Origin of the sequence: Curtobacterium sp. GD1, assembly GCF_020882855.1 — a bacterium.
GTDB lineage: Bacteria > Actinomycetota > Actinomycetes > Actinomycetales > Microbacteriaceae > Curtobacterium.
Window position 1 is genome coordinate 1 of the sequence record NZ_JAFEVQ010000005.1, and the last position, 57,671, is coordinate 57,671.

52 protein-coding genes (1 of these 52 running past the window's edge) are annotated in these 57,671 nt (G+C 71.3%); 25 read left to right on the forward strand and 27 right to left on the reverse strand.

What is annotated here, in order from left to right:
* Nucleotides 1-60: 60 nt before the first annotated feature.
* Nucleotides 61-1,263: an SAM-dependent methyltransferase gene (locus tag JSX79_RS03850; RefSeq protein ID WP_229085215.1), complete on the reverse strand. Its 1,203-nt coding sequence runs from the start codon at nt 1,261-1,263 to the stop codon at nt 61-63.
* Nucleotides 1,264-1,426: 163 nt separating this feature from the next.
* Between JSX79_RS03850 and groES the strand changes: the two genes are divergently transcribed.
* A complete protein-coding gene (gene groES, locus JSX79_RS03855) occupies nt 1,427-1,723 on the forward strand; it encodes a co-chaperone GroES (RefSeq protein ID WP_017885484.1) in 297 nt (98 codons plus the stop codon).
* Nucleotides 1,724-1,855: 132 nt separating this feature from the next.
* Nucleotides 1,856-2,818, forward strand: a complete 963-nt coding sequence (gene rarD, locus JSX79_RS03860) for an EamA family transporter RarD (RefSeq protein ID WP_229085216.1) — start codon at nt 1,856-1,858, stop codon at nt 2,816-2,818.
* A gap of 221 nt (nt 2,819-3,039) precedes the next feature.
* Here rarD and JSX79_RS03865 read toward each other — a convergent pair whose 3' ends face one another.
* The 3 genes from JSX79_RS03865 to guaB all read right to left on the reverse strand — a co-directional run bounded on the left by JSX79_RS03865 (nt 3,040) and on the right by guaB (nt 6,572).
* Nucleotides 3,040-4,374, reverse strand: a complete 1,335-nt coding sequence (locus tag JSX79_RS03865) for an ABC transporter substrate-binding protein (protein WP_229085217.1) — start codon at nt 4,372-4,374, stop codon at nt 3,040-3,042.
* Between the two features lie 233 nt (nt 4,375-4,607).
* Nucleotides 4,608-4,991 carry a VOC family protein gene (locus tag JSX79_RS03870; protein ID WP_229085218.1) on the reverse strand — a complete coding sequence of 128 codons (384 nt, stop codon included), beginning with the start codon at nt 4,989-4,991 and terminating at the stop codon, nt 4,608-4,610.
* A gap of 78 nt (nt 4,992-5,069) precedes the next feature.
* Nucleotides 5,070-6,572, reverse strand: coding sequence for an IMP dehydrogenase (gene guaB, locus JSX79_RS03875; RefSeq protein WP_070417711.1), 1,503 nt, complete (start codon nt 6,570-6,572; stop codon nt 5,070-5,072).
* Nucleotides 6,573-6,927: 355 nt separating this feature from the next.
* On the opposite strand from guaB, the gene JSX79_RS03880 reads away from it, so the two are divergent.
* The 7 genes from JSX79_RS03880 to JSX79_RS03910 all read left to right on the forward strand — a co-directional run bounded on the left by JSX79_RS03880 (nt 6,928) and on the right by JSX79_RS03910 (nt 14,487).
* The gene (locus tag JSX79_RS03880; protein ID WP_071294793.1) at nt 6,928-8,280 is read left to right on the forward strand and encodes a branched-chain amino acid ABC transporter permease; all 1,353 of its coding nucleotides are present in this window, start codon (nt 6,928-6,930) and stop codon (nt 8,278-8,280) included.
* Between the two features lie 11 nt (nt 8,281-8,291).
* Entirely contained in the window at nt 8,292-9,278 is a 987-nt protein-coding gene (locus JSX79_RS03885; RefSeq protein ID WP_070417713.1) for a branched-chain amino acid ABC transporter permease, read from the forward strand.
* A complete protein-coding gene (locus JSX79_RS03890; protein ID WP_070417714.1) occupies nt 9,271-10,158 on the forward strand; it encodes an ABC transporter ATP-binding protein in 888 nt (295 codons plus the stop codon). Before JSX79_RS03885 ends, JSX79_RS03890 begins: the two co-directional genes overlap by 8 nt.
* Complete coding sequence (locus JSX79_RS03895; RefSeq protein ID WP_070417715.1) at nt 10,155-10,976, forward strand: ABC transporter ATP-binding protein; 822 nt, start codon at nt 10,155-10,157, stop codon at nt 10,974-10,976. Before JSX79_RS03890 ends, JSX79_RS03895 begins: the two co-directional genes overlap by 4 nt.
* A 187-nt stretch (nt 10,977-11,163) precedes the next feature.
* Complete coding sequence (locus JSX79_RS03900; RefSeq protein ID WP_139199221.1) at nt 11,164-11,349, forward strand: hypothetical protein; 186 nt, start codon at nt 11,164-11,166, stop codon at nt 11,347-11,349.
* A 66-nt stretch (nt 11,350-11,415) separates the two neighbouring features.
* The gene (locus JSX79_RS03905) at nt 11,416-12,537 is read left to right on the forward strand and encodes a GuaB3 family IMP dehydrogenase-related protein (protein WP_071294790.1); all 1,122 of its coding nucleotides are present in this window, start codon (nt 11,416-11,418) and stop codon (nt 12,535-12,537) included.
* Nucleotides 12,538-12,597: 60 nt separating this feature from the next.
* Nucleotides 12,598-14,487, forward strand: a complete 1,890-nt coding sequence (locus JSX79_RS03910; protein WP_229085219.1) for a glycerol-3-phosphate dehydrogenase/oxidase — start codon at nt 12,598-12,600, stop codon at nt 14,485-14,487.
* Nucleotides 14,488-14,541: 54 nt separating this feature from the next.
* Here the strand turns inward: JSX79_RS03910 and JSX79_RS03915 are convergent, their stop codons facing one another.
* On the reverse strand, nt 14,542-15,054 hold the full coding sequence (locus JSX79_RS03915) for a hypothetical protein (RefSeq protein WP_229085220.1): 513 nt from the start codon (nt 15,052-15,054) through the stop codon (nt 14,542-14,544).
* Between the two features lie 99 nt (nt 15,055-15,153).
* On the opposite strand from JSX79_RS03915, the gene JSX79_RS03920 reads away from it, so the two are divergent.
* Genes JSX79_RS03920 through guaA form a run of 5 tightly spaced genes read left to right on the forward strand, consistent with a single transcriptional unit; the run spans nt 15,154 to nt 19,961 of the window.
* Nucleotides 15,154-15,684, forward strand: a complete 531-nt coding sequence (locus tag JSX79_RS03920) for a cation:proton antiporter regulatory subunit (RefSeq protein ID WP_022906983.1) — start codon at nt 15,154-15,156, stop codon at nt 15,682-15,684.
* A 3-nt stretch (nt 15,685-15,687) separates the two neighbouring features.
* Nucleotides 15,688-17,130, forward strand: a complete 1,443-nt coding sequence (locus JSX79_RS03925) for a cation:proton antiporter (protein ID WP_092385239.1) — start codon at nt 15,688-15,690, stop codon at nt 17,128-17,130.
* A 47-nt stretch (nt 17,131-17,177) separates the two neighbouring features.
* Nucleotides 17,178-17,915 carry an SURF1 family cytochrome oxidase biogenesis protein gene (locus JSX79_RS03930; protein ID WP_229085221.1) on the forward strand — a complete coding sequence of 246 codons (738 nt, stop codon included), beginning with the start codon at nt 17,178-17,180 and terminating at the stop codon, nt 17,913-17,915.
* A 10-nt stretch (nt 17,916-17,925) separates the two neighbouring features.
* Nucleotides 17,926-18,372 (forward strand): DUF3817 domain-containing protein, encoded by a 447-nt coding sequence (locus tag JSX79_RS03935; protein WP_070417720.1) that lies wholly within the window; start codon nt 17,926-17,928, stop codon nt 18,370-18,372.
* Nucleotides 18,369-19,961, forward strand: a complete 1,593-nt coding sequence (gene guaA, locus JSX79_RS03940) for a glutamine-hydrolyzing GMP synthase (protein WP_092385237.1) — start codon at nt 18,369-18,371, stop codon at nt 19,959-19,961. The genes JSX79_RS03935 and guaA overlap by 4 nt, the downstream gene beginning before the upstream one ends.
* A gap of 261 nt (nt 19,962-20,222) precedes the next feature.
* Here the strand turns inward: guaA and JSX79_RS03945 are convergent, their stop codons facing one another.
* The gene (locus JSX79_RS03945) at nt 20,223-21,086 is read right to left on the reverse strand and encodes a Bax inhibitor-1/YccA family protein (protein ID WP_070417722.1); all 864 of its coding nucleotides are present in this window, start codon (nt 21,084-21,086) and stop codon (nt 20,223-20,225) included.
* Nucleotides 21,087-21,295: 209 nt separating this feature from the next.
* Nucleotides 21,296-21,808 carry a hypothetical protein gene (locus JSX79_RS03950; protein WP_229085222.1) on the reverse strand — a complete coding sequence of 171 codons (513 nt, stop codon included), beginning with the start codon at nt 21,806-21,808 and terminating at the stop codon, nt 21,296-21,298.
* Between the two features lie 59 nt (nt 21,809-21,867).
* Between JSX79_RS03950 and JSX79_RS03955 the strand changes: the two genes are divergently transcribed.
* The 5 genes from JSX79_RS03955 (at nt 21,868) to JSX79_RS03975 (ending at nt 30,689) form a co-directional block, all read left to right on the forward strand.
* Nucleotides 21,868-22,878 carry a glycerophosphodiester phosphodiesterase family protein gene (locus tag JSX79_RS03955; protein ID WP_071294783.1) on the forward strand — a complete coding sequence of 337 codons (1,011 nt, stop codon included), beginning with the start codon at nt 21,868-21,870 and terminating at the stop codon, nt 22,876-22,878.
* A gap of 12 nt (nt 22,879-22,890) precedes the next feature.
* A complete protein-coding gene (locus tag JSX79_RS03960; RefSeq protein ID WP_070417725.1) occupies nt 22,891-25,356 on the forward strand; it encodes an ATP-dependent helicase in 2,466 nt (821 codons plus the stop codon).
* A 112-nt stretch (nt 25,357-25,468) separates the two neighbouring features.
* The gene (locus JSX79_RS03965) at nt 25,469-26,920 is read left to right on the forward strand and encodes a pyridoxal-dependent decarboxylase (protein ID WP_229085285.1); all 1,452 of its coding nucleotides are present in this window, start codon (nt 25,469-25,471) and stop codon (nt 26,918-26,920) included.
* Complete coding sequence (locus JSX79_RS03970) at nt 26,917-28,335, forward strand: lysine N(6)-hydroxylase/L-ornithine N(5)-oxygenase family protein (RefSeq protein ID WP_229085223.1); 1,419 nt, start codon at nt 26,917-26,919, stop codon at nt 28,333-28,335. The genes JSX79_RS03965 and JSX79_RS03970 overlap by 4 nt, the downstream gene beginning before the upstream one ends.
* Nucleotides 28,332-30,689, forward strand: a complete 2,358-nt coding sequence (locus JSX79_RS03975; protein WP_229085224.1) for a GNAT family N-acetyltransferase — start codon at nt 28,332-28,334, stop codon at nt 30,687-30,689. The genes JSX79_RS03970 and JSX79_RS03975 overlap by 4 nt, the downstream gene beginning before the upstream one ends.
* Before the next feature lie 150 nt (nt 30,690-30,839).
* Here JSX79_RS03975 and JSX79_RS03980 read toward each other — a convergent pair whose 3' ends face one another.
* From JSX79_RS03980 to JSX79_RS04050, 15 genes are all read right to left on the reverse strand, one after another.
* Nucleotides 30,840-31,478 (reverse strand): pyridoxal 5'-phosphate synthase, encoded by a 639-nt coding sequence (locus JSX79_RS03980; RefSeq protein WP_071294778.1) that lies wholly within the window; start codon nt 31,476-31,478, stop codon nt 30,840-30,842.
* 18 nt (nt 31,479-31,496) lie between these two features.
* Complete coding sequence (locus tag JSX79_RS03985) at nt 31,497-32,198, reverse strand: NUDIX domain-containing protein (protein WP_229085225.1); 702 nt, start codon at nt 32,196-32,198, stop codon at nt 31,497-31,499.
* Nucleotides 32,195-33,778 carry a nicotinate phosphoribosyltransferase gene (locus JSX79_RS03990; protein WP_083403192.1) on the reverse strand — a complete coding sequence of 528 codons (1,584 nt, stop codon included), beginning with the start codon at nt 33,776-33,778 and terminating at the stop codon, nt 32,195-32,197. The genes JSX79_RS03985 and JSX79_RS03990 overlap by 4 nt, the downstream gene beginning before the upstream one ends.
* Nucleotides 33,775-34,605: a phosphoribosyltransferase family protein gene (locus JSX79_RS03995; RefSeq protein ID WP_071294777.1), complete on the reverse strand. Its 831-nt coding sequence runs from the start codon at nt 34,603-34,605 to the stop codon at nt 33,775-33,777. The genes JSX79_RS03990 and JSX79_RS03995 overlap by 4 nt, the downstream gene beginning before the upstream one ends.
* A gap of 50 nt (nt 34,606-34,655) precedes the next feature.
* Complete coding sequence (locus JSX79_RS04000; protein ID WP_229085226.1) at nt 34,656-39,026, reverse strand: FtsK/SpoIIIE domain-containing protein; 4,371 nt, start codon at nt 39,024-39,026, stop codon at nt 34,656-34,658.
* Between the two features lie 207 nt (nt 39,027-39,233).
* Nucleotides 39,234-39,788, reverse strand: coding sequence for a hypothetical protein (locus tag JSX79_RS04005; protein WP_229085227.1), 555 nt, complete (start codon nt 39,786-39,788; stop codon nt 39,234-39,236).
* Entirely contained in the window at nt 39,785-40,375 is a 591-nt protein-coding gene (locus tag JSX79_RS04010; RefSeq protein WP_229085228.1) for a hypothetical protein, read from the reverse strand. Before JSX79_RS04010 ends, JSX79_RS04005 begins: the two co-directional genes overlap by 4 nt.
* The gene (locus tag JSX79_RS04015; protein WP_229085229.1) at nt 40,372-41,586 is read right to left on the reverse strand and encodes a hypothetical protein; all 1,215 of its coding nucleotides are present in this window, start codon (nt 41,584-41,586) and stop codon (nt 40,372-40,374) included. Before JSX79_RS04015 ends, JSX79_RS04010 begins: the two co-directional genes overlap by 4 nt.
* Nucleotides 41,587-41,840: 254 nt before the next feature.
* Nucleotides 41,841-42,416, reverse strand: a complete 576-nt coding sequence (locus JSX79_RS04020; protein WP_092385215.1) for a hypothetical protein — start codon at nt 42,414-42,416, stop codon at nt 41,841-41,843.
* Nucleotides 42,413-43,894, reverse strand: coding sequence for a hypothetical protein (locus tag JSX79_RS04025; protein ID WP_229085230.1), 1,482 nt, complete (start codon nt 43,892-43,894; stop codon nt 42,413-42,415). The genes JSX79_RS04020 and JSX79_RS04025 overlap by 4 nt, the downstream gene beginning before the upstream one ends.
* A complete protein-coding gene (locus JSX79_RS04030; RefSeq protein ID WP_229085231.1) occupies nt 43,887-44,360 on the reverse strand; it encodes a hypothetical protein in 474 nt (157 codons plus the stop codon). The genes JSX79_RS04025 and JSX79_RS04030 overlap by 8 nt, the downstream gene beginning before the upstream one ends.
* A complete protein-coding gene (locus tag JSX79_RS04035; RefSeq protein WP_229085232.1) occupies nt 44,357-44,968 on the reverse strand; it encodes a hypothetical protein in 612 nt (203 codons plus the stop codon). The genes JSX79_RS04030 and JSX79_RS04035 overlap by 4 nt, the downstream gene beginning before the upstream one ends.
* Nucleotides 44,969-44,985: 17 nt before the next feature.
* Nucleotides 44,986-46,269, reverse strand: a complete 1,284-nt coding sequence (locus tag JSX79_RS04040) for a WXG100 family type VII secretion target (RefSeq protein ID WP_229085233.1) — start codon at nt 46,267-46,269, stop codon at nt 44,986-44,988.
* Entirely contained in the window at nt 46,269-46,562 is a 294-nt protein-coding gene (locus JSX79_RS04045; RefSeq protein ID WP_070417741.1) for a hypothetical protein, read from the reverse strand. Before JSX79_RS04045 ends, JSX79_RS04040 begins: the two co-directional genes overlap by 1 nt.
* A 106-nt stretch (nt 46,563-46,668) precedes the next feature.
* Entirely contained in the window at nt 46,669-46,962 is a 294-nt protein-coding gene (locus tag JSX79_RS04050; protein WP_070417742.1) for a WXG100 family type VII secretion target, read from the reverse strand.
* Between the two features lie 70 nt (nt 46,963-47,032).
* On the opposite strand from JSX79_RS04050, the gene JSX79_RS04055 reads away from it, so the two are divergent.
* Nucleotides 47,033-47,590, forward strand: a complete 558-nt coding sequence (locus JSX79_RS04055) for an FHA domain-containing protein (protein WP_229085234.1) — start codon at nt 47,033-47,035, stop codon at nt 47,588-47,590.
* Here the strand turns inward: JSX79_RS04055 and JSX79_RS04060 are convergent.
* The 4 genes from JSX79_RS04060 to JSX79_RS04075 all read right to left on the reverse strand — a co-directional run bounded on the left by JSX79_RS04060 (nt 47,563) and on the right by JSX79_RS04075 (nt 50,981).
* Entirely contained in the window at nt 47,563-48,330 is a 768-nt protein-coding gene (locus tag JSX79_RS04060; protein ID WP_267484083.1) for an oxygenase MpaB family protein, read from the reverse strand. The two genes, JSX79_RS04055 and JSX79_RS04060, sit on opposite strands and share 28 nt — an antisense overlap.
* Nucleotides 48,331-48,410: 80 nt before the next feature.
* A complete protein-coding gene (locus JSX79_RS04065) occupies nt 48,411-48,818 on the reverse strand; it encodes a hypothetical protein (protein ID WP_229085236.1) in 408 nt (135 codons plus the stop codon).
* A 40-nt stretch (nt 48,819-48,858) separates the two neighbouring features.
* Nucleotides 48,859-49,152, reverse strand: a complete 294-nt coding sequence (locus JSX79_RS04070; RefSeq protein ID WP_070417745.1) for a hypothetical protein — start codon at nt 49,150-49,152, stop codon at nt 48,859-48,861.
* 197 nt (nt 49,153-49,349) lie between these two features.
* Nucleotides 49,350-50,981: a RecQ family ATP-dependent DNA helicase gene (locus tag JSX79_RS04075; protein ID WP_229085237.1), complete on the reverse strand. Its 1,632-nt coding sequence runs from the start codon at nt 50,979-50,981 to the stop codon at nt 49,350-49,352.
* Between the two features lie 250 nt (nt 50,982-51,231).
* Here JSX79_RS04075 and sucC point away from each other — a divergent pair, with 250 nt between their 5' ends.
* Together sucC and sucD are read left to right on the forward strand one after the other, a co-directional pair.
* Nucleotides 51,232-52,401 carry an ADP-forming succinate--CoA ligase subunit beta gene (gene sucC / locus JSX79_RS04080; RefSeq protein ID WP_070417747.1) on the forward strand — a complete coding sequence of 390 codons (1,170 nt, stop codon included), beginning with the start codon at nt 51,232-51,234 and terminating at the stop codon, nt 52,399-52,401.
* Between the two features lie 11 nt (nt 52,402-52,412).
* The gene (gene sucD / locus JSX79_RS04085; RefSeq protein WP_070417748.1) at nt 52,413-53,300 is read left to right on the forward strand and encodes a succinate--CoA ligase subunit alpha; all 888 of its coding nucleotides are present in this window, start codon (nt 52,413-52,415) and stop codon (nt 53,298-53,300) included.
* 64 nt (nt 53,301-53,364) lie between these two features.
* On the opposite strand, the gene JSX79_RS04090 is transcribed toward sucD, so the two are convergent.
* On the reverse strand, nt 53,365-54,222 hold the full coding sequence (locus JSX79_RS04090) for a hypothetical protein (protein WP_229085238.1): 858 nt from the start codon (nt 54,220-54,222) through the stop codon (nt 53,365-53,367).
* A 107-nt stretch (nt 54,223-54,329) separates the two neighbouring features.
* On the opposite strand from JSX79_RS04090, the gene JSX79_RS04095 reads away from it, so the two are divergent.
* The 3 genes in view from JSX79_RS04095 to purH are tightly spaced (at most 23 nt apart) and all read left to right on the forward strand, a layout consistent with a single transcriptional unit that may run on beyond the window.
* A complete protein-coding gene (locus JSX79_RS04095) occupies nt 54,330-56,528 on the forward strand; it encodes a DUF6350 family protein (protein WP_229085239.1) in 2,199 nt (732 codons plus the stop codon).
* Between the two features lie 23 nt (nt 56,529-56,551).
* Nucleotides 56,552-57,145: a phosphoribosylglycinamide formyltransferase gene (gene purN / locus JSX79_RS04100; protein ID WP_070417751.1), complete on the forward strand. Its 594-nt coding sequence runs from the start codon at nt 56,552-56,554 to the stop codon at nt 57,143-57,145.
* Nucleotides 57,142-57,671: the beginning of a bifunctional phosphoribosylaminoimidazolecarboxamide formyltransferase/IMP cyclohydrolase gene (gene purH, locus JSX79_RS04105; RefSeq protein ID WP_229085240.1), read on the forward strand. It continues 1,105 nt past the right edge of the window; the window shows 530 of its 1,635 coding nt (coding positions 1-530); the start codon lies at nt 57,142-57,144; its stop codon lies beyond the right edge, outside the window. Before purN ends, purH begins: the two co-directional genes overlap by 4 nt.

Below are 57,671 nucleotides of genomic sequence, written 5' to 3' on the forward strand. Positions count from 1 at the left end.
CTGGGGGACGTGGCCGGCTAGGCCGCGGGGCGGCGCGCGCCCGGCGCCCCGCCCCGCGGCCTAGCCGGCCACGTCCCCCAGCCGCTCGCACAGGATCGCGGTGTGTCGTCCCTCCAGGCGGGTGAGCACGAGCGTGACGCGCCCCCGTCCGCGCAACCGCAACCGCTTCCGGAACTGCGCCGGGTCCACGTCGACCCCGCGCTTCTTGATCTCGACGGTCCCGATGTCGTCCGCTGCGAGCCGCGCGGCGAGCTGCTTCACGTCGAGCGGCATCGTGTCGAGCACCCGGAAGCCCTGCGCGAACGGTGTCGTGACGGCCCGGTCCGAGGTGATGTACGCGATGCCGTCGGAGAGCATCCGTCCGTCGAGCGACCGGGCGAGGTCGCCGATGAGCCGCGCACGGATGACCGCCCCGTCCGGCTCGTACAGGTACGCGCCGAGCGCGCCGACCTCGACGTCCGCGGCGTCGGCGTCGCCCGTGAGCTCGGCGATCCCGTGCGCCCCGATGACGGTAGCGGCACGGCGGACACCGGGACGGGCGAGGGGGCCGAACCAGAGGGCGAGCTCGACGACCTCGCGGTCCACGGAGGTCCACTGCGCCTCGGCCGTGTCGGGGATGAGGTCGCGGTCGACGCCCGGCCCGAGCTTCACGCCCGTCGGGGTGGTCGTGGCGGCAGCGAACACGGTGTCGAGCGACGGGGACCAGTCGTCCGGGTCGGCGAGGCGCTTCGTGTTCGCGTGGCCGGAGGTCCGGCGCGCCGGGTCCATCCAGACCCCGTCGACGCGGGACAGGTCGAACGAAGCGGCGTCGCCGAGCTCCACCCGGGCGGAGTCCCAGAGCGAGAGGTTGTGTGTCGCGACGGCCGCGGTGACCTCGTCACGGTCGACCGCGGTGACCTCGAGGTCGAGCGCCGCCATCGCCATCGCGTCCCCGCCGATGCCGCACCCGAGGTCGGCGACCCGGAGGAGCCCAGCGGCGGCGAAGCGTCCGGCGTGCTGGGCGGCGACCTGCAGCCGGGTCGCCTGCTCGAGGCCGGCCTCGGTGAAGAGCATGCGGGAGGCGAAGTCCCCGAACTTCCCACGGGCCTTCTGCCGGAGCCTCGCCTGCGTCAGGACCGCCGCGACGAGGCCCGGATCGTGTCCTTCGGAGCGCAGTCGTGAGACGACCCGGACGATCTCACCACCGTCGGACACGGCCGGGGTACGGTCGAGCAGGGCCATCCCCTCGGGGGTCAGCAACTGGGCGAGATCGGCGGCTTCCACCCGACGATCCTCCCAGGTCGCCGAGAGCCCGGTCGGACGTTGGCACTCGGATTGACCGAGTGCCAACGACGCCCTAGAGTTGGGGCGGTTGGCACTCTCCTGTGCGTAGTGCCAACACGGTTTTCATCTGTACCGAGTCAGTACCGAGAAAGAAGAGGTCACCGTGGCCGTCAGCATCAAGCCGCTCGAGGATCGCATCGTCATCCGCCAGGTCGAGGCGGAGCAGACCACCGCTTCCGGTCTGGTCATCCCGGACACCGCGAAGGAGAAGCCCCAGGAGGGCGAGGTCGTCGCCGTGGGCCCGGGTCGTATCGACGACAACGGCAACCGCGTCCCGCTGGACGTCGCCGTGGGTGACAAGGTCATCTACTCGAAGTACGGCGGCACCGAGGTCAAGTACTCGGGCGAGGACCTCCTCGTCCTCTCGGCGCGCGATGTCCTCGCGGTCATCGTGCACTGAGTCCAGTACACATCGGGAACGCCCCGTTCGGCTCCGGCCGGGCGGGGCGTTCTCGCGTTCCGCGCCGGGTCGGCGGGTCCAGGAGGCGCGGCTCGACCCCGCACCGTCGGTGCCCGTTCCTAGGATGGTTCCGTGAGTGAACCGTCCCCGGCGCGCCCGGCCCGCAGCGAGGCATCCGTCGGCGTCGTGCAGGCGATCATCGCGTACGGGCTGTGGGGACTCATGCCGCTGCTCTTCGCGGCGATGGCCCCCGCCGGCGCGTTCGAGATCGTCGCCTGGCGGATCGTCTTCGGGCTGGTGTTCTGCGCGATCGCGATCGCCGTCACCCGCTCCTGGCTCCGGACCCGCACCCTGATGGCCCAGCGTCGGGTGATGCTCGTGATGGGCCTCGCGGCCGTGCTCATCCTGGTGAACTGGACCGTGTACGTCGCGGCGACGACCACGGGCCACACGGTCGAGGCGGCGCTCGGGTACTTCATCAACCCGCTCGTGACGATCGCGCTCGGTGTCGTGGTGCTCCGCGAACGCCTGCGTCCGCTGCAGTGGACCGCCGTCGGCATCAGCATCGTGGCCGTCGTCGTGATCGCGGTGGGCTACGGACAGATGCCGTGGATCTCCCTCGTGCTGGCGTTCTCGTTCGGCCTGTACGGGCTCGTGAAGAAGCGGGTCGGTGGCACGGTGGACGCCCTGAGCGGCCTGACGATCGAGACCGTGTGGCTGCTGCCGATCGCCGCGGTCGCCCTCGTGGTGCTCGGCGCGACCGGCCTCGGCGGCGGGGTGACGTTCACGAGCGAGGGCTGGGTGCACGTCCTCGTGACGGTGCTGACCGGGCCCGCGACGGCCGTGCCGCTGCTGCTGTTCGCGTCGTCCGCCCGTCGGGTGAGCCTGTCGACGCTCGGGCTGACGCAGTACCTCGCGCCGGTGATGCAGCTGCTCGTCGGGGTCGTCGTGCAGCACGAGCCGATGTCGGGTGCCCGGTGGTTCGGCTTCGGGATCGTCTGGCTCGCCCTGGTCATCCTGACGGCCGACTCGTTCCTGGCCGCTCGGGCATCGCGGCGCCGGGCGGTGGCGCCCACCGCGGCCGAGCCGGTCTGACGGGGCCGAGCCGCGCCTCCAGGGCCCGCGTCCTGTCCGCCTGCCGACCTGCCTGCCGGCCCGCCCGTCGGGCCCCGAGTCTCGGCCCGGCGGACAGTTTCGCGCCGTGTCCGCCACGGAACTGTCCGCGCAGCCGAGTCTCGGCCCGCCGCCGGCGGCCCGCCGCACGCGACAGCGCCCCGCGGCCGGGCCGCGAGGCGCTGTCGATCCGGTGCTGCCGACTACTTCTTGACCGAGCCCTGGATCGCGCTCTGGTAGACGGGCTTGTTGTCGCCGTCGAACTTGTAGATGCCGATGTAGGCGCTCGACGGGTCGTTGTTGTCGTCGAACGGACCGATGCCCGACGGACCCGTGTAGTGGATGTCCTCACCCTTGTCGAGCAGGGCGACGCAGTCCTTGAACGTCGAGCACTCCGTGCCGCCGTCGGCACCGGACACTGCGGCCATGTTGGCCTGGATGGTGCCGGAGTCCGTGCCCTTGCCCTTCACCGCGGCCAGGGCGGCGAGGACGGTGGCGTCGTACGACTCGGCCGCGTACGAGTAGTCGGCGAGGTCCTTGCCCGACGACTTCTTGTAGTAGGCGGAGAGCTGGGCCTTGAACTCGTCCTTCGGCGAGGCACCGGGGATGGTGCCCTGCGCGCCGGTGAGCGTGCCCTTGTCGAAGTCCTTCGAGTAGTCCGCGGTGTTGCCGTCGGACATGTAGATGCTCGACATCTTCGCGTCCTGCGACTTCAGCTCCGGGATGATCGACTTCGTCTCGTCGAAGGCCAGGACGACGATGGCGTCCGGCTTCGTGGCGAGCGCCGCGGTCACCTCGGAGGAGAAGGTCGTCTGGCCGGGCGGGAACTCCTGGCCCTTGCCCTTGCCGCCGTAGACGACGGATCCGCCCGAGTCCTCGATCGCCTTCTGCACGGTGTTGCGGAGGCCGGTGCCGTAGGTGTCGTTGAAGACGAGGAACGCGACCTTGGCGTTGCCGTCACCCGTGACGAGCTGGCCGAGCGCCGAACCCTGCACCGAGTCCGGCGGAGCGGTCCGGTAGTAGTACGACGAGTAGCCGGACAGGTCCGACGCGGTGTTCGCGGGGGAGATCTCCACGATGCAGTTGCTCGTGAGCTGGTCGATGACGTTGAGCGTGACGCTGGAGGACTCGGCGCCGATCGCGACCGGGACCTTCGCGTTCACGAGCTTCGTCGCCGCGGAGCTCGACACCGTCATGTCGTTGCTGTCACCGGAGTCGGTGGCGGGGTCGATGGTGACGTCCTTGTCGAGCACACCGCCGGCGGCGTTGATGTCCTGCACCGCGAGTCCCACACCGGACTCCGCGGGCGGGTTCAGGTAGGCGAGCGAACCGGTGAGCGGGAGGATCGTGCCGATCTTCAGCGCGTCGGTGCCCGGGGTGTCGGGGGCCTTGCAGCTCGCGGCGGGGTCCTTCTTCGCGCCGCCCGACGCGGAGGAGGACGGTGAGGTGCCGCCGCTGGTGGTGGAACAGGCGGCGAGGAGGAGCGCCGCCGCTCCTGCCACTGCCAGTGCCGTGGTGGCACGGGTGGTTCTGATCATCCGTGGAGCCCTTTCTCTGCGCGGAACCTCAGGTCCCGCTGGGGATGTGAGAGAACGTAGGGTCACGGTGTTTCAGCCGCGTGACGGGGCGGTACGCAAAGTGTTTCGTTACCCAGCCGTGACGCGAGGTCTGCGGAAACCCGCGGGTCTCGAGCCGAGTGCCCGGGCGCGGTCGACCGGACCCGCGCAGTCCGGACAGGGACGCCGGCGGCCCGGGTGGGGGCTGGCCGGGGTCAGGCGTCGAGCTCGGCCTGGGACCGGAGGACGCAGAACTCGTTCCCCTCGGGATCGGCGAACACCACCCAGCCGCCGCTCTCCGTGCGTCGGTCGGCCAGTTCGAGCGCGCCGATGCCCCGCAGCCGCACGACCTCTTCGTCGCGGGTCCGGTCGGTCGGCCGCAGGTCGAAGTGGATGCGGTTCTTCACGGCCTTCGCTTCCGGCACCTCGATGAAGAGCACGTGGTGCGACCCGTCGGGAGCGACGATCATGCACTCCTCGTGCCCGGGCGCGTTCGGGTCGTCGGCGACGTCGACGTAGCCGAGGACCTGCTTCCACCACTCTGCGAGCGTGTAGGCGTCACGGCAGTCGATCGAGGTGTGGGACACGGCGCTGACCATGCCGCGACCCTACTGCCGACCGACGACGAACGCCCCCGCTCCGTCCGGGAGCAGGGGCGTTCGAGGATGCTGGTCGGTTCAGCGGCTGTAGTTCGGCGCCTCGACGACCATCTGCACGTCGTGCGGGTGCGACTCCTTGAGCCCGGCCGGGGTGATCCGGACGAACTTGCCGCGGGCCTTGAGCTCCGGGACGGTCCGGCCGCCGACGTAGAACATCGACTGCCGCAGGCCGCCGACGAGCTGGTAGACGACGTTCGCCACCGAGCCGCGGTACGGGACCTGGCCCTCGATGCCCTCGGGCACGAGCTTGTCGTCCGAGGGGACGTCGGCCTGGAAGTAGCGGTCCTTCGAGTACGAGGTCTTCTTGCCACGGGTCTGCAGGGCGCCGAGGGAGCCCATCCCGCGGTAGGCCTTGAACTGCTTGCCGTTGACGAACACCAGGTCACCGGGCGACTCGTCGGTGCCGGCGAGGAGCGAGCCGAGCATCACGGTGTCGGCACCGGCCACGAGGGCCTTCGCGATGTCGCCCGAGTACTGCAGCCCGCCGTCGGCGATGACCGGCACGCCGGCCTCACGCGCGGCGAGGGAGGCCTCGTACACGGCGGTGACCTGCGGGACGCCGACACCCGCGACGACGCGCGTGGTGCAGATCGATCCCGGGCCGACGCCGACCTTGACGGCGTCGACACCCGCGTCGATGAGCGCCTGGGCGCCCTCGCGCGTGGCTGCCTGCCCGCCGATGACGTCCACCGCGGCGAACGCCGGGTCGGCCTTCAGGCGGCGGACCATGTCGAGCACGCCGGCGCTGTGGCCGTTGGCGGTGTCGACGACGAGGACGTCCACGCCGGCCTCGCGCAGCGCGGTCGCGCGCTCCCAGGCGTCGCCGAAGAAGCCGATCGCGGCACCGACGCGCAGGCGTCCGGCGTCGTCCTTCGTGGCGTCCGGGTACTTCTCGCTCTTGTCGAAGTCCTTGACGGTGATGAGACCGCGGAGCTTGCCGTCCTCGTCGACGAGGGGGAGCTTCTCGATCTTGTGCTCGGCGAAGATCGCGACGGCGTCGTCCGGGTCGATGCCGACCGGGGCCGTGATGAGCGGGGCCTTCGTCATGACGTCGCGCACGAGCGTGGTCTGCTGCTCGAACGGCGCCACGAACCGCATGTCGCGGTTGGTGATGATGCCGACGAGGGTGCCGTCACCCTCGACCACCGGCAGGCCGGAGACGCGGAACTGTCCGCAGAGCGCGTCGACCTCGGCCACGGTGGCGTCCGGGCTGGTGGTCACCGGGTTGGTGATCATGCCCGACTCGCTGCGCTTGACCTTGTCGACCGCGGCCGCCTGGTCGGCGATCGACATGTTGCGGTGCAGGATCCCGATGCCGCCCTGTCGGGCCATGGCGATCGCCATGCGGGCCTCGGTCACGGTGTCCATCGCCGCGGAGAGCAGCGGGACGTTGACCGTGATGCGCTTGGTGAGCCGGGACGCGGTCGACGCCTCGCTCGGGATGACGTCGGTGTACCCCGGCAGGAGCATGACGTCGTCGTACGTGAGTCCGATGAATCCGAACGGATCCGGCTGGTCCATGGGTCCCCTTCGTGGGCGAGGTGAAGTGGTCGAGACACCGGGAACGCTGCGGCGGGTTCCGGATAGACCATGGTAACGCGCAGGCGCGCTTCCACATTCCGCCCCGTGGACACCCGTGGGCGGCCAGGAGGCGCGGTGCGGCCCCGTCCCGGGCCCTCCGTCCGGCCTTCCTCCACAACGTCACAGTTGCGGCACGAATCACACAGGGAACGTGATGGAAACACGGGTGTCACACAATCCCCCTAGCGTCCTCGTCATCCGAACGAGAGGCTCTTCCGTGGGATCCATCACTCCGCCGGGACCTGCACTGCTGCGCAGGTTCCGCCTCCGCCCTGGACGAAAGCGACCGGTCATCATGGCCGTCCTCGTGCTCGCGTTCCTGGCGACCTTCCTGATCGACTGGGCGGTGACGCTGCCGGCGATCGGCGCCACCTCGGCCCCGACCGCGAGCGCATCGGCGTCCGCGAGCACCGCACCCGCCAGCACCCAGCCGTGCACGGTCAGCCCGACGAACGGTTGCATCCAGGGCACGATCACCGACTCGGACCGCGAACCGGTCCCGGGCGTCGACGTCGACGTCGCCGGGCCGGGTGGCTTCGCGCAGACCGCGACGACGTCCGACGCCGGGCGCTGGTCGGTGAGCGTGACCGAGGCGGGCAGCTACACCGTGAGCGTCGACCAGGACACGCTGCCCAAGGGCCAGTACCTGACGAACGCGGCGGACGCGAAGCGCACCGTGTCGGCGAGCCTCAACGCGAACGTCGGGCAGATCTTCCAGCTGTCCGACCAGCAGGGCGTCGTCACGAACGACGACGCGACGAGCGTCACGCCCCAGCGCGCCTGGCAGCAGTTCGCGTCCGGCATCCGGCTCGGGCTCCTCATCGCGCTGGCGTCGGTGGGCCTCTCGCTCATCTACGGCACGACCGGCCTGTCGAGCTTCTCGCACGGTGAGCAGGTCACCCTCGGCGGGTTGCTCGCCTACCTCTTCGCGAACCAGCTCGGGTGGAACATCTGGCTGACGGGGGTGGTGGTCACGCTGCTGTGCGCGGCGACCGGATACCTGCAGGACGCCGGCATCTGGCGGCCGTTGCGGCGCAAGCGCATCAGCCTGACGCAGCTCATGATCGTGACGATCGGGTTGTCGATCGCCGCGCAGTACGCGTTCCAGTACTTCTTCGGCGCCTCGACCGTCCGCATCCAGCAGGGCAACCCCGAGACGGTCCGGTTCGCCGGGGTCACGCTCACGGTGCAGTCGTACGTGGCGATGGGCATCGCGCTCGTCGTCCTCGTCGCGACCGGTCTGTTCCTCGCGAAGACGCGCTTCGGCCGCGCGACCCGTGCGGTGTCGGACAACCCGGCACTGGCCAGCGCGTCCGGCATCGACGTCGACCGGGTCATCCGGTTCGTGTGGACGCTCGCCGCCGGCCTCGCGGGGCTCTCCGGCGTGATGCTCGGCCTCGTGCTCAACGGCGTGAACTGGCAGACCGGCCTGCAGCTGCTGCTGCTCATGTTCGCCTCGGTCACGCTCGGTGGCCTCGGGACCGCCTACGGCGCACTCGTCGGCTCGATGATCATCGGCGTCGTCGTGGAGCTCACGAACCTCGTGCTGCCCGGTGACTTCAAGTACGCCACCGCCCTCGTGATCCTCATCCTCATCCTGCTGTTCCGGCCGCAGGGCATCTTCGGCCGCGCCGAGCGGATCGGCTAAGGAGCGCCGCCATGGACTACATCCTCAACCTGCTGTCCTCCCTCACCCAGGAAGCACTCGCCCCGACCACGGCGGCGTTCGCGCTCGCCGCGATCGGCCTCAACGTCCACTTCGGACTCACCGGCCTGGTCAACATGGGCCAGGCGGCGTTCCTGCTGCTCGGCGCCTACGGCTTCGCGATCTCGATCACCAACGGGTTGCCGTTCGTGATGGCCGTCCTGGTCGCGTTGCTCGTGTCGATCGTGTTCGCGATCATCCTCGGCATCCCGACCCTGCGGCTGCGCGGCGACTACCTGGCGATCGTGACGATCTCCGGCGCCGAGATCATCCGCATGGTGGGACGGTCGAGCCTGCTCACCACGACGACCGGCGGCTCGAACGGCATCACCGGGTCGAGCTACCGCGACCCGTTCAACGCCCTCAGCCCGCTCCCCGACGGCACCACCACGATCCTGTGGTTCACGTACTCGAACAACGGCGTCAACGGCTGGTGGATCCGGATCGCGGCGTGGGGGCTCGTCGCCCTGTTCACGCTCGTGCTGTTCCTGCTCATGCGCAGCCCGTGGGGCCGTGTCGTGAAGGCCATCCGCGAGGACGAGGACGCCGTCCGCTCCCTCGGCAAGAACGTCTACTCGTACAAGATGCAGGCGCTCGTGTTCGGCGGTGCGCTCGGGGCCCTGGCCGGGATCATCTACGTCCTGCCGAGTTCGGTGCAACCGGACGCGATGGGCCGCTCGATGACGTTCTTCATCTGGACGGCGCTCATCCTCGGCGGTGCGGCGACGGTGTTCGGACCGGTGCTCGGCGCCGTGCTCTTCTTCGTCGTCCGACTCGCGATCCGCACCCTCGCCGGTGACTTCATCCCGAACTCGATCATGAACGCGCAGCAGGCCGAGCAGTTCTCCTACGTGCTCGTCGGCGTCGCGCTCATGCTCCTCATCGTGTTCCGTCCACAGGGCCTCCTGGGCAACAAGAAGGAGTTGACGTTCAGTGTCTGAGTCGTACGCCCACCCCAAGAACGACCCGATCCTGGTCGTCGACGACGTCACCCGTCGCTTCGGCGGCATGACCGCGGTCGACGTCGACCACCTCGAGGTCCAGCGCGGCTCGATCACCGCCCTCATCGGCCCGAACGGCGCCGGCAAGACGACGTTCTTCAATCTGCTCACCGGGTTCGACAAGCCGAGCCCCGGCGCGACGACCCGGTTCGACGGCAACACCCTGCAGAAGACCAGCGCCACCCACATCGCGAACAAGGGCATGGTCCGCACGTTCCAGCTCACGAAGGCGCTCAGCCGCCTCACCGTGATGCAGAACATGCTCCTCGGCGCCCGCGACCAGCCCGGCGAGAACTTCTTCGTCGGCCTCGTCCCCGCGCTCTGGCGGAAGCGGGAGCGCGAGATCACGGCGAAGGCCGAGGACCTCCTCGCCCGCTTCAAGCTCGACACGAAGGCCGACGACTACGCGGGTTCGCTGTCCGGCGGGCAGCGCAAGCTCCTCGAGATGGCCCGGGCGCTCATGTCCGACCCGACGATGATCATGCTCGACGAGCCGATGGCCGGCGTGAACCCGGCGCTGACCCAGTCGCTGCTCGGGCACATCCAGTCCCTGCGCGACGACGGCATGACCGTGCTCTTCGTCGAGCACGACATGCACATGGTCCGGCACATCTCGGACTGGGTCGTCGTGATGGCCGAGGGCAAGGTCGTCGCCGAGGGCCCGGCCGACACGGTGATGGACGACCGTGCGGTCATCGACGCGTACCTCGGTGCGCACCACGACACCGACCTCGGTGACGACTCGCTCCTCAACGAGGAGACCTACGAGGAACTCGCCGAGGAAGTAGCGGAAGAAGACGAGCAGGAGGCGACCAGATGACCGACGCAAGCGAGCCCACGAACGCGAGCAGCGCCTCCAGTCCGTCGCCGGCGACCGCCGCTCCGGCGGCCACGCTGGAACGCGAGCCCGTGCTCAGCGCGAAGAACCTCGTCGCCGGCTACCTGCCGGGGGTGAACATCCTGAACGGCTGCGACCTCGACTGCTACCCGGGCGAGCTCATCGGGATCATCGGGCCGAACGGTGCCGGCAAGTCGACGCTCCTCAAGGCCCTGTTCGGCCTCGTGTCCATCCGCGAGGGCTCGGTCACCCTGCAGGGCGAGGACATCACCAACCTCAAGGCGAACAAGCTCGTGCAGGCCGGCGTGGGCTTCGTCCCGCAGACGAACAACGTCTTCCCCTCGCTCTCGATCGAGGAGAACCTGCAGATGGGGCTGTACCTGCGGCCCCGGAAGTTCGCCGAGCGGCTCGAGGTCATCTACGACCTGTTCCCCGTCCTCGGCCAGCGGAAGGGCCAGCGTGCCGGATCGCTGTCCGGCGGTGAGCGGCAGTCGGTCGCGATGGCCCGGGCGCTCATGATGGACCCGAAGGTGCTGCTGCTCGACGAACCCTCCGCGGGGCTGTCGCCCGTGCGCCAGGACGAGACGTTCATCCGCACACGCCGGATCAACAAGGCCGGTGTGTCGATCGTCATGGTGGAGCAGAACGCGCGACGCTGTCTGCAGATCTGCGATCGTGGGTACGTGCTCGACCAGGGGAAGAACGCGTACTCGGGCACCGGGAAGGAGCTCGCCGACGACCCGAAGGTCATCGAGCTGTACCTGGGGACGCTCGCCAAGGACGTCGACTCCGCGCGCTGAGCGAGCGGTGTCGACCGTGGGTGCCGCTGTGGGGGCGGTACCCGCACCGAGTGGGGTCGTGCGTGGACGCTCAGCGCCGCACGGCCCCGCTCCTCACGCGGACCGGTGCGCGGCCCACGTCGCGGGGACGGCGCGTCGTCGGCCAGGAGGCGCGACCCGCCCCCGCCGGGTCGCTATCGTCGGTCGCGTGCGGACTCCCGGCCCCCTCGTGCTCGACGCCCTCGTGTGGCTGGTGTTCGCCGTGCTCTTCGTCGGGGCGGCGCTGCTCGTGAAGGTCGCCGCGGCGCTGGTCGGCGTGCTGGTGGTGCTGGCGCTGCTGCTCGGGCTCGTCCTGCGGACGCTCCGCAGGCGCCGCGCACGCCGGACGCGCTGACCTCCGCCGCGCGCCCTGCCCGTCGCGCCCGTGTCACCCGGGGGACACGACCGCTAGGCTTGCCGGGTGAGTGAAGTCGAGATCGGTGCTGGCAAGCGCGGACGTCGGGCGTACGCGTTCGACGACATCGCGGTGGTCCCCTCGCGGCGCACGCGTGACCCGCGTGACGTGAGCGTGCAGTGGTCGATCGACGCGTTCACGTTCGAGTCGCCGATCCTCTCGGCCCCGATGGACTCGGTCGCCTCGCCCGCGACGGTCATCCAGATGGGCCGGCTCGGCATGCTCGGCGTCCTCGACCTCGAGGGCCTCTGGACCCGCTACGAGGACCCGACGCCGTACTTCGACGAGATCAAGGCGCTCACCGACGGCAACGTCACGAAGCGCATGCAGGAGATCTACTCCGAGCCGGTGAAGGCCGAGCTGATCACCGCCCGCCTGGCCGAGATCCGCGCCGCCGGTGTCCCGGTCGCCGGGTCGCTCAGCCCCCAGCGCACGCAGGAGTTCTCGCAGACCGTCGTCGACGCCGGTGTCGACCTGTTCGTCATCCGCGGCACGACGGTCTCGGCCGAGCACGTCTCGCAGAACACCGAGCCGCTCAACCTCAAGAAGTTCATCTACGAGCTCGACGTCCCGGTGATCGTGGGCGGCGCCTCGACCTACACGGCGGCCCTGCACCTCATGCGCACCGGTGCCGCTGGTGTGCTCGTCGGCTTCGGCGGCGGTGCGGCATCGACCACGCGGGCCGCCCTCGGCATCCACGCCCCGATGGCCACGGCCGTCGCGGACATCGCCGGCGCTCGCCGTGACTACATGGACGAGTCCGGCGGCCGCTACGTGCACGTCATCGCCGACGGCGGGCTCGACACCGCCGGCGACGTCGTCAAGGCCATCGCGATGGGCGCCGACGCCGTGATGCTCGGCACCGCACTGGCCCGCGCGACCGAGGCCCCCGGCGGTGGGTTCCACTGGGGTGCCGAGGCGCACCACCCGGAGCTGCCGCGCGGCCGCCGGGTCGAGGTCGGCACGATCGCCCCGCTCGAGAACGTCCTGAACGGCCCCACCCCGACGTGGGACGGCCGCGCGAACATCGTCGGCGCCCTGCGTCGATCGATGGCCACCACCGGATACTCCGACGTCAAGGAGTTCCAGCGAGTAGAAGTGGTCGTGGCGCCGTACCACCGGAACTGACGGTGGCACCCGCACTCCGGCGCGGGTGACGCCCGGCGTCACCGTGACACGGAGGCGACGATGGCGAAGACCAGCACGAGCACGTCCAGCGCGACCCGGCCCGCCCGGCCCGAGACCGCCGCCCCGGGGGTGGGGTTCGACCCGTCGGCGAAGCTCGGTCCCGACGAACGCGCGGCCGCCATCGAGACCCTGAAGACCAAGGAGCTCGACGTCCTGGTCGTCGGCGGTGGCATCGTCGGTGGCGGCAGCGCACTCGACGCCGTCACCCGTGGCCTCAGCGTCGGCATCGTCGAGGCCCGCGACTGGGGCTCGGGGACCTCGAGCCGCTCGTCGAAGCTCGTCCACGGCGGCATCCGCTACCTCGAGCAGCTGAACTTCGCGCTCGTCCGCGAGGCACTGATCGAACGCGGCCTCCTGCTGCAGCGCATCGCCCCGCACCTCGTGAAGCCAGTCCGCTTCCTCTACCCGCTCAACCACCGCGTGTGGGAGCGCTTCTACATCGGCATCGGCATGGCGATGTACGACGTCTTCAGCTGGTCCGGTGGTCGGCCGCCGGGGGTCCCGCACCACCGGCACCTCAGCCGGACCCAGGTCCTCAAGAACATGCCCGGCCTCAAGAAGGACGCCTTCGTCGGCGGCATGACGTACTACGACGCCCAGGTCGACGACGCGCGCTACGTGGCCTCGCTCGTCCGCACCGCTGCGTCGTACGGGGCACACGCCGCGAGCCGCGTCCGCATCGAGGGCTTCATCAAGGTCGGGGAGCGGGTCGTGGGGGCGCACGCGCACGACATCCAGACGGGCGAGAAGTTCGACATCCGGGCGAAGCAGGTCGTCAACGCGACGGGCGTCTGGACCGACGACACCCAGGCGATGGTCGGGACCCGCGGGCAGTTCAAGGTGCGGGCGTCGAAGGGCGTGCACCTGGTCATCCCGCGCGACCGCTTCCAGTCGAACACGGGCATGATCCTCCGCACCGAGAAGAGCGTGCTCTTCGTGATCCCGTGGGGCCGGCACTGGCTGGTCGGCACGACGGACACCGACTGGTACCTCGACAAGGCGCACCCGGCGGCGACCGCGGCGGACATCGACTACATCCTCGAGCACGTGAACAAGGTCCTCGCGGTCCCGCTCACGCGTGAGGACGTCGAGGGCGTGTACGCCGGACTCCGGCCGCTGCTCGCGGGGGAGTCCGACCAGACATCGAAGCTCAGCCGCGAGCACGTCGTCGCGCACACGGTCCCCGGGCTCGTGGTCGTCGCCGGCGGCAAGTGGACCACCTACCGCGTGATGGGCAAGGACGCCATCGACGAGGCCGTCGCGGCGATGGACGGGAAGATCCCGGGCTCGACCACCGAGGACATCCCACTGCTCGGTGCCGAGGGCTACCCGGCCGCCTGGAACCGACGCGGCCGCACGGCGCGGAGCTTCGGCGTGCACAAGGTCCGCATCGAGCACCTGCTGAACCGCTACGGCACGCTCGCGACCGAGGTGCTCCGGCTCGTGAAGCAGGACCCGTCCCTCGCCGAGCCGCTCCCCGGTGCCGACGACTACATCGGCGCCGAGGTCGTCTACGCGGCCTCGCACGAGGGCGCCCTGCACCTCGAGGACGTCCTCGCCCGCCGCACCCGCATCTCGATCGAGGCGTGGGACCGCGGTGAGTCGGCGGCCCCCGTCGCCGCGAAGCTCATGGCGGACGTGCTCGGCTGGGACCAGGAGACCACCGAGAACGAGGTCTCGAACTACCTCAAGCGCGTCGCCGCGGAACGCGAGTCGCAGCTGCAGCCCGACGACGCCTCGGCAGACCGCGTCCGGCTCGAGGCGCCGGACATCGCGTTCGGCTTCGACGAGGACGACGTGGTGGTCGGCGGCGGCCGGTCGAGCGGCGCCGAGGGTGCCAAGGCGTCCGACGAGCAGGTGGTCGGCGAGAAGACGAGCGAGCCCGAGTAGGACGCGCCCCGTGCCTCCTGGCTCTCGACTGCCTGGAGGCGCGGGTCGGCTCCGTCAGGCAGCGCGCGACCGGTGCGTGGTCCGGCGAGCACTGATCGCCTGGCCGATCACGAGGATGAAGGGGACCGCGGCCAGCGCGATCGCGCTGGTGACGAGGAGGACACCGGCCCAGGCGGTGTGCGCTCCACCGCCGACGCCGTACGCGTCAGCGACGTCCATGCCGAGCCAGAAGCCGCTCCACCAGGTCATCGGACCGCCGAGCGCGAGCACCCCGAGCAGGACCGCGGCGGTGACGTACGGCCGTGCACGGGTGACGACGAGGGAGCTGCCGAGGCCGATCGCCAGGGCGACGCCGACGACGGCGATCCCGACGACGGCGGCGATGTCGGTGCCGACCGCGAAGCCCTGGCGCTCGAGTTCCGCGTGGACCTCGCCGAGCGAGGCGCCCGGCACCGCGGCGAGCGGATCGAGCACGAGTGCCTGGACGGCGAGCAGTGCGGCGTAGAGTGCCACCACCGCGATCCCGGTGCCGGCCACCAGCCGGTTGGTCCTGTCTTGCTCGTCCACAGCGTTCCCCCTGTCGTCCCCGTCCACCGGACTGTAGCGGAACGGAATGGACGGACCATCGCGGTGGTTATCATCGGGGTACTCGAAAAGGGAGCCATCATGGTCGACGTCCATCGCGTCAAACTCCCCGGAGTCGGCGTGCTGCACAGCTTCTACACCGACGACGGTGGCAAGTGCGGTGTCATCACGCACCGGTCGGGTCACTCCGACCTCATCTCCTTCGCCGACGTCTCCGACGGCGCCGACAAGTCGGAGAAGGTGTCGCTGCGCCTCAGTGAGGACGAGGCGCACACGCTCGCCGAACTCCTCGGCGGCACGCGCATCACCGAGGGTCTCGACAAGCTCGACGAGATCCCGGGCCTCAGCATCGACTGGTTCTCGGTCGACTACGACGACGCCATCGCCGGCAAGCCCCTCGGCGACCTGCACGACTCGGGCTTCATCGGCCTGACCGTCGTGGCGGTCGTCCGCGGTGACAGCGCCAACCCGGCCCCGTCGTCCGACTTCGTCGTGTTCCCGGGCGACACCATCGTCGTCGCCGGTGCACCCGAGAAGGTCGCGAAGGCGTTCTCGTTCTACCGCAGCGGAGAGCTTGCGGCCGCTGCGGCCGAGGCCCCGCCGAGGAGCTAGCCCGTGCACCTGGGTGGTGAGCTCCTCACCATCGGCATCCTCTTCATCATCGCCTACGTCCTCGGACGACTCGGCAAGACGATCGGGCTGCCCGCGATCCCGATCTACATGGTCGTGGGGCTCATCGCGAGTCCCCACACCCCGTGGATCGGGCTGAACGTCGAGTCGCACACGATCGAGCTGATCGCGACGTTCGGGCTCATCCTGCTGCTGTTCAACCTCGGGTTGGAGTTCGACCAGGAAGAGTTCTACGGCAACGCCGGCAAGCTCCTGGTGTCCGGTGGCACGTACGTCGCCATCAACATGGGCGTCGGGTTCGCCTTCGGGTTCTCGCTCGGGTGGGGCACCCGCGAAGCCCTCATCATCGCCGGCATGACGGCGACCTCGTCGAGCGCGATCGTGACGAAGCTCCTCATCGAGCTCCGTCGCCTGGCGAACGACGAGACCCCGATGATCCTCGGCGTCACCGTGATCGAGGACGTCTTCATCGCGATCTACCTCGCGATCGTCTCGGTGGTCCTCTCCGGTGACACGAACGTGTGGGGTGTCGTCGGCAAGCTCGCGCTCGCGTTCGGGTTCCTCATCGTGATGTTCACGCTGGCCCGGTTCGCCGGCAAGTGGGTGTCCCGGATCTTCGCGACACGTGACGACGAGCTGTTCACCGTGCTGTTCTTCGGCCTCGCGGTCATGTTCGGCGGCATCGGCGACCTGCTCGGTGTCACGGACGCGATCGGGGCGTTCGTGATCGGCCTGCTCTGCGGAGCCACGCGCTACCGCGACCGCATCGAGCAGCTCGCCCTGCCGATGCGCGACGTGTTCGCGGCGTTCTTCTTCGTGAACTTCGGGCTCGGGCTCGACCTGTCGACCTTCGGCGAGGTGCTCTGGCCGGTGCTCGGTGCGATCGGCATGACCGTCGCGCTGAACGCCATCGCGGGACAGCTCGTCGCGCGCATGAACGGCTTCAATGTCCAGCAGGGGATCAACACCGCCGTCATCCTGGTGAACCGCGGCGAGTTCGCGCTGATCCTCGCGACGCTCTCGGCCGCTGCCGGGCTCGAAGCCCGCATCACCGCCTTCGCGGGCCTGTACGTCCTCGTCATGGCGATCCTCGGGCCGTTGCTCGCGGTCAACTCGGACCGCATCGGTCGGCTCGTGATCCGCCCGGCCCGTCTGGCACGCCTGCGGACGCGTCTCGGTGGCCGTCGAGCGGTCGCAGCGGCTGCCGCGGCCGAGGCGGCAGAGGCCGAGTCGGACGCCGCCGCTGCCGCTCGTCGGGCGGAGCGCGACCGCCAGTTCGCCGAGGAGTTCGCCCTGGTGGAGGCCGCTGGCAGCCAAGAGCGGGAGAATGAGTCTCCGGAGACGGTGTCCGAGCCCCGGACGTCGTCGGTCGAGACCCCCGCCGAGCGCCCCGAGCGCCCGGTCCGCCAGCGCGATCCGGAGTACTGATACAGATGTGGGCCGTAGCCCGACGACCGAGGTGGATCGCGCTGCTGTTGCTGGCGCTCGTGCTCGCGGCGGTGTTCGCCGGGCTGGGCAAGTGGCAGCTCGAGCGGAGCATCGCCAACGGCACCCCCCTCCCCGCGACGACCGAGAACCGGAAGAGCCTCGACGCCGTGACCGGGCCGATGCAGCCCGCGACCGAGAAGATGGCCGGGCAGAAGGTGACGGTCACGGGGACGTTCGTCGCCGGTGACACCACCGTCCTGACCGGCCGGACCGGTGGCGGGACGTACCAGACCGTCGGACACCTGGTGGACGACACGAGCGGCGCGAGCCTCCCGGTGGTGATCGGGTGGTCCGACCAGCGGTCCGCCGCCGTCGCCGGTGGTGACCGTCTGGCGGACGGCACGCGGCTCACGGTCGAGGGGCGCTACTACCCGGCCGAGTCGCCCGACCAGGACACCTACGACAAGGGCGAGTACTCGGCGGTCGCGCCGGCCCGGTTCGTGAACACGTGGAAGGCGTTCGACGACCGGATGTACCTCGGGTACGTCGTCGCCGACGGCACCACGGCGAAGGCGGCCGACCTCGGCACCATCGCCGACCGGGCGCCCTCGCGCGAGGTCCAGTTCGACTGGCTCAACCTGTTCTACGCGATCGAGTGGGTCGTGTTCGCCGGGTTCGCCGTCTTCCTCTGGTACCGGTTCGTGAAGGACGCCTGGGAGCGCGAGGAAGAAGAGCGGCGTGAGGCCGCACTCAGCGTCGACGGTGCCCTCGTCGACCGACGGTAGGATGGCCGATATGGCTCTGACCGTCCGTACCCGCGACATCCCGAAGATCCCGGGCGCGGTGAAGTGGTACCGCGTCTCGGCGTACATCACCGGCGTGCTGCTGCTCGCCCTGGTGGTCGAGATGGTCATCAAGTACACGCCGCTGCACCTCGAGATGCAGCTCGGCGGCGGTGCGTTCTTCGTGCCGGAGGGCACGGCGGGCAAGGAGCCCGGCACCTTCAACCTGTCGATCGGCATCCTCATCGCCCACGGCTGGCTGTACGTGCTCTACCTCTTCACCGACTTCCGTCTGTGGAGCATCATGCGCTGGAAGCCGATCCGCTTCCTGCTCATCGCCCTCGGGGGCATCATCCCGTTCATGTCGTTCGTGGTCGAGCACCGCATGCAGAAGATCGCCATGGACACCTACCACGAGCTGACCGCTGCCCAGCAGCGTGAGAAGGAGGCCGCTCGGTGAGCGAGACCGAACAGCGTCCCGTCCTCGTCGTCGACTTCGGTGCCCAGTACGCGCAGCTCATCGCGCGTCGGGTCCGCGAAGCGAACGTCTACAGCGAGATCGTCCCGCACTCGATCACGGCGGACGAGGTCCGTGCGAAGGACCCCGCGGCCATCGTGCTGTCCGGCGGCCCGTCGTCCGTGTACGAGACCGGTGCGCCCGCGCTCGACGGCGACATCCTCGACCTCGGCGTCCCCGTGCTCGGCATCTGCTACGGCTTCCAGGCCATGGCGACCGCGCTCGGTGGCGAGGTGGCGAACACCGGGCTGCGCGAGTACGGCGCGACCGACGTCACGCTCTCGCCCGGCACGAGCACGCTCCTCGGCGACCAGCCGGAGTCGCAGGTGACCTGGATGTCCCACGGCGACTCCGTGGCGAAGGCACCCGAGGGCTTCGAGGTCCTCGCGTCCAGCGCCTCGACCCCCGTCGCCGCGTTCGCCTCCGACGAGCGCAAGCTCTACGGCGTGCAGTGGCACCCCGAGGTCAAGCACTCGGTGTACGGCCAGGCCGTGCTCGAGAACTTCCTGCACCGTGCCGCCGGGCTCCCCGGTGACTGGAACTCCGCGAACGTGATCGAGGAGCAGGTCGAACGCATCCGCGCTCAGGTCGGTTCCGCCCGGGTCATCGCCGGACTCTCCGGCGGCGTCGACTCCGCCGTCGCCGCGGCCCTGGTGCACAAGGCCGTCGGCGACCAGCTCACGTGCGTCTTCGTCGACCACGGGCTCCTCCGCGCCGACGAGCGCAAGCAGGTGGAAGAGGACTACGTCGCCTCCACCGGTGTGCGGCTCATCACGATCGACGCCGAGCAGCAGTTCCTCGACGCCCTCGCCGGCGTGAGCGACCCGGAGCAGAAGCGCAAGATCATCGGGCGCGAGTTCATCCGCACGTTCGAGGCCGCGGCCGAGGCCCTCGTGCTCGAGGCCCGCGCCGAGTCGGCCGAGGGATCGGACGCCGGCGAGGTCAAGTTCCTCGTGCAGGGCACGCTGTACCCGGACGTCGTCGAGTCCGGCGGTGGCTCGGGTACGGCGAACATCAAGTCGCACCACAACGTCGGCGGTCTCCCCGACGACATGACGTTCGAGCTCGTCGAGCCGCTCCGCACCCTGTTCAAGGACGAGGTCCGCGCGGTCGGTCGCGAGCTCGGTCTGCCCGAGGTCATCGTCGGTCGCCAGCCGTTCCCCGGCCCGGGCCTCGGCATCCGCATCGTCGGCGAGGTCACGAAGGACCGTCTCGAGCTGCTCCGCGCGGCCGACAAGATCGCCCGCGAAGAGCTCACCGCGGCCGGCCTCGACGAGGAGATCTGGCAGTGCCCGGTGGTCCTGCTCGCCGATGTCCGTTCCGTGGGCGTCCAGGGTGACGGTCGCACGTACGGCCACCCCATCGTGCTCCGTCCGGTCTCGTCGGAAGACGCCATGACCGCCGACTGGACGCGCCTGCCGTACGACACCCTCGCGAAGATCTCGAACCGCATCACGAACGAGGTGCCCGACGTGAACCGGGTCGTGCTCGACGTCACGTCGAAGCCGCCGGGGACGATCGAGTGGGAGTAGTCCTCCCGCGCTGACGGCCCGGCACGCGTCCTGCGTGCCGGGCCGTCCTGCGTCCGGGGGCCGGTCGGCGAGGTCGTGCGTGCGGCGAAGTCGCACGATCTGCCGCTCGCGGCGAGGTCGTGCGGCAGGTTGTGAGACCTCGGCGATGCACGTGCGGCATGTCGTGCGATCTCGGCGTGGGAGGGTCGTCGGCCGCCCCCGACCCGGGAACGACGAAGGGCCCCGGCGTGTTCGCCGGGGCCCTTCGGGTCGTGCCGAGTACTAGTTGCGCTGGCTGCTCGCCACGATGGCGAGGATGCGCAGGATCTCGAGGTACAGCCACACGATCGTGACGATGAGCCCGAACGCCGCCGTCCACGCGTAGATCCGGGGAGCGCCACGACGGACGCCGGTCTGGATCTGGTCGAAGTCGAGGATCAGCGAGTACGCCGCCATGACCACGACGAGGATGCCGATGATCACGCCGAGCGGGATGCCGAAGATCTCGAACCCGAGGGCACCGAACGCGGTCTGCGTCACGCCGGTCCACATGAGGACCAGGTTGATGAGCGAGAACACCAGGTACCCGACCATCGCGACGAGGAAGAAGCGCGTGGCTTTCGGCGTCGCGCGGACCTTGCCGGAGGCGAACAGCGCGAGCGTCACGGCGAAGACACCGAGCGTGCCGAACACGGCCTGCACGACGATGCCGCCGAACGCGTTCTGGTAGTAGTGCGAGATGCCACCGACGAACAGTCCCTGGGCGAAGGAGTACGCCAGGACGAGCCCGGGCGACGGCTTCTTCTTGAACATGTTGACGAGCGCCAGCACGAACCCGGCGACGGCGCCGATGATCCAGACGATCATCGGTGCGTTCCAGCCGGCCACGGCACCCACGACGAGCACGCCGAACGCGAGCAGCGTCTTGACGATGGTGTCCTCGTACGACATGCGGTCCGTGTCGACCGTGCTGGCCGCCGGGCGGTCGTACATGTACTGCAGCTGCTCGGGGGTCATTCCGCCCTGTGCCTGCTGCGGGGTCTGTCCCCAGCCGGCCTGCTGCTGACCAGCGCCGCGCCCACCCCAGGTGTTGGGCCCCTGGTTGTTGAAGGCGGGGGACTGGTCGAAACCGGGCTTGAAGGCCATGGTGTCCTCTTCCTTGGAGATTCGAGTCCTCTCAGCCTAGGTGGGCTCGGTCGCGGAAGGCTGAGGATTCGCGGCGAGCGGAAGCGGCCCCGTGGGGACCCGACGAGCGCAGCCTACGGTCGTGCGCTGCGTGCGCGCCCCGAACCGGCCCGGAGCCCGCCGACCGCTCACGGTGCGGGTCGGGGCGGACCGGCACCGCGCCTCCTGGATCAGCAGTGCGCGCGCAGCGAGACCTCGGTACCGGTCGTCTCCGACCACAGCCGCGCGCCCTGCGTGTACGCGACCCGGACCGGTCCCACCGTGCCGCCGTCGCGCGCATCGCGGCGGACGTGCACGACGAGGTCGGCGGCATCGCCCGCGGCGACCGACGCGCCGAGCGCCGGTTCCGGCTCGCCCCAGTGTGCGGGGACCGGCCACTCGTCCGTCCCGTACCGGACCGGATCCGTCGCACCGTGCGGGTACCGGACCACGAACGCGTCGACGATGCGCACGCCGTCCCCCGGTGCGGACACCGCGCTGACGACGATCGGGTCGCCCGTCGGGTGGTCGAGCATCGCGATGCCGACGGTGGCGTCCGTGCGACCCTCCATGCAGACCTCGCCCCCGCCCTCGGCGAGGTGCAGGGGCGCCGATCCGGAGGCCGGCACGACCCACGCCGCGACGCCGACCAGCACCGTCGCCGCGGCGACGCTGCTCCGCTTCCACCCCCGGGCGAGCCCCATGCCGTGAACCTACCGGCCCCGGGACGCCGCGCGCCGGATGTGGCCGTAGTGTCGGGGCCATGACCCTGGTGATCGCCCACCGCGGTGCGTCCGGCTACCGTCCCGAGCACTCGCGGAGCGCCTACGAGCTCGCGATCGAACTCGGTGCCGACGCGATCGAGCCGGACCTCGTGCCCACGAAGGACGGCGTGCTGGTGCTGCGGCACGAGAACGAGGTCTCCGGCACGACCGACGTCGCAGACCACCCCGAGTTCCGGCACCTGCGCACGACGAAGACGGTCGACGGGCAGAAGACGACGGGCTGGTTCACCGAGGACTTCACGTGGGCCGAGCTGCGGACGCTGCGGACCCGCGAGCGCCTCCCCGCCCTGCGACCGGGGTCGGCGGAGCACGACGGCGAGGAGCCGGTCCTCCGCCTCGAGGACCTGCTCGCGATCCTCGACGCGGCGCCACGGCCGGTCGGACTCGTCGCGGAGGTCAAGCACGCCGACTTCTTCGACCGCGCCGGCTTCCCGATGGGGCAACTCCTCGACGGGGTCCTCGCCGAGACCGGGTGGCGCGGGGACGAGCGCCTCACCGTCGAGAGCTTCGAGAAGGGCGTGCTGCGGGACCTCCGGGAGCGCGGGACCGGCGGGCGGCTCGTCTACCTCCAGGAGGCGCGGGGCAGCGCGGCGGACGAGGTCGCGTCCCACGGGTCGTTGGCTCCCACCTACGCGGCCGAGCGGTCCGACGACGCGCTCACGGCGTTCGCGACGGAGTTCCACGGCATCAGCGTCGACCTGGGGACGCTGATGGCCGGGGTGGACAGCGTCGCGCTCGAGGATCCGGCACCCGTGCGGAGCGCCGTCGTCGACCGCGCGCACGAGGCCGGGCTCGCCGTGTACACGTGGACGCTGCGGCCGGAGAACCGCTTCCTGCCGGCGCCGTTGCGTCGCGGCGGCGAGGTCGCGGCGTTCGGCGACTGGGAGCGGTGGTTCACCTCGGTCGTCCGCACCGGCGTCGACGGGGTGTTCGCCGACCACACCGACCTGGCCGTGCTCGCCCGCTCGGCTGTCGGAGGCCCGGCCTAGACTGTCCCGGACATGACGATCGTGCTCGACCCCTTCGACTCGACGCCCGGCCGTGCTGACGGTTCCGGCGCCGGTGACCGCGCCTACGACGACCCCTTCACCGCGGGTCTGAACCCCCAGCAGAAGGAAGCCGTCGAGTACCGCGGCGAGTCCCTGCTCATCGTGGCGGGTGCGGGCTCCGGCAAGACGAGCGTGCTGACCCGCCGCATCGCCCTGCTGCTCGCCAACCGAGAAGCCTGGCCGTCGCAGATCCTGGCGATCACCTTCACGAACAAGGCCGCGGCCGAGATGCGCGAGCGCGTGCGGGCGCTGGTCGGGCAGGCGTCCGAGGGGATGTGGATCTCCACCTTCCACTCGGCGTGCGTGCGGATCCTCCGGCGCGAAGCCGAGCGCTTCGGGTTCGCGCAGTCGTTCACGATCTACGACTCCGCCGACTCGAAGGCCCTGCTCAAGCGGATCATCAAGGAGCTCGAGGCGGACTCGCTCGGGCTGACCGTGGGCGCTGCGGCCTCGAAGATCTCGAAGCTCAAGAACGAGCTGCAGGACATCGACTCCTACGCCCGGAACATCAACGCGAACGACCCGCAAGAGGTCATGTTCACCGAGGTCTTCCGGCGGTACACGAACGAGCTGCGCCGGGCGAACGCGTTCGACTTCGACGACCTCATCGGCCAGACGGTGTTCCTCTTCCGCGCCTTCCCCGAGGTCGCCGCGCTCTACCAGCGCCGGTTCCGGTTCATCCTCGTCGACGAGTACCAGGACACCAACCACGCCCAGTACGCCCTCATCCGCGAGCTCACGCGGCCGGTCCCGGTCGAGCAGGTGGACAAGCTCGAGGACGCCGGGCAGCACGTGGCCCGCATGCGCGAGGCCGACGGGTCGATCGCCCCGGCGTCGCTGACCGTCGTCGGCGACTCCGACCAGTCCATCTACGCCTTCCGCGGGGCGGACATCCGCAACATCGTCGAGTTCGAGCGGGACTTCCCGAACTCGAAGGTCGTCCTGCTCGAGCAGAACTACCGGTCGACGCAGAACATCCTCGACGCCGCGAACGCCGTCATCGCGAACAACTTCGACCGGCAGGCGAAGAACCTGTTCACGGACGTCGGCGCCGGCGACAAGATCGTCGGGTTCACGGGCTACACCGGGCACGACGAGGCCCAGTTCGTCGCCGACGAGATCCAGCGCCTGCACGAGGACGGCATGTCGTACCGCGACATGGCCGTCTTCTACCGGACGAACTCGCAGACCCGTGCGCTCGAGGAGATCTTCATCCGTGCGGCGATCCCGTACCGGGTCCTCGGCGGCACGAAGTTCTACGAGCGCGCCGAGATCAAGGACGCCATGGCGTACCTGATCACCGTCGCCAACCCGGCCGACCCGATGGCGCTCCGACGGGTCCTGAACGTCCCGAAGCGCGGCATCGGCGCGGTCACCGAGACCACCCTGCAGCGCTACGCCGACGAGCACGAGACGACGATGCGGGACGCCCTCCGGCACGCCGACGAACTCGGGTTCGGGCCGAAGGTGCGCAACGCGATCACGGCGTTCGCCGCCCTGCTCGACGATGTCTCGTCCCGCGCCGGTACCCAGCCGGTCGTGGACACCCTCACGCAGCTGCTCGACGGCTCGGGGCTGCTCGAGAACCTCCGGAAGTCGCCCGACGCGCAGGACGCCGCCCGTGCGGACAACATCGACGAGCTCGTCGCGGTGACGCGGGAGTTCCAGAAGAACAACCCCGAGGGCACGCTGTCCGACTTCCTGACCGAGGTCTCCCTCGTCGCCGCGGCGGACGAGCTCGACGACTCGTCGGGAACGGTGTCGCTCATGACACTGCACACGGCGAAGGGGCTCGAGTACGACGCGGTGTTCCTCACCGGCGTCGAGGAAGACCTGCTGCCGCACCGGATGTCGGCGAACGAGCCGGGTGGTCCGTCCGAGGAACGCCGGCTCTTCTACGTGGGGATCACCCGCGCCAAGAAGTCCCTCTTCCTGTCGCTCGCGATGACCCGTGCGCAGTTCGGTGACGTCAACGTGGCGATGCCGTCCCGCTTCCTGCAGGAGATCCCCGAGGGGCTCATCGAGTGGAAGCAGTCTCCCGGCATGGCGAACAGCCGCGGCGGGACCGAACCCCGGGCCCTCAACGCCCGACGGGGCGGCGGGATCGGTGGCTCGGGCGGCGGCGCCGGCGGCGGGTACCGCGGCGGTGGCGGCTGGGGCGGTGGCTCGTACGACCGGGCGGCCGCAGCGCAGAAGACCCGTCCGAAGACCGAGTGGGCGAACCGCGTGTCCGGGCAGGTCCGCGACAACGGCGACATGGAGCTCGTGGCCGGCGACCGCATCAAGCACGTCGACTTCGGCGAGGGGACGGTCTCGGCCGTGACCGGCATCGGCGCCAAGCGCATCGCCGAGATCGCGTTCGACTCCGCGGGCCGCAAGAAGCTCCTCATCAAGATCGCGCCCATCGAGAAGCTCTGAGGCGCTGAGCCCCTGACGCCGACGCGCCCGGCCATGTCGGGAGCGTGCTGCTGCGCGTGACAATCGCGGCGAGGTGAGGTTAGCCTTACCTAACGTGACAGCCCTCATCGAATTGTTGACCTCTGCCAACGCCGAGCGCTACCGGACCACCGTCACCACGACGGTCGACCGGCTCGCGGACCGCATCTCCGACGTCGACCGACCGACGACCGACACCGCCGCGGACGAACTCCGGGCCCGCGTCGCCGCCGTCGACCTCGACGCGGAACCCCTCGGGACGGACCGGGCGCTCGCCGAGCTCGACGACCTGTTCGTCCGCGAGGCCGTCTGGTTCCACGACCCGGCCTACCTCGCCCACCTCAACTGCCCCGTCGCGCTGCCCGCGGTCGCGGCGGAGTCGGTGCTCGCCGCCGTGAACACCTCGGTGGACACCTGGGACCAGTCGCGGATCGGGACCGACATCGAGCGGCACGTGGTGGCGTGGCTCGCGGGGCGCATCGGGTTCGCGGGCGGTGACGGGGTGTTCACCTCGGGCGGGTCCCAGTCGAACCTGCAGGCGCTGCTGCTGGCGCGAGAGGCAGCAACAGCAGCGGCAGCCGCGACGGCAGCGACAGCCGCGACGGCCCCGATGCTCACCGTCTTCGCCACCGCCGAGTCCCACTTCAGCGTCCGCAAGTCCGCCCGGCTCCTCGGCCTCCCCGACGACGCGGTCGTCGACGTCCCCACCGACCGAGCCGGCCGGCTGCGTCCCGCGGCCCTCGCCGAGGCGATCGCCGCCGCCCGCACGGCCGGCCGCACCCCGATGGCCGTCGTCGCCACGGCGGGCACCACCGACCGCGGCGTGATCGACCCGCTCGAGCCGATCGCCGACGTGTGCGACCTCGAGGACGTCTGGCTCCACGTCGACGCCGCGTACGGCTGCGGCCTGCTCGTGTCCCCGACCCGTCGGCACCTGCTCGACGGGATCGAGCGTGCGCGGAGCGTGACCGCCGACCTGCACAAGTCGTTCTTCCAGCCGGTGTCGTCGAGCGCGCTGGTCGTCCGCGACCCCGCCGACCTCCGCCGAACGGCCTGGTACGCGGACTACCTCAACCCCGAGGACGCCGCCGAGCCGAACCAGGTCGACAAGTCCCTGCAGACCACCAGGCGGTTCGACGCGTTGAAGCTCTGGGCGACCCTCCGAGCGTCCGGCGCCGAGGCCGTCGGGCGGGCGTTCGACGCGGTGATCGACCTCGCGGCGGCCACGCACGCGATCGTCGACGAGCACCCGGACCTCGTGCTCGTCGCGCCGACGCAGCTCAGCACCGTGCTGTTCCGGTGGCAGCCCGCCGGCGTGACCGACGCGGACGCCGACGCGTTGGTGGCCCCGATCCGTGCGGCCCTCCTCGCCGAGGGGCGGGTGCTCATCGCGAAGACCGTGATCGACGGGCGCCCCTGCAACAAGCTGACGCTGCTCAACCCGGAGACGACCCCGGCGCAGATGCGCGCCTCGCTCGACCACGTCGCCGCGACGGCAGCGCGCGTCCGCGCGGCCACCTCCGCCCCGGAAGGAGCAACGCGATGACCACCGCCGACGACCTCCGGACCGCCGACCGTCCGGCCGACGAGACCGCCGACCGCCCCGTCCACGACCTGATCGGCATCGGCATCGGGCCGTTCAACCTCGGCCTCGCCTGCCTCACCGACCCGCTCGACGACCTCGACGCGGTGTTCCTCGACGCCGCCGACGGCTTCGCCTGGCACCACGGCATGATGCTCGACGACGCCACGATCCAGGTGCCGTTCATGGCGGACCTCGTGACGATGGCGGACCCGACCTCGCCGTTCTCGTTCCTGGCGTGGCTCAAGGAGACCGGTCGGCTCTACCCGTTCTACATCCGCGAGGACTTCCACCCCCTCCGCAGCGAGTACGACGCGTACTGCCGGTGGGCCGCCGACCGGCTCGACACCCTCCGCTGGGGTCGTCGGGTCACGGCCGTCGAGCACGACGTGACGACCGACGTGTTCACGGTGCACGCCGAGACCGATCAGGGTCCCGAGACGTACCGCGCACGCCACGTCGTCGTCGGCATCGGCACGGAGCCGTCCGTCCCCGCACCCCTGCGGGGCATCGACGGGCCGGCGATCCACTCCGCCGAGTTCCTGCCGAACCGTGACGCCCTGCGCCGTGCCGGGTCGATCGCGGTGATCGGCAGCGGCCAGTCCGCCGCCGAGGTCTACCGCGAGCTGCTCGAGGACGTCCGGCGGGACGGCTACCGCCTCGACTGGATCACCCGCTCGCCGCGGTTCTTCCCGATGGAGGACACCAAGCTCACGCTCGAGATGACGAGCCCGGAGTACACGGACCACTTCCACGCCCTGCCCGAGGACGTCCGCGACCACCTCGGTCGCGAGCAGCGCGGGCTGTACAAGGGCATCAGCGCGGACCTCGTCGACGCGCTCTACGACCAGCTGTACCGGCTCAGCGCGCCGGGACCGGTCCCGACGACGCTCCGCACCGAGACCAGCGTGGTCGACGCCGTCTGGCTGGCGGACCGGGGGACGTACCGGCTGACCCTCCGGCACGAGCAGCTCGGCGAGACCTACGAGCACGAGGTCGAGCGGCTGGTCCTGGCGACCGGGTACCGACCGCGGTCCGCGGCGTTCCTCGCACCGGTCGAGCACCTCGTCGCCCGCGACTCCCGGGGGCGCCTGGCGGTCGCACGCGACCACCACGTCGACCGACTCGGCGGCCGCATCTGGGTGCAGAACGCCGAGGAGCACACGCACGGCCTCACCGCACCCGACCTCGGCATGGGGGCGTGGCGGAACGCGTCGATCATCCGCTCGGTCACGGGTCGGCCCGTGTACGGCCTGGAGGCGCGGATCGCCTTCCAGGAGTTCGGCCTGCCCGCCTCGGCCCGCTCCACGGCACGTGGCAGCACCGCGGACGGCGCGCCGCCCCGGCACGCGACCGAGCGCGCGGAGGTCTCCGCATGACCGTCGACGCGACCACCCTGCCGGACGTGACCCAGGTCGGCGGGGCCGAGCCGCGCCTCCAGGCCGTCGAACCCGTGGACCCGGATCGTGACGCCGCCCTCGTGCAGTCGTGGCTCGCGCACCCCGCGTCGTCGTGGTGGGGCATGGGACACCTCGACGTCGATGCGGTGCGGACGTACCTCGCGGACGTGCAGGCGGATCCCGCGCAGGCCGCGTGGCTCGGCCGTCGTGACGGCGTCCCGGTGTTCCTCGCGGAGACGTACGACCCGGCCCGGGTCCTGCTCACCGACGTGTTCGCCGCCGAACCCGGCGACGTCGGCATGCACCTGCTCGTCGCGCCGCCGCCCGCCGACGGACGGGTGCACGGACTGACGAGCGCCGTCATGCGCACCGTCGTCGAGCACTGCCGCGACGTCCTCGGAGCACGCCGCGTCGTCGTCGAGCCCGACGTCCGGAACACCGCCGTGCAGGCGAAGAACGCCGAGGTCGGGTTCCGCGTGCTGCGCGTGGTCGAGGTCGACGGCAAGCGCGCCCTGTTGTCCGTGCTCGACACCGACCGGATCGGGCTGCCCGAGGGCGACGGGCCCGCGGCGCACCTCCGGCCGGAGCACCTCGAACCGGCCCAGCGGCACCTCGTGGCGAAGGCGATCGCCGAGTTCACGCACGAGCGCCTCGTGCAACCGCAGCCGGACGGCGACGCCTGGCGGCTCGACGCGGGGGAGTCGACCTACCGGTTCCGCGCGCGCCGGCACGTGCTCGAGCACTGGTCGATCGACGAGACGTCGCTGACCCGCACCCGTGCCGGTGCGGCGGCCCCGCTCAGCGCGCAGGACCTCGTCCTCGAGCTGCGCGACGTGCTCGGGGTCCCCGACGCGCTGCTCGGCACGTACCTCGAGGAGATCGCCTCCACCCTGGCCAGCGCCGCCGCGAAGCACCGTCGTGGTGGGCCGTCCGCAGCGCAGCTCGCACGGGGACGCACGGAGGGGGCCGACCGCGTCGTCGCGTCGTTCCAGGACGTCGAGTCGGCGATGACCGAGGGGCACCCGGCGTTCGTGGCGGCGAACGGGCGGATCGGGTTCGGGCTGGACGAGTACCGCGCCTACGCTCCCGAGGCCGGCGGTCGGTTCCGCTACCGCTGGCTCGCCGCACGCCGGGCCTGCACGCACCTCGCGCTCGCCGCGGACCGCACCGAGCGCGACCACTGGGCGGCCGAGCTCGACCCGGAGACCACCGCCGGGTTCCGGGCCGTGCTGGTGTCCCGAGGACTCGACCCCGACGACTACGTCTGGATCCCCGTGCACCCGTGGCAGTGGCAGCACCGGATCGCCGTCACGTTCGCGCCGGACCTCGGGCGGCAGGACCTGGTCGACCTCGGCGAGGGGCCGGACGAGTACCAGCCGCAGCAGTCGATCCGGACGGCGTTCGACCGCTCCCACCCGGAGCGCTCGTACGTCAAGACGGCGCTCGCCGTGCAGAACATGGGGTTCCTGCGGGGGATGTCGCCCGCGTACATGCGGAACACCCCGGCGGTGAACGACTGGGTCGCGGCGCTCGTGTCCGCGGACGAGACGCTGACCGGCGCCGGGTTCTCGGTCCTTCGGGAGCACGCGGCGATCGGGTACACCGGCGACGCATACCACCGGGTCGACGTGTCCTCACCGCAGCGGAAGATGCTCGCGGCGCTGTGGCGGGAGAGCCCGCTGCCGCGGGTGACGGACGGCGAGCGACTGCTGACGATGGCCGCCTTGCTGCACCGGGACGCCTCGGGTGACGCCGTCGTGTCGGCGCTGATCGAGGCATCGGGGCTGCCGGCCGACGAGTGGGTGCGGCGCTGGCTCGACGCGTACCTGCTGCCCGTGGTGCACTGCCTGACCGTGCACGACCTGGTGTTCATGCCGCACGGCGAGAACCTCGTGCTCGTCGTCCGTGACGGGGTCGTGGTGCGCGCGGTGATGAAGGACATCGGCGAGGAGGTCGCGGTGCTCGGGCGGCACGCCGACCGCCCGGTGCCCGCCGACATCGAGCGCATCGTGCACCCGGTGGACGACGACGAAGCGGCGCTGGCCGTGTTCACCGACGTGTTCGACGGGGTGCTGCGCTTCGTCGCGGCGATCCTCGACGACGACGGGGTCCTGCCGGAGTCACGGTTCTGGCAGGTGGTGGGGGAGTGCGTCGACGCGCACGCCGCGGCCCACCCGCAGCGCCGGCGGCCGCTGGACCTGCGGGTGCCGGCGTTCGAGCACTCGTGCCTCAACCGGCTGCAGCTGCGGAACACGCTGTCGATGGTGGACCTGGCGGACCAGTCGTCGTCGCTCATCCGGGCGGGGGCGATGCCGAACCCGATCGCGCGGTAGCGCGGGCGCGCGCGGCGCGGCGCGGGGCGGCGGCGGCTGGGTCGGTTCGCGTTCGCACAACCAAAGTGCGCTCGAGCCACGGGATTGCGTGGTTCGAGCGCGCTTTGGTTGTGCGGCAGGCCAGGCGGCCGGCCCGCCGCCCGCGGCGCGCTACGGCTGCAGCCGCGCCGCCGACCACGCGCCGTCGGCGAGCACGTACTGCAACCGCCGGTGCATCCGGTCGCGGCTGCCGTGCCAGAACTCGACGCGGTCCGGCTCGAGTCGCCACGCCACCCAGCCCTCCGGGCGGGGCACGTCGTCCTCGGACTCGTCGAGCAGCGCGTTCGCGTCGTCGATGAGGTCCTGCAGCGTCCGGGGCTCGAGCACCGAGGACTGGTCGGCGATCGCGGTGGCGGCGCGGGACTTCGGAGACCGGTCGGCGAACAGCGCGTCGGACTCGGCGTCGGAGAGCTGCACGGCCCGGCCCTCGAACCGCAGCTGCTGCATGGTCTCCCGCCAGTACACCTGGAGCGCGGCGAACGGGTTGTCGTCGAGCTGCCGGCCCGTCGGGCTGAGCGTCGAGGTCCCGAACACGAGCCCGCGGTCGTCGAGCCGCTTCACGTCCACGGTCCGCGCCGAGACCCGGCCGTCGGACCCCGCGGTGGCGAGCGTCATCGACATCGGCTCGGACACGTCGCCGTCCCGCGCCTCGTCGATCCAGGTGCGGGCGACGTCGAACGGTGATGCTGGCGGGTCGGTGTACTCCGGGAACGCGAACGAGGTGTCACCGGACAGCGGGGCGGAGGGCATGCCCCCACCCAACCGCGATCAGTCCACCCACGTCCAGGTTGCCGGGGGACGACCGCCACGGACCGCGGCCGTGGCCGACGCGTCGGCCCGGACGAGCGCCGGGTTGGTCCGCAGCGCCCGGTTCGTGTTGCCCGGGTCCGGCTGCACGCCCGTCAGTGCGGTCTGCAGCGCGGAGGCGTCGGAGGTGGTGAACACCTCGCCGAGCAACGCGCGCGTGAGCGGCAGGTCGCGCCAGATCCGGGTACGGACGTGGTCGAGGGCGGCTCGGATGATCGCGTCGTGGTCGAACGGGAGGCGCGGGTCGTCTCCCCCGGGCACGCGCCAGACCGCGGGTCCCGCGGCCGAGGGCGGGGCCACCACAGCGGCCGCCGCGGCCGGCGTCGGGGTCGTCACCGCCGGTGCCACGACGGCCAGGAAGGCGACGCTGATCGCGGCGCTCCGCGGGTCGCGGTCGGGTCCGTCGAACGCGCCGATCTGCGCGAGGTGCCGGACCGTCGCCGCGTCGATCCCGGTCTTGGTCCGCAGTGCGCGTCGTGCACCGTCGGCGAGGAGTTCCGCACCCTCCAGGAGCACGCCGGGGAGCGCCTCCTGGCCCCCGTACGGCGCGTACTGCCGACGCGCGGTGGCGACCCGCAACCCGTCGCTCGTCGTGAACGACATCGGGACGACGTCGATCGCGATGAGCGGCTGGTCGCGGGCCGCCGAGGTGGCGTCGGTCACGCCGTCGCCCGACGGGCCGCGCGGTCGGCGCGCTCGGTGCGTTCGCGGCGGAGGGTCTCCCGCACGTCCGCGAACGACTGCAGGACCCGGAACCGGCCGTCGACCCACACGGGCTGGAGCAGGCTCGTCGCCTCGTCCTCTGCGGTGGCCTGGTCGGTCTGGCGGATCTCGCCGGTTTCGTCGCGGTGCAGGGCGATCCGGCCCTTCGCGCTCTTCTTGCCGCTGCCCGTCTTCGGGTCCTTCTGGATGTCGACGGGCTCGCCGTCCACCAGCGCCCAGGTGGCCTTGACCGCGCTGCCGAGGTTGTCGCGGGTCATGTACTGGTACGTGTACGAGCCGATGCCGAGCACGATGTTGTCGCTCGCGTAGCCCTTGGCGGCGAGTCGCTCGTAGATGCGGCGGGCACGGTCGAGGGTGATGCTGTCGCCGTAGATCACGCCGATGTGCTGGTCGAGGACCTTGAAGCCCTGGTCGTTCACGGTGTGCCCGAAGATCTCGTCGAGGAGCTCGACGACACCCTTCTCCTCGTGGCTGCGGGCCGGGTCGGTCAGCGCCGCGGTGTCGACCCCGTGCACGGTGCCGGTGACGATGTCCACCGGGTCGCCCGAGTCCGGGCGGATGACGAGCTTGCCGTCGCGACCCGTGATCCGGTCCTTCAACTGCGGGAGCGTCTCGGTGATCACCTTGAAGAGGTCGAACCCGTCGCTCACGGCCGACACGATGCCCGTCGGGTACACGTCGAGGATCTGCTCGAAGGTCGCCAGCTCGCCCTCGGCGCCGCGCACGCACATCACGCTGTGCTCGGTGGCCGGGACGCTCGCGGCCACCCAGCCGTTGTCACCCGGGTAGTAGCGGTCGATGAAGTCGAGCGACGGCATCGAGTCGGTGCCGAGGAACGAGAGGAGGTGCCCGGCGCCACCGGCCGCGGCCGACTCGATGCTCGACTGCCCCCGGAAGGAGAAGTCGTGCGCGGCGAAGTCGATGCTGGCCGGGTCGGCGCCGGTGCGGGCGGCCCAGTCCTCCATGAGGTCGCGGTACTCGAGTGCCTTCGTCGCGACGGTCGACGGGTGCCAGATCGAGGCCGACAGGGCCGTCTCGATGTAGTTCGGCAGCCAGAAGAACTCGTCGACGGTGTTCTCGACGGTGAGGGTCGCGACGCCGATCGGGGCGAGGGTTCCCTCGGGGAGCGCGCGGATCTCGAGCGGGAGGTACCCGAGGCGGTGGAGTGCCCGGACGTGGTCGGTGCCGATGTGGTTCGGGCCGAAGTACCCCTGCAGTGCCTGCTCGAACAGGCCGGCGACCTCGTCCTCGTCCGCGGCGAAGAACGGCGCCCACGCCTCGACGAGGGAGCGCTGGATGAACGCCTGCAGGCCGAACACCACGGCGTGCGTCGACTCGGGCATGTGCGCGTTCGAACGGTTCGTCCAGTTGATGAGGATCCGGGTGGTGCCGGCCGGGTAGACCTGCCGGTGCGAGTGCTTGTAGCCGTCGACGGCGAGGAGCGGGGCGATCGGGCTCGGGCCGGTGAGGCGGGGCGCGATGCCGGTGGTGCCGGTCGTGGTGGTGTCGGTCTGCGTCATCGGATCTGCTCCGTCAGGTAGGGGGTGAGTTCGATCGTGCGCAGGCCCTCGATGGCGTTCTGCGCGGGGTAGGAGTCCGTCGTGACGATCTCCCCGAAGTGCTCGGCGAGCTGCGGGGCCCGGCCGGAGAAGACGCCGTGCGACACCCAGAGGCCGAGGCGGTCCTTCGTCAGCCCCGTCGCGGTCGCGAGGCCCATGAACGTGCCGCCGCCGTCGCAGATGTCGTCGACGACGAGCAGGCGACCGGTGTCCGGCAGCGGCTCGCACGTGAAGCCGTCGAGCTTGCCGGTGTCCGGGTTGCGGTGCTTCTCGGCGCGGAACACCGGCAGCCCGCAGGCGTCGGCGACGGCGGAGGCCCGCGCGACCGCGCCCTTGTCGGGGGCGATGATCCCGCTGTAGTCCGAGCCGGCGACGACCTGGTCGCGGACGACGGTCTCGCTCGTGACCACGGTCAGGCGCTCCACCAGGTCGACGATCACCGGCGAGTGCGGGTCGAACGCGATGACCTGGTCGATCCCGAAGCCGTTGACGACGTCCGCGTAGACCTTCGCGCCGAAGGGGAGGCCGCGGTCCTGCCGGGCGCCGGGCAGGTACGGGACGAGGGCGACGGACCGGGATCCGCGCTGCCGGACGGCGTCCGCCCACATGCCGAGCATGAGGAGGTCGTCGCCGTTCGTGCCGCGCAGGGTCGCGATCTCGATGAGGTCCCCCGCGTCGGCGTCGTGTGCGACCTTGACGTGTGCTTCACCCGCGGGGAACCGCATGGTGGAGAACGTCGGTGTCGCCTGGGTGCCCCGGGTGGTCCGGGTGCTGAGTTCGACTGCCATGACCCGACCGTACCACGGTATTTGTCAGTGTGACAAGAACCGGGGTGCGATCAGGGGACCGGAACCTGCACCGACACCAGTTCGCCGTCGCCGAGGTGCACCAGCGCGGAGCCGACCTGCACACGTTCGACGATGCTGCTGCGCGGCAGGCGCATGCCGAGCAGGTCGCCCTCGGTGATCGCCTGCGGGCTGAGGAGGGCGCCCGACCGACGTCGTTTCATGTCCACCTGCCAGCCCGTGAACCCGACGCCGAACTCGGCCGTCAACCCCGCCGCGACGATGGCCTGCCCGTTGTCCGCCGCGCTCTTCACGAAGCCCTGCAGCCAGCTCTTCGCGGGTGCGTCCTTGACGAGCTCGGCATCGTCGATGACGAGGACCCGGCGGCCGGGTTGCCCGTCGAACAGCGGCGCGAGGTCGGCCTCGGTGACGTCGACGCCCTCGTGCGCGCCGAGGACGCCGGGTTCGGACGCGAGGGCGCGCAGGGGCGACTGCCGCGGGGTGACGAGCACGATCTCGCCCCCCTCGCGCAGCACCGACCGTGCGATCGACAGCAGGACGGAGCTCCGACCGGACTTCGCGGGACCGCCCACGACGAACGAGCCCGCGGCCGCGAGGTCCGGCCCGATGGCGGTGAGGTCGTCCCCGCCGATGCCGACGAGGCCGAACAGGGCGGCGTCGTCGTCGCGCATCTCCCACGCCCGGTCGAACGGCACCGGCCCGGACAGCTGGTCGACGCGGAACGGCCGACGGGCACGCTCGACCGCGCGGTCGCGCTCGGTCGCGAAGGTCGCGAGCGCGGTGATCGCCGCGGCCTGCGACTGGCCGGTGCCGGCGGCGGCGAGCAGGGCGATCTGCGTCTCGGTGGCCGACTCCGACGCGAACGCCCGTCCGTCAGGGACCTGCTCGGGCAGCTTGCGGGGGTTGAGCGACGCGAGGCCGTAGTCACCGCGATCGGAGAGCCGGAGGACGAGCTTGTCCTCGACCAGGGTCGCCATCCGGCTCGACAGGAGCTGACGGTCCCCGGTGACCACCAGGTGGATGCCGACGCTCGCCCCTTCGCGCAGGAGGGTCATCACCTGGTCCGTCGGTGCGCCGTGGTCGAGTTCGCCGAGCGAGCCGACGAACCCTTCCCACCGGTCGAGCATGAACACGATGTGGGGGAGCCGGTCGGCCGGCACGACCGCCGCCGCCCGCTGCTCGACGATGCTCGCGAACCCGCCGTCGGCGAGGACCTGCTGCCGGCGGGCGAGCTCCTGGGGGAGCTTCGTGAGGAGACGCTGCGCGCGTTCGGTCTGCACGCGCTGCACGACGGCGCCGGCGTGCGGGAGGGCCTGGATCGGCAGCAGCGCTCCGTTGCCGCAGTCGAGCGCGTACACGTGGACGTCGGCTGCCGAGGTGTTCCGGGCGACCGCGGCGGCGATCGTGCGGAGCACCTGCGACCGACCGCTCCGTGGAGCACCCACCACGTAGAGGTGCCCGTCCGAGTCGAGGTCGAGGCTCCGGACGCGCTGCGCCTGCTCGGCCGGGAAGTCCTGCAGCGCGAAGGGCAGCGGGCCGACCCGGGCATCGGTCGTGCTGCTGTCGTCGAGCTCCCACGCCCGGTCGTTCAGGTCGGTGAAGAGCAGCGTCTCCGGCAGGGCGTCGAGCCACGGACGGTAGGGGGCCGGTCCACCGAGCTCGGTCGCCGCCTCGGCCACCGCACCGACGAGCTCCTGCAGGTCGGTGCGTTCCTCTGCCTGCAGCTCCTTCGACTTCGGTGGTGCCGGCGGGGTGGTGCCGAGCGACGACCACGAGACGGCTTCGGCCCAGACCTGCTTGCGTCCGGTCGACAGCCCCGGACGCCGGCCGCCCACCCGACCGGCCTGGAACGGCAGCAGCGCGCCGGCACCGAGCCGGATGTACCCGCGGCCGGGCGTGCTCTTCTGGATCTGCGCCGCGTCACCGGCGTCGATGACATCGGTGCTCTCGCTCGAGTCCGTGACGCGGAGCGCGATCCGGAGGTTCGTGTTGGCGCGGATGTCGTTCGACACGACACCCGTCGGACGCTGCGTGGCGAGGATGAGGTGGATGCCGAGTGACCGTCCCCGCTGTGCGATGTTGACCAGGCCGGTGACGAAGTCCGGGAGTTCGCGCACGAGACTCGCGAACTCGTCGATGACGATGAGCAGGCGCGGCATCGGCGGCAGAGGCTCACCGCGGACGAGGCGGTCGACGTATTCCTCGATGTCCTTCGCGGCGGCGTCGGCCAGCAGGTGCTCGCGGCGACGGAGCTCGGCGCCGAGCGACTCGAGGGCGCGTTCCACCAGGTGCGTGTCGAGGTCCGTCACCATGCCGACCGTGTGCGGCAGCGGCGCGAAGTCGCGGAACGCCGCACCGCCCTTGTAGTCGATGAGGACGAAGTTCATGCCCTCCGGGGTGTTCGTCGCCGCCAGGGACGCGACGATCGTCTGCAGGAGCTCGGACTTCCCCGACCCCGTCGTGCCGGCGACCAGGCCGTGCGGGCCGTCCTTGCGGAGGTCGAACGCGAACGGGCCGTCCAGGCTCTCGCCCACGACCACCTCGGTGGTGCGCGCACGCACGTTCCACTTGCCCGTGATCGCCCGCGCCGTCGGCGGTTCCAGCAGCATCACGTCGAGCAGTCGCGACGACGACGGCAGCCCACCGGCATCGCTCTCGTCGTCGGCGTCGACCATCGGCGCCACCGCCCGGGCGACGGTCTCGAACCAGCCGTCCGGGATGCGGTCCGGTCGGACGTCGGTGACCGTCGCCTGACGCTGGGCGGCGACACGGATGCGCTCCGGACCCACCGTGACGACGACCGAGCACTCCTCGGGCAGCAGGCGTGCCTCTTCCTCGATGCAGATCGCCCGGACACCGACCGCTGGGCCCTCCTTGAGGATGCGGATCAGGCCCGGCAGTGCGCGCAGCCGTCGAGCGCCGTCGAGCACCACGACCACGTCGGGACCGGGGATCCCCCGCACGTTCGACTCGCGCATCGCCCGCTGCCGTGCGTCGATGAGCTGCCCGATCTCGGCGACCCGCGCGCCCAGCGTCTCGGCGTCGTTGCCGATCGCGATGACGGCGTCCTGCCCGAAGCCCGGTCGCGCCTGCGGCACCCATCGCAGCCAGGCCCACTCGTCGGCGGACTGCGCGTCGGTGAGCACCACGAACTGGGTGTCCCGCGGGCTCTGCAGCACCGCGAGCTGCGCCACGAGCCACGACGTGAGGTGCCTGGTGTGCTCGTCGCGCCCGGCGACACCGACCACGCCGTGCTCGCCGAGGTCGACGACGACCGGCACGTCCTCGGCCAGCTTGTCGACCGCCCGCCGGTGCTCCAGCGCTGCCGGGTCCTCGAGCACGACGCCGGACGGCACGTCCGCCGTGCCGACGCGCAGCGTGAGGTAGTCGGGGTCGGTCCGCCGACGCTCCCACAGCCGGGCGCGACGGCGCAGGGCGATGTCGAGCACCGTCGCCGGATCGGGCGCGCTGGTGCGTGACTCGCGCTGGTACCGGACCACTGCCTCCAGGGCGTCCGCCTCGACCGCCTTCTTCGTCTCCTCGTACTCGGCCACCCGCTGCCGGTGCGTCTTCTTGCCGTTGCGGCGGTCCCACCAGGCGTTGCCGAACATGATGATCGGCGACATGAGGCCGAAGGCCAGGTACGCGACGTTGTGGAAGATCGAGATCATCACGGCCGCCATGCCGAGCGGCGCGAGCGCCGCGATGATCGGGATGGAGCGGCGCGACTGCTGCCCCGGCGCCGCCGGCAGCTTGAAGACCGTCGGGGTCTCCTCCGGCAGCAGACGCGGCGGCCGGGTGTAGTCGAGCGTCCCGCCACCTGGTGTCAGCGTGATCGCCGCCCGGTCGGCGTCGGGGACCGCGACCGACAGCAGCGTGTCGCCGATCGTGACGACGCTGCCGGGCTCGACGGGCGTCTCCTCGTCGAGCTCCGTACCGTCGAGGAGGACGCGCGAGCCGCGTGTCGGGATGATCGAGAACCGCCGGTTGAGGTCGAGGCGCAGGATCGCCGCGTACTCCGGGGCGGTGCGGTCCGGCAGGTGCACCGTGGCGTCCGGAGCGGAACCGACGTGTGCGATGCCCGCGTCGAGCACCACGACCGTGCCGGCTCCGGGCCCGCCCACGATGCGGACGCTCGGCAGGTCGGCCGGCAGCGGGAGGACCGGCGCGGGGGCGCCGAAGGTCAGGCGGGACCCCTCGCGCAGGACACCGTCACCGAGCCGGGCGTGCGGGGTCGTCGGGACGGCGTCGACCGCGACCTCGACGATGGACTCGGCGCTCAGGCCGAAGCGACGGGCGACGATCTCGACGACCTCGCCGAGGACGGTGTCCTCGTCGCACTCGACCACGAAGTCCGCGGTGGCGTCGGTCGGCAGGTGGGTAGCGGTGAACGTCAGGCGCACGCGGCACCTGCCACGTCGTGGGTCCTGGTCGTCGCGGAGCACCCCGTCGAGGCCCCCCGCAGCGTCGTGCTGCCGCTCATGGGTCGATTCTCGCAGGTTCCTGCGACGTGCAGGCCGGGTTGCGTCCGGCTTGTGGATGGGCGGTCGGACTGGAGGCGCGGTGTGGGGGAGCGGGTCGGCTCACCTGCGACGCGTCCAGCCTTGCGCTCACCTCGCGTTGTGGATGCGTCGGACGAACGCCTCCAGGGACGTCTCAGCGGCAGCGAAGGCTGCAGCATGATCGCCGAGACCGGTGACCGTGATGGTCAGGGTGCCGGATCGGAAACGCCAGCAGCGCGCGACCACGGCTCCCGTCGCATCGACGAACGGCCACGTCTCCGCTGTCTGCTCCCACACCGTCTGGGCGCCGGCGCGGAGGCCCTCGAAGGGCGGGATGCCGGTACCGTCCAGTCTGTCCCCGGTCGCGGTGACGGAGACGGTCGTCGTGTCCGTCGGGGATGTGAGTTGCGGGCGGAAGAACGCGAACCGGAGGTCGGGCGCGCTCATCCTGCAGTGCTGCTCGAGCGACCCAGCGGTCAAGATGACCTCCACGGTCTTGAACGGTCGCACGTACCAGGGGAAGAGCCGGTAGGTAGTCGAGTTCGCCCAGCGCTTCGGCTTGCCCCGGACGTCCTCCGGCATCGGGACGACCAACCAGTCCGCTCCGGCGAGGCCCTCGAGGTCGGGGAGGCCGACGGGCGTCGGGTCCGCGGCGCCGCTCATGACGTCGCCCGGAGTTCGAGGCTGAGCGCGAGCCGGTCCACGTGCGGCAGCGCGAGATCGACGTTGCTCTCGTGCGCGATCACCGATGTGAGCACGGCCGTGCGGGAGAGCGATTCGTCGGAGAACGGCTGCACCCATCGGACCGAGGTCTTGACGGATCGTCTCCGGAGGAACCTGCTCGGTTCCGAAGTGTGTCTGAGCAGGATCCGTGTGGCGGTACCCAGCGCGGTGCGTGTCGTCGTGACCTCGGGGTCAGCAGTGAGCGATCCATCGCGGCGCTCCGCCCAGGAGTCGTCGATCACGAAGTCGGCCGCTCCGTCTCCGACGAGGTAGTGCACCGCGGTGTGCGCGATGACGTGCACTGACGGTCTGTTCGTGGTGAGGACGGCGAAGTCCGGCGCCTCGAACGTGTCGCGGTACCGAGCAAGGTCGCTGAACTCGCGCACGAGGCGGGCACGGTCCCTCGACGACACGGCCGTCTCCGCGAAGCTCACCGCGCGAGTGGCAGCGGCCGTCCCGACTTCATCCGGCGCCCCGGGCTCGATGAACGTCCAGGCGTCGATCGGCCGGAAGTGCAGGTTCTTCATGATTCCTCTCCTCGTGATGCGCCGCTGAGCCACCACCGGTGGAGCGCCAGTGGGCCGCTCCCGTTGATCAGTGCTCGACGCCGGTACGCCACCCAAGCGAGACCGGGGAGGGCCATCGCGAGCAAGACGGCTGCGACGACGAGGTCCCAGCGCTGGGCCGGAACGGTCCAGAGCAGGGTCAGCAGCGAAGCCAGCACGACGATCGTCAGCGCTGCGGACCGTCCGCTCATCCGGTTGGGCTTGTCGACCGCGACTCTCGTCGGGTCGCCGACGCGCACAGACGTCTCCGTCCAGCCCGGCCAGCAGGTGAGGCCGACGTTCGTCGCAGCGAGCGCGAGGCACAGTGCACCGGCCCAGGGCAGTCCCGCGGCGAACGACGTCGCAGAACCCAGGACCGGCAACATGGTTGCGACGAGGACCGGCGTCACCCGTGCGACCCCGAGCTCGTTGCAGGACGACAGCGATCCCTTCGCGATGTCCAGGCTGGATCGGGTGTCGAGGCGCTGCGCCGGAGAAGACCGCACGTCCGGTTGATGCGCCGTCAGGATGCCGGATGCGTTGAAGAACGCCGTCAGCTGGTCGGGTCCGTCCGGGTACCAGGTCGCTGCATCCAGTTCTGCGCGAACGGTACCGGAGCCGTCGACCAGCAGAGCAGTGCGACGAGCGTGGTCGGTGAACACCACACGGCTGACCGCCATCGGGGACAGCGTCGAACTGGGAGTCTCCAGACGGCGCCACATGCCCTGGCCGTCGGTGAGCTCCAGCTGCTGACCACCGTTGACCGACAGCGATGCCGTACTCGTGAACCAAGCTGGTCCGTGTGGTCGGATCGCGTCAGTCGGTTCCCTCGTGATCCGTCGCCTGCCGATGATCACCGAGAAGGCAGCGACGACGACAGCGATCGATGCCGCGATCTGTGGGAGGCTCCACAACTCCCAGAGCAGGCGATGCGCCGTCGCTGCCACGACGAGCGCGGAGGCGACGGAGAGCGGGATGAGCGCACCACCCCCGAGGACCGCCACGCGCACGAGGAGCTCGGCACGGGTGAAGAACGCCGGTGGCCGAGGAAGGATGACCGTGGGACGTGGGGTTCCGTTGAGCGTTGCCGATGCTCCGTACCGCTGGATCAGCAACGCGAGACCGCTCGAATCGAGTGCGGTGGACAAGAGCGTCGGGCTCGACGGCGTGATCCACCAGTCGTCGATCGGCACGATGAACTCGCGTCCGTGCTCGTCGCGGATCGCGACGGCTCCGTTGCCGGGACTCGCGACGATCGAGCGCGGGACGTCCGACCAGTCGAGGGCCCAAGCGGCCACGATCCGCCCGGTGAGCGCGAGGTGGCCCGTCGACCGCACGCCGTACAAGCGGTCGTCCACGACAGCGAGTGACTCCAGCTGACCCCGCGCGGCACGTCGGTCGCTCAGCACGGCCGCGTGGGCGACCGTCTCCGCCCCGTCGATGACGCTCACCCCCAGTCGATGCGCAGGTCGCGGAGGAGCTCATCGAGCATGGGCCGAGCGAGGGCGCTGTCGTTCTCGTCCGGGACGAAGAAGGACACGACCACCGTGAGCTCGTTCAAGCCGTCGACGATGGGGATGATCGCACGAACGACCTGCATCACCGGCCGCCCCCGGCCGCCGGTGCTACGTTCCCGCATCTCCACGAGCGTTGCACGGCCGACGGGCAGGTCGAGTGTCCCGACACTGGCGTCGCCGATGCCGGACGCCCGCGGTGCACGAGCGTCGTCGATGAAGGTGTCCGCGCGGTCGACACCGGCGACGGTGTGCACGACCGTGTACGCGATCGCTCGGACCGTCGGCGCCGTGGTCGAGAGCACGAAGCAGGTCTCCGCCTTCGCCGCGGTCTGGAAGGCGGCGATGTCACGCACGACCGTTCGGAGCACCGTGCGTTCTCGACGCTTCGGCCGCTGCTTCGCCTGCGCGAGCGCATGCTCCACCGCTGCGTCGGTGACCTCGTCGACCTCACCCTCGTCGTCGAGCAGCGTCCACGCGCGGTTGTAGTTCCACAGCAGGCGAGTCATTCGTCTCCTCTCGGGGCTCCGATCACGATCCACCGTCCGAGCCCGACCGGTGCCTTTCCCCGCTCTGCGCGACGGCGACGGAACGTCAGCCACGAGACCAGGGGGACGGCGAGCACCAGGAGCAGGATGCTGGTCGCAGAGAAGATGTTGCCCTGCTCGAAGTACCAGACGGCGACAGCTGCTCCGATGAGCGGGATGCCCACAGCGACGAGGTGGCGTCGGGTGAGCGCTGGCTGGTCCGGACGTCCGTGCTGTTCCGGACGGATGCGAGCGACGGGGAGGCGCGAACTCGATTCGACGACGAAGACCGCGGCGACCGTTGCGACCGCGATGGCGGCGAACAGCGCCGTGACGATCGTCGCGGTGTCCCCGGGGCCCGCCGAACGAGCCCCGGCGAGCACGACCGTCGTGAAGGCCGACGATGCGAGGAACGGGTACGCGGGTACGGCGCCCAGGACGTTCGGCAGCATCAGCGACGACGGGCCGACGCGGCTGCTGCGCATCTCGTCAAGCGCGAGCGCGGGCTGGTTGCGCAGATCGTCGGATGCGACGGTGAGGACACCGAGACGCTGCAGGAACTCTCGGAGGACGAGTGCCTCGTCCGGCGACGGCGCCCACAGACGCAGCGGCAACTGCGCGCGGACGGTGTCCGTTCCGTCGATGAGCAGCACTCGAGGGTCCTCGTCGTGGACGAACGCCGCGCGCACCACGGCATCCGGCCCGAGATGCCGATCCGGTGTTGCCAACCGTTGCGCGATGCCCTGCCCGTCGACGAGGACGAGACCCTGGTCGTCCGCGCTGATCGACGCCGCGTTGCGGAACCAGGAGGGGCCGGCCACAGGCCGGAGTGCCGGCGCGTCGGCGCTCCTGGGCCGACGCCTGCGCCCTGCGGCGACGACCAGCACCACCAATGCGTTGGCGGCGGCTGCACCGGCCGAGATCCATCCGAAGGCCGGGGCGTCGGGGGTGCGGGTCATCGCCAGCACGATCGGGCCGAATGCATCCGTCAGGAATGCGCCGAGTCCGAGCAGGATGACGACGACCAGGATCTTCTGAATCCTGCGGCGTCGCCGCTCATCCGTGGGTGTCAGGACGTGGGCCGAGGCGAAGTGGCCGGGCGGTGGATCATCGGTGCCGAAACGATCGAGCAACGCGGCGAGACCGCTCGAGCGGAGTGCGAGTTCCTTCGGCACGATGGAGACGGGAGCCATCCACCAATCGTCGATCGGAACGAGGTAGAGGCTGCCGCTCACGTCCTCGATCAGCACGGCGCCGTTGCTGGCTGTGGGCGCGAGGTGCCTCGGGAGGACGTCGCCGTTCAGGAACCAGGCGCGGGCGACGGTGTCCGTCGTCGTTCGTTCACCGCCCTGGTCGAGGACGACGAGCCGATCTCGCTCGTCGATGACGAGCCGGATGGCACTGGTCGCAGCGGCCGCCCGGTCGCTCGACGCGGCAGGGCGGGCAAGGGTTTCAAGCATCGATGACGATCTTCGCAGCGAGGGCGTCGATGCCTGCGATCAACAGCTCGGCGAGTGCGGGTTCGGCGCTGCTCGATGAGAGGACGACGAGCTCGTCACCCACGACCCAGGACCACGATGCTTGGACCACGACGAAGGCTGCGCCGTCCGGCCGTTCCAGCGCGAGGCGTTGGACCAGTCGCAGCGCGTCGCCGCTGCTCGTGGGGAGCATCGATTCCTCGATCGGCCCGATCGGATCAGGCGCACGGAGGCCAGCCCGGGCGACCCCGGCGGGACGGCCGTCGAGCGGGGCCGTGCGGACGGCGACCCAGCCGACCTCGCGCGAGTCCTCGAGGACCGTCCAGGCTGCTGCTGCATTCGTTTCGTTGAGGAGTCTGATGATCGTCGGCGCACTCGAGGGATCACGACGATGCGCTTCGAGGTCGAGTGGACGGAGCGTGTCGGTCGGTGGCCATGTGAACTTCATCGCCCGCCGTCCCAGGCGAAGCCGGTCATCAGGATGTCGAAGTGTGCAACGCGCTCGTCCACGAACGGATCGCCCGCGCACTGGAACGAGATCAGCGCGAAGGAGCCGTGCTCCTGCGGCACCGGCAGGAGGTAGTCCACGCGAGTCGTCCTCGCTGGCCCGCCTGATCCCGATGCAGCGAGGAACGCCGCGGCGATGTCACCGGGGAGCGACGCCGGCAGCGATCCTCCTCCGTCGATCTCTCCTTCGGACCGCGCCCGGAGTGCTTCCCCCGCGGGCAACTCCGTGAGCGTCGTCGATGCACCGAGCACCGGAGCGACCGCAGGGAGTTCGAGATCGGCGATCGTCGGTCCGAGGTAGACCACACCGACCGTGAACAACATGTTCATCGGCACTCCGCCGAACTGGCCGTCGAAGAAGTACAGGTCCGTCGTCCCCGCGTTCGCCATCGTGCTGAAGGCGGAGCGGATGTCGTCGCGCGCGCGGCGCCGTGCCTCCACAGCCGTCGGGTCGTCCCCACCGCGGAGGACCAGGTGACGATCGGCGAACGCTCGCGAAGCGCGCTTCGGATCGCCGTCGACCGGGTACCGGTACCACCCGTCGGGCAAGAGGACTCGGTACTGCGTCACAGGGAACCGACGTGGATCTCGCTCTTCGACTTCCAGTACCCGTTCCAGTCCGTGGCGGCGGAGACGACGTTCACCACGGGTTCCGGCAGATCCGGGAGACCGGGAAGTCCGGAGCCGGCGACGACACCGTTGGCCAGCGCTGCGCGCGTCGCTGCCTCGCGTGCGAGGGCGGAATCCGGCGCGAGCTTGAGGACCTGAGCGGTCTCCATCAGACCGCCGGTCACGTACGTGTCGAGCAACGCCGTGAGGGGCTTCCGTCCGACCGCTTCTGCCTCCCGGATGCCGGCATCGCCACCCCGGAGGAACGCACTCAGCTCGCCGCCCACTCCGGCGTTCGCGTTTCGCGCCGCAGCGGCAGCCGATGCTGCACGTGTCTCTCCCACTGCGCCCCGCAGCAGCCCCATCGCGGAGCCGGCGTACTTGGCGGCACCGAACCCGACCCCGGCCAGTGCGAAGCCGAGGGCGTCCTTGCCGACGTCCCCCGCGCTCGCGTCACCCGCCACCGCCTGCGTTGCCGTGATCAGCAGCTTCGCGCCGGCCACAGCGAGCCCGATGGCGGCGATCACCGGGAGCGCCACGGGGAAGAAGATGGCCGCGACCACGGTGACGACCAGAAGGACGGCGCCGACGGCGTCGAGCGCATCCTTGATGACGTTGAGCACGCCGCGCGCCCCGTGGATGGCCTGCTTCACGTGGTCGAACCAGCCGTCCTTCAGCCCGTCGTCCGCGCCCTGTCGGATGCGATCGGCGACCCGACCGGCCAGCTCCCCGTACTCGCCCTCTTCGCCGAAGGGCCCGGCGAGCCGGTGGATGATCGCCTTCGCCGCGTCGATGTCGCCCTGCGCCGCACTCAGCGCCCGGTCCTGCGCGTCGACCTGGTCCTGGTGTTCCGGACTGTCGGCCTCGGCCGTGATGGTCTGGTTCGCGGCAGCGCGGTGCGCGTCCCGCGCGTCCTGCGCCTGCAGCAGGGCTGCGTCGGCCTCGCGCTGGAGCCCCTCGAGCCCGTCCGCCCACTGGTCGAGCGCGGCGGCGAGCTCGGTGTAGCGGCCCTTGGCCTTCTCGATGGCGCCGGCGAGGTCTCCGGCGGAGTCGCGGAACTTCGTCCCCGACTCGCTCTCCCAGCCCTCGCCGTCCTTCAGGCTGTTGAGGCGGTTGACCTGCTCGGTGATGGCCTGCTCGATCGAACGGGCACCGGAGGCGGACTGCCGGATCTCGGCCGGGTCGCCGGGCACCGGGTCGAGCTGCATGTCGACGGCGCTCCAGTCGCTGGGCCGTGCCATCAGCTGTCCTTCCCGAGGATCTTGTTCGCGAGCTCGACCTCGGTCTGGGTGAAGCCGTCGTGCGCGCTCTCGGCCATCTCGGCCACGGCCTTGATCGACTCCTGGAGGCGCCCGCGCCGGATGTCCCAGTTGCCGGCGAAGTCGTCGATCGCACTGCCGACCGTCATCGAGCCGATGCCGGTCTTGTAGTCGGATGCGGCAGAGGCGACGTGTTGGAAGTCGCCGTGCAGCCTCGAGAGGTCGGATGCGAGATTCCCGATCAGGTCGAGATCGAGCTTGATGGTGCCGGCCACGGTTCCCCCGGTGGATTCCTACTGCTGCTGGTCGTTCGACGCCGCCCCTGCGGCGAGAGCGGTGGCCGGCACCCCCAGGCGCCGGCCACCGTCGTGCTGGTCCTGACTAGCCGATGCTCGAAGCGAGCTGCTCGTCCGTCGACTCGAGCGTGTTCGCCGCGCTCTCGAGGAACCCGGCCATGCCGTCGATCGCCTGGATCGTCTGCGTCGCGCCGGAGTTGAACTCCGAGTACGTCGCGTCGAACGCCTTGGACGACTTGTCGGTGACGTAGCCCGACGACACGAGGTTGTCGATCTGGCTCTTGAGCTGGCTCAGCTGGTCCTCGATGGACTTCTGGCCGTTGCGCAGCTGCGAAGCCTGGTTGCGGAGATCGTCGTAGGTGACGTTGACGTTTGCCATGTGCATACCCTCCCGATGCGGTATTTGATGTACCGGGAGCCCCCCGGCGGTTCGACGATACTTGATTCCGTTGCATCTCGCACCAGGTGGGGACAAGAACCAGAACGAGGGGTACACCGTGGCACGACGTCGCAAGGACGAGGGGACACCGGAGCGTCCGGTCGTCACCCACGCCGAGGTCGAGCGCGATCGGCAGGCCGGTCACCTGTCGCGGGCGTGGGTGCTGCCGAGCGCACCGGTGTCCGACCGCGAGCCGGACGCCGTGGTGCACACCGACCAGCCGCTCCCCACGATCGGCGTGGTGCCGCGGCTCGTGCTCGAGGTGGCACCGGGCAACGTGGTGCCGCTCGACCAGCCGGTGGTCCTGGGGCGCAAGGTCGCGACGGCACCGGGACGGCGTGCGGTGCTGCTCGACGACCCGGGTCGTTCGGTGTCGCGCGAGCACGCCGCGATCCGGCCGACGGGCGACGGTGGACTCGTGGTCGAGGACCTCGGCTCCGCGAACGGCACGGTGGTGGTCCGGGCGTCCGGGGCGCAGGAGCCGAGCGTCGGTGGCGCGCAGGTCGTGGCCCGACCCGGTGACGTGGTGATGGTCGGCGACTACGCCGTCCGGGTCCTCGCCGGCTGACCCCCGGCCGCGTACCGCCGCATCGCGCGCAGGAGCAGCGGCCCCGGCAGCCGCAGCAGCCACCCGGGCAGGATCGCCCGGGCGACCCGTACCCGGCGCACGGTCCGCCGGAAGCGCCGCTGTTCGCGCGGCCCCCACGCGAAGCCGTACTGCGACCGGAGGGCGTCCGGGAGCATCCCGACGGTGACGACCCGCACGAGCGGCATCGCGGCCCGCACCCACAGCGGCGCGAGCCGGGGGTGCAGCAGGTCGCGCACGACGCCGCGGGCGTCGTCGGTGACGCGGAGCCCGGCGAGCGTGCGGGTCCAGTAGCGGTCGAAGTCGGCGACGGTCGCCGGCCAACGGTCCGCCGGCACGCGCAGCGCGGTGCCGATCGGGGCGTAGGCGTCGAGCACGCGTCCGGCGAGCGCGGGTCCCGCTGGCGTGCCGAACAGCTCGTGGGCGCGCATCGCGGAGTCGTACAGGGTCGCGGCCACCCAGAGCTGCCGGTCCACGTCGTCGGCTCCGGCGACCGGCCGGTGGGCGCGGTCCACGAAGCCGGCCGCGACGGCAGCGTCGGCGTCGGTGCCGACCACCACCGCGTACACGAACGTGAGGGTGTGGGCGAGCCGTTGCTGCGGCCGTCGAGCGAAGTCCGAGTGCCGGCGGACCCCCGCTGCGACCACGGGGTCGGCGATCTGGAGCAGGATGGCGCGGCCTCCGGCGGCCACGGGCGTGCTGTCGGCGAGGAACCGACGCAGGTCGCGTTCCGGGACCCCGCCCGAGGACGGACTGGAGGGACGGTGCGGGCCCGGCCCCGTTCCTCCCGTCCGGCGACCGCTCACGGTCGTGGCCCGCGCCGTCCGGCGCGGAGGCGGGGGAGCACGTCGATCACGATGGCGGCGGCGAGCGCGAGCGTCCCGCCCACCAGCGCGGCGACGAGGAACGCCGCGCTCCCGACCTGCCCCGTGGCGGCGGCGACCAGGACGGCGACCAGCCAGATCGCCGGGAGCGGCCAGAGGTGGCTCGGCGATCCGGCGACCACCGCGAGCAGCACCCCGGCGACGACCAGCGGCACCCAGAGCACGTTCGTGCCGCACGGTGGTCCGTACGTGCCCGGACCGCAGTCGGTCACACCGGACCGGACTCCCGTGTGTGCTGCGGCCGCGACGAGCAGGAGCGATGCGAGGGCCAGCAGCCGAGCCACGGCGGGCATGCTGCGGACACTGTCCTGGACGCGACGGAGCACGGCCCGATCGTACTGGGCCGTGCTCCGTGGGGGCCGTCGGTCAGAGGGGCTTCGTGCCGAGGTCGTTGCCGAGGTCGGGGCGGTCCTCGTCGTCGTCGTGCTCCCACAGGTCGGGGGACCCCTCGCGCGGCGAGCCACCGGTCGGCCCGTCGTCGGTACCGTCACCGGGCTGCGGCTCGACGGTCTCGCCGGCGACGGCGTCGTTCGTGACGGTCTCGAGGGACTCCTCGGACTCGTCCACCTCGTACGGGCCGACGTGCTCGCGGTCGACGTCGTCGTCGCGACGCTGCTGGGCCTCGAAGTCGTCGACGGGGCTGATGCCGGGATCGCTCATGGTGGTTCCTTTCCGTTGCGGGCTTCCTGCCTACCCGTCAGGCCTCGACGAGCGTCCGGTTTCGTGTCGTGTTCACCCGGGGGACACCTGCCGGTCACGCCGCCAGGGCAGCATCGCGGGTGCTCGGGGGAGTGGAGCGCGGTCGCCGACGGGTGGTCGAGCGACCGCGCCTTCCCCGCCCGGGCGATCCCGGCGGGTCAGAGCCGTTCGAGCAGGTCGTGCCGCTCGATGTCGGCCAGCGCGAGCGTGCGGTAGCCGGCGGACTCGAAGAACACCGTGATGCGGTCCTCCTCCGTGCTCATCACGACACCGGTGCCCCACTCGGCGTGCTCGACCCGGGCGTCCGGCGGCCAGGCCGTGTCGTTGGCGCCGTCGGCGACGTGTGCGGCGGCCTCGTAGGCCGTCCCCGACGAACAGGTGTCGCAGTTCCCGCACGGTTCCGGCAGCTCGTCCCCGAAGTAGCCGAGCAGGAACTGCCGCCGGCAGCCGGTCGTCTCGGCGAGCTGGCGCATCATCGCGATCCGGGACTCCTCGACCCGCTCCCGCTCAGCGGCGCGGTCCGCGGCGGCACGGGCCGCACGGCCGGCGTCCCGAGGACCGTCCGGCACCCGGGCGATCCCGTCCACGTCCTCGCGCAGGGCCCGGGCGTCGAGCAGGGCGTTGAGCGCGCGACCCGCGGTCCGGCCGGAGAGGCCCGAGGCCTCCTCCACCGCCGAACGGGGCGACGAGCCGGTGGCCGGGACGGCGTCGAACACGGCGCGGACCGAGGCGGGCCGCGGTGCCCCGGACGCGAAGAACGTGCGCAGGCCGAAGTCCTCGGCGCGGTAGTGCAGGGTGGCGCCGGCGGGTTCGGCGTCCCGTCCTGCACGCCCGATCTCCTGGTAGTAGGCGTCGATCGACTCGGGCACGTCGGCGTGCACGACGTACCGGACGTCCGGCTTGTCGATGCCCATGCCGAACGCGCTGGTCGCCACCACGACGTCGACGTCGCCGTCCAGGAACCCGGTGTGCACGGCCTCCCGCTCCCGGATCGGCATGCCGGCGTGGTACGGCCGGGCCCGACGACCCCGGGCGGCGAGCGCGTCCGCGTACTCCGTGGTCGCCGCACGGGTCGCGACGTAGACCACGGTGGCGCCGTCGAGCTCGGCCACCTGCTCGACCACGGCCGCGCGCTTCTCGGCGTCCTCGGCGTGCCGGACGACCTCGAGCCGGATGCCGGGCCGGTCGAAGCCCGACGCGAGCACGAACGGGTCGCGCATGCCGAGCCGTTCGACGATGTCGTCCCGCACCGGAGCGGAGCCGGTCGCGGTCAGCGCGAGCACGGGCGGACGGCCGAGACGCTCCGCGACCTCGCCGAGCGCCAGGTAGTCCGGGCGGAAGTCGTGGCCCCAGGACGAGATGCAGTGGGCCTCGTCGACGGCGAGCAGCACGACGCCGGCGTCGCGGAGTCGCTCGAGCACGTCGTCCTTCGCGAGCTGTTCGGGCGCCAGGAACACGTAGCCGACCGCACCGGCGGCGACCGCGTCCCAGGCCTCGGCGACGGCGCGGGCCTTCCTCGTGGCGTTCATCGCGACGGCGCGGGGAGCGCCCTCGTGGTGCTCGAGTCCGACGACCTGGTCCTCCTGCAGGGCGACGAGGGGCGAGACCACGACGACGACGCCGTCCAGCTCGATGCCGGCGACCTGGTAGATCGCGGACTTCCCCGATCCGGTCGGCATCACGGCGAGCGCGTCACGCCCGTCGAGCACGGCGTCGATGACGGATTCCTGGTCGGGGCGGAGGTGCCAGCCGAACACGTCGGCGGCGCGGGTACGGAGGGCGTCGTTCACCGTTCCACACTGCCGGGCGGACGCTGGGGGACCGTTCGACGGGTGCGCCCAGCGGATCGGGCGGGGCGGAGGTGATCCGCGCCTCCCGACCGACGGGTGCGCGCGACGTGACGGGCGCGCACCGGGCGTCCACCTGCCGGCGCTAGGCTGGCTCCCGGCCGTTGTCTCGACATCGAGCGACCCTCGATGGTGAGTGTGGCGACCGGGTAACCGATGCCGATCGCACGGAACGTGCGGGAAGAAGAACAGCGTGGATCTTTTCGAGTACCAGGCCAGGGACCTCTTCGAGTCCTACGGCGTCCCCGTGTTGCAGGGGATCATCGCCGACACCCCGGACGAGGCGAGGGCGGCGGCCGAGAAGATCGGCGGAGTCGTCGTCGTCAAGGCGCAGGTGAAGGTCGGCGGTCGCGGCAAGGCCGGCGGCGTCAAGGTCGCCAAGACCCCGGACGAGGCCTACGAGCACGCCCAGGCGATCCTCGGCCTCGACATCAAGGGCCACACGGTCAAGCGGGTCATGATCGCCCAGGGCGCGGACATCGCCGAGGAGTTCTACTTCTCGGTGCTGCTCGACCGGGCGAACCGCTCGTACCTCTCGCTCACGAGCGTCGAGGGCGGCATGGAGATCGAGCAGCTCGCCGTCGAGAAGCCCGAGGCCCTCGCCCGCGTCGAGGTGGACCCCCTGACGGGCATCGACGCCGCAGCCGGTCGTGCGATCGCCGAGCAGGCCGGGTTCCCGGCGGAGCTCGTGGACCAGGTCGCCGACGTCTTCGTCAAGCTCTACGACGTCTACAAGGGCGAGGACGCGACCCTCGTCGAGGTGAACCCGCTCGTCCGCACGGGCGACGGCCAGATCCTCGCGCTCGACGGCAAGGTCTCGCTCGACGAGAACGCCGACTTCCGGCACGAGGGCCACAAGGCGCTCGAGGACACCGCGAGCGAGGACCCGCTCGAGGCCAAGGCGAAGGCCCACGGTCTCAACTACGTCAAGCTCGACGGCCAGGTCGGCGTGATCGGCAACGGTGCGGGGCTCGTCATGTCGACGCTCGACGTCGTCGCCTACGCCGGTGAGCGCCACGGCGGCGTGAAGCCCGCCAACTTCCTCGACATCGGCGGCGGCGCCTCGGCCGAGGTCATGGCCAACGGCCTCGACGTCATCCTCGGCGACCCCCAGGTGAAGAGCGTCTTCGTGAACGTCTTCGGCGGCATCACCGCCTGCGACGCCGTCGCGAACGGCATCGTCGCCGCGCTGGGCATCCTCGGCGACGCGGCCACCAAGCCGCTCGTCGTGCGCCTCGACGGCAACAACGTGGAAGAGGGTCGTCGGATCCTGGCGGAGGCAGCACACCCGCTCGTCACCGTCGCCGCGACCATGGACGACGCGGCCGAGCAGGCCGCCGAACTCGCCGCCGCAGCGGCCTGAAGGGACTGACCATGTCGATCTTCCTCAACAAGGACTCCAAGGTCATCGTCCAGGGCATCACCGGCGGCGAGGGCACCAAGCACACCGCGCTCATGCTCAAGGCCGGCACGCAGGTCGTCGGTGGCGTCAACGCCCGCAAGGCCGGCACCACCGTGACCCACGGCGACGTCGAGCTGCCGGTGTTCGGCTCCGTGCGCGAGGCCATCGACACCACCGGTGCCGACGTCTCCATCGTCTTCGTGCCGCCGGCGTTCGCGAAGGACGCCGTGACGGAGGCCATCGACGCCGAGATCCCGCTCGTGGTCGTCATCACCGAGGGCATCCCCGTGCAGGACTCCGCGGAGTTCTGGGCACACGCCAAGGCCCTCGGTGGCAAGACCCGCATCATCGGCCCGAACTGCCCCGGCATCATCACCCCCGGGGAGTCGCTCGTCGGCATCACCCCGGCGACGATCACCGGCAAGGGCCCGATCGGTCTCGTCTCGAAGTCGGGCACGCTGACCTACCAGATGATGTACGAGCTGCGTGACCTGGGCTTCTCGACCGCCATCGGCATCGGCGGCGACCCGGTCATCGGCACCACGCACATCGACGCGCTCGCCGCGTTCGAGGCCGACCCCGAGACCGAGGCGATCGTCATGATCGGCGAGATCGGCGGCGACGCCGAGGAGCGTGCGGCCGACTACATCAAGGCGCACGTCACCAAGCCGGTCGTCGGCTACGTCGCGGGCTTCACCGCGCCCGAGGGCAAGACGATGGGTCACGCCGGCGCGATCGTGTCCGGCTCCGCCGGGACGGCCGAGGCGAAGAAGCAGGCGCTCGAGGCCGCAGGGGTGCGTGTCGGCAAGACGCCGTCGGAGACGGCGGCGCTGCTGCGCGAGGTGGTCGCAAGCAAGTAGCGCTCGCGGGTCCGGACGGACGGACGGGAGGCGCGGTGCCGGCTGGCACCGCGCCTCCGGTCCGTCAGGCAGGCACGTTCAGCGGCACCGGGCTCGCGCGCATCGTGTCGACGAGGTGGGCGGGCCACGCGGCGGCGATCTGCCGGTCGTTGCCGGAGCCGTCGACGTTCGCCGAGGCGAGGGTCTGACCGCCGTCCGGCAGGTGGAGGAAGTCGCGATGGGTGAACGCGCCGGTGACCTTCGCGGCCGTCCCGGTCTCGACGGCGACCCGGTGGAGCCAGACGTCGTCGGCCGCCGGCGAGAGTCGCATGAACTCGCCGTGGCGGTCGCGCAGCGCCTCGAGCATCTCGGGGGTCATCGCGTGGCCCCGGGTCCCGGTGGCGAGGTTGCGCGGGGACGCCGGGCCGCGCTGCACCTCGGCCCAGGATGCGTACGGGGCGAGCCCGGCGCCGGCGAACGTGACCTCGCGCGAGCGGTGCGCCGTGTTCGTGGTCGGGTCGGTGGCGTGTGCTGACATCAGTCGGGCGAGCCACTCGCGCGGGTACATGAGGTCGTCGTCGGCGGTGACGAGCGGGACGTCGTGGGTCCGGAGGGACTGCACGTACGGGTAGTACTTGGTGTGCGGCCGGTAGCCGGGCGTCGACCGGAGCTCGAGGCCGCGGCGGACGAGGCGGCGGAGTCCCTTCGGCGGGTCGGCCACGGCGTCGGCGTCGTCGAGCCAGAGGACGAGTCGACTCGGCAACACCGTGCCGGCCGCGATGCTCTCGATCGCCAGGTGCACGGTGGCGATGCGTCGGCCGTGGCTCGTCAGGCTCACCGCCGGGCCGTCCGCGGCGCCGAAGACGGGAGCCGCGGTGGTCAGGTTGCGCAGCGCCAGCGTCGCTGCACGCTGGAGCTTCCGACTTCTGATTCCCTGATACATCACATGACAATGGTGCCGCACGCGGTCCCGCCGCACAAGGGCCGATCCTGCGCGGTGTCCCGCGCGGCTGCCCGACGAAGCGGGTCGCGGCACGTATCCTCGCTGCGATGAACCGCCTGGGAACCGCAGTGCTCGCCGCGATCGAGGCGGTCGTGACGGTCGGCGTCGGCATCGGGATCGCCCTCGTGCCGCTGACGCTCCTGTGGGGCTTCGAGTACGGACTCCAGGTCGACTGGGACGTGTTCTGGAAGGCCACGGGGAGCGTGTGGCTCGTCGGGCACGGGGTCGACGTGTCGTTCGTGCTCGGCTCGGCGCTCGCGAGGTCGTCCGGGGTGAGCGGCGCCACCGACCCGATCCACGTGACGCTCGCGGCGCTCGGGTTCGCCCTCGTGACCGCCTGGCTCGCCGGACGTGCCGGGCGCCGGTTCGCCGAGACCGAGCACCGCACGACCGGGCTCCTCGTCGGCACCGGCGTCGTCGCCGTCCTCGGGCTCCTCGTCGCACTGTCGTCCCGGTCCGCGGCGACCGTGCCGACGCTCTGGCAGGCGATCGTCCTCCCGGCGCTCTGGTTCGGGATCCCAGCCCTCGTCACGAGCGAGGTGTGCCGACGGCGACGGGGCCTCCCGGCCGACCCGGTCACCGGGCGCGTGCTCGACCAGCTCGACCGTGTCCCGACCGCCTGGCGTGCGATCGCGGCGTTCGGCCTCCGTGCCGGCACCGCCGCGACGGCTGCGGTCGTCGCCGTCGCCGGGGTCGTCGTCGCCTTCCTGCTCTTCGCCTCCTTCGCCGAGGTCATCTCCCTCTACGAGCGGTCGCACGCCGGCGTGGTCGGGGGGATCGCCCTGACGGTCGGCCAGCTCGCGTTCCTGCCGGACTTCGTCGGCTGGACGACGTCGTGGCTCGTCGGGCCCGGCTTCGCGATCGGGACCGGTTCCAGCGTGTCGCCGATCGGCACGACGCTCGGGCCGATCCCCGGTCTGCCGGTGTTCGGCGCGCTGCCGGCGTCCGGGCACGCGTTCGGCCTGGTCTGGGTCCTCGTGCCGGTCGTGGCCGGGTTCGCGGCCGGCGGCCTCCTGCGCCCCCGGCTCGTGCAGGCCCTCGGCAGTGCGAACTCCGCCCTGCACCGGGCGCTCGGCGGCGTCGCTGCGGGCATCGTCGCCGGTGTGCTGACCGGGCTCGTGGCCTGGCTCTCGGCGGGGTCGTTCGGCCCGGGCCGCCTGGCAGACGTCGGTCCGCACGCGCTGGTCGTCGGGGCCTTCGCGGCCCTCGAAGTCGGTGTGCCCGCCGTGGTGGCGCTCGCGGCCGGCAGCGACCTCGTCCGGGTGCCCGAGCGCGGGTGGGCCCGGGAACAGTGGCACGAGACGGACGACGGCCCTGCGGACGCCGATACCGAGGCCGCTGCCGACGGCTCGCTGCTCGCCGCACTCGACCGCGCCGGTGCCGGTCGGACCACCGACGTGCACCGCTTCGTGGTCGAGGAGACGCACGGCGGCACCACGGCCGACGCCGCACGCGCGGACGACGCCCATGCCGACGGTGCCCACGGCGGCGACGCCCGGGGTCTGCCGGGGCGCGGCGGACCCGAAGAGGGCGATCGGGCACGCGTCGCCGCCACGCGGTACGACCGCGACGATGCGACCGTGGGCCGCGTCCCGGGCAGTGGCCCGCAGGGGTCGGGGAACGGCACCGAGGGCGGGAACGGGCCGGGGGCCGGGGCTGACCGCAGCGCGCGGACCGAGCCGACCCGCACCGAGACCGAGGCGGGCGGCCCGGCGGAGTCGAGCCGCGCCTCCCGAACCGCACCCGACCCCGCACCGGACCGCGACCCGGACGCTGACGTCGCACTGCCGGACTGGGCCCGCACCGACGCCGTCGCTGCCGACCGGGTGCCCGCCGACCGCGTCACCGATCGCCCGCGTGCCACCGGCCGCGGGGGAGTCGGCGCGATCCGCGACCGCCTGCGCGGAGCGGCCGACGGCGTCCGCGAGCGCGCCGGCGACCTGCGCGACCGGGTCACGGGATCCGACGTCGACCGCGAGCCGGACGAGGCCGCCACCGCCGTGCCGCGTGCGCCGGGGACGGAGCCGCAGCCCGCGTTCCCCTGGAGCACCGAGGAGTTCGTCGCGGGTCGCGACGACGTCGAGGACGTCGACGACCGTCACGGCGACCGGCACGAGGACCGGGCCAGTGCCGAGGGCGGCTCGGTGCCGTCCGCGCGGCCCGTGCAGCAGCAGCGGTGGGACGCCACGGACCAGATCCCCGAGGACGAGCTGCCGTGGTGGCGCCGCCCGAAGGACGACCGGTGACCGCAGCCCGGTAGGGTTGTCCCGTGCTCGAACTGGTCGTCCTGATCTCCGGTGCCGGCTCGAACCTCCGGGCCCTGCTCGAGGCGACCCTCGACGCGGAGTACCCCGCTCGGGTCGTCGCCATCGGTGCCGACCGCGACGCCGAGGGGCTCGGTCTGGGCGAGGAGTTCTCCATCCCGACGTTCACGGTGCCGTTCTCGCGGTTCGACTCGCGCGAGGAGTGGGGCCGCGAGCTCGCCGCCCAGATCCGGCCGTGGTCGCCGGACCTGCTCGTGCTGTCGGGCCTCATGCGGCTGCTGCCGCCGGCGGTCGTCTCCGAGTTCGGCCCCGCGGTGATCAACACGCACCCCGCGTACCTTCCCGAGTTCCCGGGCGCCCACGGCGTGCGGGACGCCCTGGCCGCCGGCGTGGAGCAGACCGGTGCGAGCGTGATCCAGGTCGACGACGGTGTCGACAGCGGTCCGATCCTCGCCCAGGAGCGCGTCCCCGTGCTCCCCGGCGACTCCGAGTCGACGCTGCACGACCGGATCAAGCCGGTCGAGCGACGCCTGCTCATCCAGACCATCCTCGACATCGCCAACGGCACCACCGACCTGAAGGGCACCCCGAGCGCATGAGCGTGCACGCAGCCGACCCCAGCCTGTACCGCGACCGGGACCTCGTCCCCGTGCGGCGGGCGCTCATCTCGGTGAGCGACAAGTCCGGCCTGCTCGAGCTCGCCGGGGCCCTCGCCGACGCCGGTGTCGAGATCGTGTCGACCGGTTCCACGGCGCAGACCATCCGCGACGCCGGGTACGCCGTCACGGACGTGTCGAGCGTCACGGGCTTCCCGGAGTCGCTCGACGGCCGGGTGAAGACGCTGCACCCGTCGGTGCACGCCGGGCTCCTCGCCGACCTCCGACTCGAGTCGCACGAGCAGCAGCTCGCCGACCTCGGCATCGAGCCGTTCGAGCTCGTGGTGGTCAACCTGTACCCGTTCGTCGAGACGGTGGCCTCGGGTGCCGACACCGCGACCGTGGTCGAGAACGTCGACATCGGCGGCCCCGCCATGGTCCGTGCCTCGGCGAAGAACCACCCGAACGTCGCGATCGTCGTGTCGCCGTCGTCCTACGCCGAGGTGGTCGAGGCCGTCCGCGCCGGCGG

Bases quoted from the DNA above. Each gene is read 5' to 3' on its own strand.
- JSX79_RS03865 (WP_229085217.1), bottom strand. From the start codon at position 4,374: ATGATCAGAACCACCCGTGCCACCACGGCACTGGCAGTGGCAGGAGCG.
- JSX79_RS03870 (WP_229085218.1), bottom strand. From the start codon at position 4,991: ATGGTCAGCGCCGTGTCCCACACCTCGATCGACTGCCGTGACGCCTAC.
- guaB (WP_070417711.1), bottom strand. From the start codon at position 6,572: ATGGACCAGCCGGATCCGTTCGGATTCATCGGACTCACGTACGACGAC.
- JSX79_RS03880 (WP_071294793.1), top strand. From the start codon at position 6,928: ATGGCCGTCCTCGTGCTCGCGTTCCTGGCGACCTTCCTGATCGACTGG.
- JSX79_RS03885 (WP_070417713.1), top strand. From the start codon at position 8,292: ATGGACTACATCCTCAACCTGCTGTCCTCCCTCACCCAGGAAGCACTC.
- JSX79_RS03895 (WP_070417715.1), top strand. From the start codon at position 10,155: ATGACCGACGCAAGCGAGCCCACGAACGCGAGCAGCGCCTCCAGTCCG.
- JSX79_RS03910 (WP_229085219.1), top strand. From the start codon at position 12,598: ATGGCGAAGACCAGCACGAGCACGTCCAGCGCGACCCGGCCCGCCCGG.
- JSX79_RS03920 (WP_022906983.1), top strand. From the start codon at position 15,154: ATGGTCGACGTCCATCGCGTCAAACTCCCCGGAGTCGGCGTGCTGCAC.
- JSX79_RS03935 (WP_070417720.1), top strand. From the start codon at position 17,926: ATGGCTCTGACCGTCCGTACCCGCGACATCCCGAAGATCCCGGGCGCG.
- JSX79_RS03945 (WP_070417722.1), bottom strand. From the start codon at position 21,086: ATGGCCTTCAAGCCCGGTTTCGACCAGTCCCCCGCCTTCAACAACCAG.
- JSX79_RS03950 (WP_229085222.1), bottom strand. From the start codon at position 21,808: ATGGGGCTCGCCCGGGGGTGGAAGCGGAGCAGCGTCGCCGCGGCGACG.
- JSX79_RS03955 (WP_071294783.1), top strand. From the start codon at position 21,868: ATGACCCTGGTGATCGCCCACCGCGGTGCGTCCGGCTACCGTCCCGAG.
- JSX79_RS03960 (WP_070417725.1), top strand. From the start codon at position 22,891: ATGACGATCGTGCTCGACCCCTTCGACTCGACGCCCGGCCGTGCTGAC.
- JSX79_RS03970 (WP_229085223.1), top strand. From the start codon at position 26,917: ATGACCACCGCCGACGACCTCCGGACCGCCGACCGTCCGGCCGACGAG.
- JSX79_RS03975 (WP_229085224.1), top strand. From the start codon at position 28,332: ATGACCGTCGACGCGACCACCCTGCCGGACGTGACCCAGGTCGGCGGG.
- JSX79_RS03980 (WP_071294778.1), bottom strand. From the start codon at position 31,478: ATGCCCTCCGCCCCGCTGTCCGGTGACACCTCGTTCGCGTTCCCGGAG.
- JSX79_RS03990 (WP_083403192.1), bottom strand. From the start codon at position 33,778: ATGACGCAGACCGACACCACCACGACCGGCACCACCGGCATCGCGCCC.
- JSX79_RS03995 (WP_071294777.1), bottom strand. From the start codon at position 34,605: ATGGCAGTCGAACTCAGCACCCGGACCACCCGGGGCACCCAGGCGACA.
- JSX79_RS04005 (WP_229085227.1), bottom strand. From the start codon at position 39,788: ATGAGCGGCGCCGCGGACCCGACGCCCGTCGGCCTCCCCGACCTCGAG.
- JSX79_RS04010 (WP_229085228.1), bottom strand. From the start codon at position 40,375: ATGAAGAACCTGCACTTCCGGCCGATCGACGCCTGGACGTTCATCGAG.
- JSX79_RS04020 (WP_092385215.1), bottom strand. From the start codon at position 42,416: ATGACTCGCCTGCTGTGGAACTACAACCGCGCGTGGACGCTGCTCGAC.
- JSX79_RS04025 (WP_229085230.1), bottom strand. From the start codon at position 43,894: ATGCTTGAAACCCTTGCCCGCCCTGCCGCGTCGAGCGACCGGGCGGCC.
- JSX79_RS04030 (WP_229085231.1), bottom strand. From the start codon at position 44,360: ATGAAGTTCACATGGCCACCGACCGACACGCTCCGTCCACTCGACCTC.
- JSX79_RS04040 (WP_229085233.1), bottom strand. From the start codon at position 46,269: ATGGCACGGCCCAGCGACTGGAGCGCCGTCGACATGCAGCTCGACCCG.
- JSX79_RS04050 (WP_070417742.1), bottom strand. From the start codon at position 46,962: ATGGCAAACGTCAACGTCACCTACGACGATCTCCGCAACCAGGCTTCG.
- JSX79_RS04070 (WP_070417745.1), bottom strand. From the start codon at position 49,152: ATGAGCGATCCCGGCATCAGCCCCGTCGACGACTTCGAGGCCCAGCAG.
- sucD (WP_070417748.1), top strand. From the start codon at position 52,413: ATGTCGATCTTCCTCAACAAGGACTCCAAGGTCATCGTCCAGGGCATC.
- JSX79_RS04090 (WP_229085238.1), bottom strand. From the start codon at position 54,222: ATGTATCAGGGAATCAGAAGTCGGAAGCTCCAGCGTGCAGCGACGCTG.
- JSX79_RS04095 (WP_229085239.1), top strand. From the start codon at position 54,330: ATGAACCGCCTGGGAACCGCAGTGCTCGCCGCGATCGAGGCGGTCGTG.